Source organism: Achromobacter arsenitoxydans SY8 (assembly GCF_000236785.1).
Taxonomy (GTDB): domain Bacteria; phylum Pseudomonadota; class Gammaproteobacteria; order Burkholderiales; family Burkholderiaceae_B; genus Achromobacter; species Achromobacter arsenitoxydans.
The window spans coordinates 1-57,396 of record NZ_AGUF01000042.1 but is presented as its reverse complement, the minus strand read 5'-3'; the positions used below and the strand labels follow the sequence as shown (position 1 = coordinate 57,396).

The following is a 57,396-nucleotide window of genomic DNA, read 5'->3' as shown; positions in this document are numbered from 1 at the left end:
CGGTCGGCACGCGCACCAGCTCCTGCAGGAAGCGGACTGCTTCGTCGAAGTGGGCGTCAACCCAGGCGTCGAGTCGGGCGTAATCGGTCATGGCGTCAGAGGGTGGTTTCAGTGGCAAGGGCGTCGAGCAGGCTCAGCATGGCAAGCGTGGCCAGTTCGATGTCGTCGCTGGTGGTGGATTCGCGGGGGTTGTGGCTGATGCCGGCGTTCTGGCCGCGCACGAACAGCATGGCCTGGGGCATGATCTCGTGCAGCTTCATGGCGTCGTGGCCCGCGCCGCTGGGCATGCGGTACACCGGGACGCCTTGCGCGTCCACGGCGCGCTCCCAGCGCTGCTGCCAGCGCGGATCGCTGGGCGCGGCGGCGGCGCGCATGGTTTCCTCCAGCGCGTAGCGCAGGCCGCGCCGCTGGCAGATGGCGGCCAGCTCGGCCAGCACGTCGCCCACCAGCGCATCGCGCTGGGCGTCGCTGGGGGCGCGCAGGTCCAGGCTGAAGCGGCATTCGCCCGGCACCACGTTGATGGAGCCGCTGGGCACTTCGAGCATGCCGACGGTGCCAACGGAATCGCCATGGCGCGCGGCGCGCCGCTCGACGAACAGGGCGAGTTCGGCGGCGGCCAGGGCCGCGTCCCGGCGCCGGTCCATGGGCGTGGTGCCCGCGTGGCTGGCCATACCCAGGATCTGCACCTGGTGGCGCACGCAACCGTTGATCGACGTGACAACGCCAAGCGGCAGGCCCAGTTCGTAAAGGACCGGGCCCTGTTCGATGTGCACCTCGACGAAGCCCAGATAGCGGGCAGGATCCCGCCGCAGGCCGGCGATGTCCTCGACGCGCAGGCCTGCGTGCGCCATGGCGTCGCGCATGGCGATGCCGCCGGTGTCCTTCTGGTCCAGCCATTCGGGCTTGAAGTCGCCGATCAGCGCGCCCGAACCCAGGAACGTGGCCCGATAGCGCTGGCCTTCTTCTTCGGCGAATCCGATCACTTCCAGGTCATAAGGCAGGCGCCGGCCTTGCCGATGCAGTTCGCGCACGCAGGCCATGGGCACGAAGATGCCCAGGCGGCCGTCGTACCTGCCGGCGTTGCGTACGGTGTCGTAATGGCTGCCGGTCATGAGCGTGGGCGCGCCGGGGCGGTCTGCGCGATAGCGGCCGACCACGTTGCCCACCGCGTCGATGCCGACCTCGTCGAAGCCGCAGTCGCGCATCCCTTCCAGGATGCGCTGCGCGCAGGCGCGGTGCGCGTCGGTCAGGTAGGTGACGGTGAGCTGGCCCTTTTCCGCGTAGCCGGGATCGCTGTGTTGGCTGAGCTGTTCGTGCCAGTCCCAGATGTCGTTGCCAAGCGCGGGGGCGCCGAATTGTTCGTGCAGGCCGAGTTCGGCGGCGCGGTGCAGCTGGCGCAGCGCTTCTTCCAGCTCGGCGTCGGGCGGGTTGTCCAGCCGCCTGGCCAGGTCTTCCAGCAGCTGGCTGCCAACCGGTTCCGTGCCGCGCGCGCCGCGCGGCGCCACGATCGGCGCGTAGCCGAAGCGGGCCGTGTAGTCGGCCTGCAGTTGCGCCAGTCGGGCGGCGTCTTCGGCATTGGCTGCGCAAGCGAACGCCATTGCCGGCTGGGCCCGGACCAGCGCCAGCCGGTCGTCCGGGGCGGCGGCGTCCACGGCCTGGCGCAGGCGCTGGCGCAGGTCCGCGACTGAACGGAACGGGCGCGTCTGAAGGGCGTGCTCGGCTACCCAGGGCGCATGCGGGTACAGGTGCGCCAGCAGGGCCTGGGCCTCGGCGGGCGCGGCGTCATTGAGTTGGGCTAGGGTTAGGGCCATGGTCGTCCTGTTCAGCGGGCGGGGCTATAGGGGTGCGTGCTTTTCCAGTGGCGGGCAATGTCCAGCCGGCGGCACACCCAGACGCGGTCGTGCCGCGCGATGTGGTCCAGGAAGCGCTGCAGCGCGACGATGCGGCCCGGGCGGCCCAGCAGGCGGCAGTGCATGCCGATGCTGAGCATCTTGGGCGCTTCGTCGCCTTCGGCGTAGAGCGCGTCGAAGCTGTCCTTCATGTATTGGAAGAAGGGCTCCGCGTGCGAATAGCCCTGCGGCAGCGCGAAGCGCATGTCGTTGCAGTCCAGGGTATAGGGCACGATGAGCTGCGGGACCGTCGCGCCATCGGTCTTCTGCACTTCCATCCAGAACGGCAGGTCGTCGCCGTAGTAATCGCTGTCGTATTCAAAGCCGCCGTAGTCCGCCACCAGCCGCCGCGTGCGCGGGCTGTCGCGGCCGGTGTACCAGCCCAGGGGGCGCGAGCCGGTCAACGCCGTGATGGCGTCCATGGCCAGGCGCATGTGCTCGCGCTCCGTGGCCTCGTCGACGTTCTGATAGTGAATCCAGCGCCAGCCGTGGCAGGCGATTTCGTGACCCTGCTCAACGAGCGCGGCGGTCAGTTCGGGATGGCGCTCCAGAGCCATGCCCACACCGAATACGGTCAGCGGCAGGCGACGCTTTTCGAATTCGCGCAGGATGCGCCACACGCCCGCCCGCGAGCCGTATTCGTAGATGCCTTCCATGCTGAGGTGGCGTTCCGGATAGCTGGCGGGGCTGAACATTTCCGACAGGAACTGTTCGGAGCCCGCGTCGCCGTGCAGCACGCTGTTTTCGCCGCCTTCCTCGTAATTCAGCACGAACTGCACGGCGATACGGGCATTGCCGGGCCATCGGGCGTGAGGCGGATTGCGTCCGTAGCCGACGAGGTCGCGGGGGTAGGGCAGCGTGGAATCGTAGGAGCTCATCGGGGAGGGCGGCGAAGTGGCATGGCGAACTGAACCATAGCGGGAATACCAGTTTTTGTATACAAATTATGTACATTGATTCGGGCCGGGTGCGCCATCGGCGATTGCCCTAGGCCGAGGGCTGACGCCCAATGAAAAAGGCGCGCCCGGCGGGGCGCGCCTGCTCCGGCGGCTGGCGGCAGATCAGCGCAGGTCGCCGCAGGGCCACCCGGTGACCCCGAAGCCGCCGCTATCCGTTGCGGTACAGAAAGCTGTAGGCGTTGATCGCCGGCACCCCTCCCAGGTGCGCATACAGGACTCGCGAGCCGGCGGGGATTTCGCCCTTGCTGATGATGTCCATCATTCCCTGCATGGATTTGCCCTCGTACACCGGGTCGGTCATCATGCCCTCCAGCCGCGCGCAAGTGCGGATGGCTTCGTTGGTTTCCGCCGACGGCAGGCCGTAGGCCGGATAGGCGTAGCGCGTGTCCAGGACCACGTCCTTGTCCTCGATGGGGCGCTCCAGCCCCACCATGTCGGCGGTGCGCCGGGCGATCCGCAGGACCTGGGCGCGAGTCTGGTCCGGCGTGGCCGAGGCGTCGATGCCGATGACGCGGTCGGCGCGCCCGTCGGCCGCGAAGCCCACCACCATGCCCGCCTGTGTGCTGCCCGTGACCGCGCAGACGAAGATGTAGTCGAACCGGAAGCCCAGTTCGGCTTCCTGCCGCCGCACCTCTTCGGCGAAGCCCACGTAGCCCAGGCCGCCCAGTTCGTGGTCCGACGCGCCGGCCGGGATCGCATAGGGCTTGCCGCCGCGGCGCCGGACCTCTTCCAGCGCCTCTTCCCAACTGCGGCGAAAGCCGATGTCGAAACCCTGGTCCACCAGCCGCACGTCGGCGCCCATCAGGCGGCTCATCATGATGTTGCCGACCCGGTCATAGACCGCGTCCGAATAGTCCACCCAGTTTTCCTGGACCAGCACGCAGGCCAGGCCCAGCTTGGCGGCAACGGCCGCCACCATGCGGGTGTGGTTGGACTGGATGCCGCCGATGGTGACCAGCGTGTCGCAGCCCTGTTCGAGCGCCTGCGGGATCAGGTATTCAAGTTTGCGCAGCTTGTTGCCGCCGAAGGCCAGGCCGCTGTTGCAGTCTTCGCGCTTGGCGTAGATCTCGACCTTGCCGCCCAGGTGGCTGGAAAGCCGCTCGAGCTTTTCGATGGGGGTGTCGCCGAATGTCAGGCGATGGCGGGGAAATCGTTGCAGATCCATTGAAAGCTCCTGAGGTTTTGACCGGACCGGCCGGGCGGCGGGTGGAAAAAATCATAGGAATCATGGGCTTGTGCGGTCAATTGCGTATTTTTTTTGTCCGCGTAATTATTAATTTAAATTCCTGCAAAGACGGATTTATTATTTCGAATATAAAAATCAATGCGAAATTAAATTTTCAGGGACGCATCTGATGACTGCCGTTTTTTCGCTGGACCGCATCGACCGCCAGATCCTCCGTGTGTTGCAGGAGGATGCGCAGATCACCAACCTGGATCTCAGCGCGCGCGTCCATCTGAGCCCGGCCGCGTGTCTGCGCCGGGTTGAGAAGCTCAAGAGCGAAGGGATCATCAGGAAGACGGTGGCCTTGCTGGAACCGGCCGACGTCGACATGGCTACGCTGGTCATCGTGGGCGTCGTGCTGGACCGGTCCACGCCCGAGTCGTTCACCGACTTCGAGGCGGCCGCGCGGGGCATCAGCGGCTGCCTTGAATGCCATCTGGTGGCAGGGGAGTTCGACTACTTCCTGATGCTGCGCATACGCGATCTGGAACGCTTCAACAAGCTGCATGCGGGCGAGATCATCAAGCTGCCCGGCGTACGCCAGATCCGAACTTTTTTCGTGCTGAAAGAGATCCTGTCGACGACCGCGTTGCCGGTCTGACGAGGCAAATGCGCAACACTCGCATTTCGGTCATTCAAAAATGACGCGCTGCGGCATTTTCCATTAACCGATTTTCGTGGCGCGTAGACGGCGGAATGTAAGGGGTTCGCCGGACATTCCAATGCTGCATGACAGTATTCCGAAAGCGCTTTTGCGTCACAGAATTGCAGGAAGACGCCCATAAACTCAAAGGGTTATACTTCCTACCCATAGGCTATAAAGGCTTGTACGCGCCTTCTGCCCCTGCTATCCGCTTAACGGGAAGCCCGTGTCGCGGAAGGTTTTCCTGCATCGTCTCGAGTGAAGCACTCGTAAAGGTGAAGCGATATGTCTTCGGAAATAGAATCTCTATCCACGTCTTATCTCTTTGGGGGTAATGCCCCGTATGTTGAGGAGCTCTATGAAGCCTACCTCGACAATCCCGGTTCGGTTCCTGACAACTGGCGCGAATACTTCGACCAGCTGCAGCACGCTCCCGCAACCGACGGCCAGGAATCCACTCGCGACCAGGCCCACGCTCCCATCGTCGAATCGTTCGCCCAGCGCGCCAAGGCCAATGCCTTCGTGCAACGCGCCGCCGAACCCGACCTGAGCGTCGCCAGCAAGCAAGTGTCGGTGCAATCGCTGATTGCCGCCTACCGCTCGCTGGGTTCGCGCTGGGCTGACCTGGATCCGCTCAAGCGCCAGGAACGTCCGCCGATTCCGGAACTCGATCCCGCCTTCTACGGCCTGACCGAAGCCGATCTGGACCAGACCTACTCGGCCACCAACACCTACTTCACGACCGCCAGCACCATGACGCTGCGCGACATCCTGAAGGCGTTGCGCGACACCTACTGCCGCAGCGTCGGTGCAGAATTCACCCACATCTCCGACCCCGCCGCCAAGCGCTGGATCCAGGAACGCCTGGAAACCACCCTGGGCGCGCCCACCTATACGGTCGAAGAAAAGCGCCACATCCTGCAGCAGCTGACCGAGTCCGAAGGGCTCGAGCGCTTCCTGCACACCAAGTACGTCGGCCAGAAGCGCTTCTCGCTGGAAGGCGGCGAAAGCTTCATCGCCTCGATGGACGAAGTGGTCAACCACGCCGGTGAAAACGGCGTCCAGGAAATCGTGGTCGGCATGGCCCACCGCGGCCGCCTGAACCTGCTCGTGAACATCATGGGCAAGATGCCCGGCGATCTGTTCGCGGAATTCGAAGGCAAGCACGCCGAAGGCCTGACCGACGGCGACGTGAAGTACCACAACGGCTTCTCGAGCGACCTGTCCACGCGCGGCGGCCCCGTCCACCTGTCGCTGGCCTTCAACCCGTCGCACCTTGAAATCGTCAACCCCGTCGTCGAAGGCAGCGCGCGCGCTCGCCAGGAACGCCGCGGCGATGCCGAAGGCAAGCAAGTGCTGCCGGTGCTGGTGCACGGCGACGCGGCCTTCGCCGGCCAGGGCGTCGTGATGGAAACCCTGAACCTGGCCCAGACGCGCGGCTACGGCACGGGCGGCACGCTGCACATCGTCATCAACAACCAGATCGGCTTCACCACGTCCGACCCGCGCGACTCGCGTTCGACGCTGTATTGCACCGACGTGGCCAAGATGATCGAAGCCCCGGTGTTCCACGTCAACGGCGACGATCCCGAAGCCGTGGTGTTCATCACCAAGCTGGCGCTGGACTACCGCCTGCAGTTCCGTCACGACGTCGTCGTGGACATCGTCTGCTTCCGCAAGCTGGGCCACAACGAACAGGACACGCCGTCGCTGACGCAGCCCCTGATGTACAAGCGCATCGGCCACCACCCCGGCACGCGCAAGCTGTACGCCGACAAGCTGACCACGCAAGGCGTGCTGGCCGAAGGCGAAGCCGATCAGCTCGTCAAGGACTACCGCCAGCTGATGGAAGACGGCCAGCGCACCATCGAACCGGTGCTGACCGACTACAAGAGCAAGTACGCCATCGACTGGTCGCCCTTCCTGGGCGCCAAGTGGACCGACCAGGCCGACACCGCCGTGCCGCTGGCTGAACTGAAGCGCATCGGCGACCGCATCACGACGGTTCCGGAAGGCTTCACGGTGCACCCGCTGGTCGCCAAGCTGCTGAACGACCGCCGCACCATGGCCAAGGGCGAAATGAACCTGGACTGGGGCATGGGCGAACACCTCGCCTTCGCGACCCTGGTGTCCTCGGGCTACGCCATCCGCATCACCGGCCAGGACTCCGGCCGCGGCACGTTCACGCACCGCCACGCCGTGCTGCACGACCAGAACCGCGAACGCTGGAACGACGGCACCTACATTCCGCTGCAGAACGTGTCGGAAGGCCAGGCTCCGTTCACCGTGATCGACTCGGTGCTGTCCGAAGAGGCGGTGCTGGGCTTTGAATACGGCTACTCCAGCGCCGAGCCCAACACGCTGACCATCTGGGAAGGCCAGTTCGGCGACTTCGTCAACGGCGCCCAGGTCGTGATCGACCAGTTCATCAGCTCCGGCGAAGCCAAGTGGGGCCGCCAGTCGGGCCTGACCCTGATGCTGCCGCACGGCTACGAAGGCCAGGGTCCCGAACACTCGTCGGGCCGCATCGAGCGCTTCCTGCAGCTGTGCGCCGACAACAACATGCAAGTGGTTCAGCCGACCTCGGCATCGCAGATCTTCCACGTCCTGCGCCGCCAGATGATCCGCCCGTTCCGCAAGCCGCTGGTGCTGTTCACGCCGAAGTCGCTGCTGCGCAACAAGGACGCGGGTTCGCCCCTGACCGATCTGGCCGGCGGCAGCTTCCGTCCGGTGATCGGCGAGGTTGACGAGGCCATCGACGCCAGCAAGGTCAAGCGCGTGCTGGCTTGCTCGGGCAAGGTGTACTACGACCTGGTCAACGCCCGCCGCGAGCGTGGCGCCGACAACGTCGCCATCGTCCGCGTCGAGCAGCTTTACCCGTTTGCGCACAAGTCGTTCGAAGCCGAACTGCGCAAGTACCCGAAGGCGACCGAAGTGATCTGGGTTCAGGACGAACCCCAGAACCAAGGCGCCTGGTTCTACGTCCAACATCACGTGTACGAGAACATGGTCGAAGGCCAGAAGCTGGGTTACGCAGGCCGTGCCGCTTCGGCATCGCCGGCCGTGGGCTACCTGGCCAAGCACCAGGAGCAGCAGAAGGCCCTGATCGAAACGGCTTTCGCTCCCAAGTTCAAGGTCATGTTGACGAAGTAACCCTTACTTGATGCACGCGCCGCGGGCGGCAAGCGTTCAGGAACCCCGTTTCGAACCTTGCCGCGCCGCGTGACCAGAACACACACTTTACGGAATAAATAAAATGGCTATCACCGACGTCGTCGTTCCCCAACTTTCCGAATCCGTTTCCGAAGCGACCCTGCTGACCTGGAAGAAGCAGCCCGGCGCTGCCGTCGAAGCGGACGAAATCCTGATCGAAGTCGAAACCGACAAGGTCGTGCTGGAAGTGCCGGCCCCCGCCTCTGGCGTGCTGGCTGAAATCGTCAAGGGCGATGGCAGCACCGTGACTTCTGGCGAAGTCCTGGCCCGCATCGACACGGCCGCCAAGGCCGGCGCCGCCGCCACCGCACCCGCCGAAGCGCCCAAGGCCGCCGAGCAAGCCGCCGCCGCGCCGGCCCCGGCCGCTGCCGCGCCTGCTTCGACGGCTGCCGCCGGCGTCGCTTCGCCCGCCGCCTCCAAGATCCTGGCCGAGAAGGGCGTGGATGCCGCTTCCGTGGCCGGCACCGGCCGCGACGGCCGCGTGACCAAGGGCGACGCCCTGGCAGCCAGCGCACAGCCCAAGGCCGCTCCGGCCAAGGCCGCCGCCGCTCCCGCCCCGACCACGCTGTCGCTGGACGGCCGTCCGGAACAGCGCGTGCCGATGAGCCGCCTGCGCGCCCGCATCGCCGAGCGCCTGCTGCAGTCGCAGCAGGAAAACGCGATCCTGACCACGTTCAACGAAGTGAACATGCAGGCCGTCATCGACCTGCGCGCCAAGTACAAGGACAAGTTCGAAAAAGAACACGGCATCAAGCTGGGCTTCATGTCGTTCTTCGTCAAGGCCGCCGTCGCCGCGCTGAAGAAGTACCCGCTGATCAACGCCTCGATCGACGGCAAGGACATCATCTATCACGGCTACTTCGACATCGGTATCGCTGTCGGCAGCCCGCGTGGCCTGGTGGTGCCGATCCTGCGCAACGCTGACCAGCTGTCCATCGCCGACATCGAAAAGACGATCGCCGACTTCGGCCGCCGCGCCGCGGACGGCAAGCTGGGCATTGAAGAAATGACCGGCGGCACGTTCTCGATCTCCAACGGCGGCGTGTTCGGCTCGATGCTGTCGACCCCGATCATCAACCCGCCGCAATCGGCCATCCTGGGCGTTCACGCCACCAAGGATCGCGCCGTCGTCGAAAACGGCCAGATCGTCATCCGCCCGATGAACTACCTGGCCCTGTCCTACGACCACCGCATCATCGACGGCCGCGAAGCCGTGCTGGGCCTGGTCGCCATGAAGGACGCCCTGGAAGATCCGCAGCGCCTGTTGCTGGACCTGTAATCTCGACGCCCCTGGCCCGCGCCGCGCGCGACCTGCGGGTCCCGCGGCGCCCGGGCCGGCCACCCGCCGGCCCGCGGCATTGACCTGCCGGGCAGGGCGTGCTCCACCCCACTCCTCACACGCGAGAACACTATGTCCCAACAATTTGACGTCGTCGTGATCGGCGCCGGCCCTGGCGGCTACATCGCAGCCATCCGCGCCGCGCAACTCGGCATGTCGGTCGCTTGCATCGACGCCTGGCAAAACGGCCAAGGCGGCCCGGCTCCCGGCGGCACCTGCACCAACGTCGGCTGCATTCCGTCCAAGGCGCTGCTGCAATCGTCGGAACACTACGAACAGGCCAACCATCACTTCGCCGAGCACGGCATCGAAGTCAAGGGCGTGAGCCTGAAGCTCGATACGCTGATCGGCCGCAAGAACACGGTGGTCAAGCAGAACAACGACGGCATCCTGTACCTGTTCAAGAAGAACAAGGTCACGTTCTTCCACGGCAAGGGCGCGTTCAACGGCCAGGTGGAAGGCGGCTGGGCCATCAAGGTCACCGGCACCACCGAAGCCGACCTAGTCGCCAAGCACGTCGTGGTCGCCACCGGCTCGTCGGCGCGTGAACTGCCCGGCCTGCCGTTTGACGAAAAGGTCGTGCTGTCCAACGACGGCGCGCTGAACATCGGCGCCGTGCCCAAGACGCTGGGCGTCATCGGCGCCGGCGTGATCGGCCTGGAAATGGGCAGCGTGTGGCGCCGCCTGGGCGCTGAAGTCACCATCCTGGAAGCGATGCCGGAATTCCTGGCCGCCGCCGATGCGCAAGTGGCCAAGGAAGCCCTGAAGGCCTTCACCAAGCAAGGCCTGAACATCCAGATGGGCGTCAAGATCGGCGAGATCAAGGCGACCGCCAAGTCCGTGACCGTGCCTTACGTCGACGCCAAGGGCGCCGAGCAGAAGCTGGTTGTGGACAAGCTGATCGTCTCGATCGGCCGCGTGCCCTACACCGGCGGCCTGAACGCCGATTCCGTGGGCCTGAAGCTCGACGAGCGCGGCTTCGTGGCGGTGGACGGCGACTGCAAGACCAACCTGCCGAACGTCTGGGCGGTGGGCGACGTGGTGCGCGGCCCGATGCTGGCGCACAAGGCCGAAGAAGAAGGCGTGGCGGTTGCCGAGCGCATCGCCGGCCAGCACGGCCACGTCAACTTCGACACCGTGCCGTGGGTCATCTACACCTCGCCGGAAATCGCCTGGGTCGGCAAGACCGAGCAGCAGCTCAAGGCCGAAGGCCGCGAGTACAAGGCCGGCAGCTTCCCGTTCCTGGCCAACGGCCGCGCCCGCGCGCTGGGCGACACCACCGGCTTTGCCAAGGTGATCGCCGACGCCAAGACCGACGAGGTCCTGGGCGTGCACATCGTGGGCCCGATGGCCTCGGAACTGATCTCGGAAGCCGTGACCATCATGGAATTCCGCGGCGCAGCCGAAGACATCGCCCGCATCTGCCACGCGCACCCGACCCTGTCGGAAGCCGTGAAGGAAGCCGCTCTGGCCGTCGACAAGCGCGCGCTGAACTTCTAAGCCGCGCTTAGCTAGACCGGGGGCGGGTTCCAGGACCCGCCCTTTTTTTATCGCCTTTTTTGATTCAGCCTGATCTGGTTCCCACATGAACGTCAGCGAATACTACGAACACGCCCTGGCCGAACGCGGCTACAAGCCCGACGTCGCGCAGAAGCAGGCGATCGACCGCTTGCAGCGCTACTACGACGAATGGATCAAGTTCAAGTCCATGCGCTCGAACGCGCTGAAGAAGCTGCTGAACCGGCCGGATGTTCCGCGCGGCGTCTATCTGTGGGGCGGCGTGGGCCGCGGCAAGAGCTTCCTGATGGACGCCTTCTACGCCACCGTGCCCGTTGTGCGCAAGACGCGCCTGCATTTCCACGAGTTCATGCGCGGCGTGCATCGCGAGCTCGAAGAAGTAAAGGGCATGCAGGATCCGCTGGACGAAGTCGCCCGGCGCGTGGCCAAGCGTTACCGCCTGATCTGCTTCGATGAATTCCACGTGTCCGATGTGGCGGACGCGATGATCCTGCACCGCCTGTTGCTCAAGCTGTTCGAGTACGGCACGTCGTTCGTGATGACGTCCAACTACGAGCCCTCCACGCTGTACACCGACGGTCTGCACCGCGACCGCGTGCTGCCCGCCATTGCGCTGATTCAGGCGCGGATGGACGTCATGAACGTGGACGCGGGCGTGGACTACCGCCGCCGCTCGCTCGAGCAGGTGCAGTGCTTTCACACGCCGCTGGATGAGCATGCCCAGCAGGCCCTGCAGGCCGCCTTCGATACGTTGGCCGACACGCCGCCGCAGGAGCCTCTGCTGCACATCGAGCACCGCGAGATCCGCGCGCTGGCGCTTGCGGGGTCGGTGGTGTGGTTCGATTTCGCCACGCTTTGCGGCGGTCCGCGTTCGCAGAACGATTACCTGGAACTGGCCAACCGCTTCCATGCGGTGATTCTGTCGGGCGTGCCGAAGATGGGGCCGCGGCAAGCCTCGGAGGCGCGCCGCTTCACGTGGCTGATCGACGTGTTCTATGACCACCGGGTCAAGCTGATCATGTCGGCGGAGTGCCCGCCCGAAGAGATCTACACCGAGGGCGCGCTGGCCAACGAATTCCATCGGACGGTGTCGCGCATTCTTGAAATGCAATCGCGCGAATACCTGGAATCCGAGCGCCGCCTCGCAGCGACGTTGTAGTAATGCCGCATCCGGTCCGCTTTTTGGCGGGCCGGGTTGCTTTAAGATTGTTAATGCAAGTCATTATCAATTAAGATTTTGAGACTTTTGGTCAAGCGCCGCGGTCTCACTTGTGTCCTCCACTTTTCTCTCTTCATCAGCCCCGTGCGTGGACGCGCCGGCAGCGCCGGTCGATGGCCTGTACCGCGAGCATCGTCCCTGGCTGTTTGGTTGGCTGCGGCGCAAGCTGGGCTGCGAGCACCGCGCGGAAGACCTGGCGCAGGACGTTTTCGTCAGGGTGATTCAGGGCCGCAAGCAGGTGCGCGCGAATGAAGCGCGCGCGCTGCTGACCACGATCGCCAAAGGGCTGGTAGTGGATCACCAGCGTCACGCGGCGCTGGAGCACGCCTACCTGGCCTATCTGGCCGCCATTCCCGAATCCTACGCGCCGTCGCCCGAAGCGCAGGCCGAGCAGCTGCAGGCGCTGGTGCAACTGGACCGCCTGCTGGATGGGTTGCCGCCCAAGGCGCGTTCCGCGTTCCTGCTGTCGCAGCTTGACGGCCTGACCTATCCCGAAATCGCCGAGCGCCTGGGCGTATCCCTGAGTTCGGTGCAGCAATACATGGTGCGCGCGATGTCCGCGTGCTATGCGGCGTTCCATGTCTGACGCCGTCAATGGCATGCCGCCGAGCCATCGCTCGCCGCCGGACGCTGTCGTGCGCCAGGCAATCGTCTGGTGGTCCACGCTGCAATCCGGCTTGGCCAATGCGCGCGACCGGGAATCTTGCAGCGCCTGGCTGGCGCAAGATCCCGCGCATCGCGTGGCGTGGGATCGCCTTCAGGCGATCGGCGACGATGCGCGCCGGGTGCCTGCGGCGCTGGCGCATGCCGCGCTGAACGCGCCTGCGTCGCGGGGGCGCCGCACGGCGCTACGTAGCTTGCTGGCCGTGGCAGGCGTGGCCGCGACCGGCTGGTCGGGTTATCGCCACGCGCCGTGGCAGCGCCTGGTGGCGGATTTCAGCACCGGCGTGGGAGAACGCCGGTCGCTGACGCTGGCCGACGGCCTGCGCGTCACGCTGAACAGCGATACCGCCGTGCGCGTGAATGTGAGCGGCGACGCGCGGGACATCGCGCTGCTGCGCGGAGAAATGCTGGTGCAGGCCGACCGGCGCCCGGGCATCCAGGCGCTGCGGGTGGACACGGGCTATGGCGAACTGCGGGCCGAAAGGGCGCGCTTCGATCTGCGTCGCACAGCAAGCGGTTCGCGGCTGGGCGTCTATGAAGGCAGCGTCGCGCTGCTGCGCGGCGGCGTGCTGACGCAGGTCAACGCTGGGGAGCGGCTGGCGTACGCGGACGATGCGGACCTCAGCCGTAGCGCGTCGGACCCGGACCGCCTGGCCTGGGTCGACGGCATGGTGGTGGCTAAGGACTGGCGCCTGGACTATTTCGCCGAGTACCTGGCGCGTCAGCGCGTCGGCGTGATCCGCGTGGATCCCGCCGTGGCGCAACTGCGGCTGTCGGGCGTGTTTCCGCTGGACGATGCCGAGCGTGCGTTGAGGGCGCTGGAGCCCGCCCTGCCTATCAGGGTCACGCGCCACACGCAGTATTGGCTGCAGGTCGGCCCCCGCGAGGCCTGACAGTTACAAAATTCTTTGCTGACGCATTGCAGGTTTTACCTCCCCGTACGGAAAGCAGGAATAGAGACCACCGTACAGGGAGATGTTTGTGTCCGCTTCAATCCATTCGCGCCTGCGCGCACCGCTGACCGCCGGCCGCAAGGCCGTGCTGGCCGCCACTTGCGCGGGCGCGCTCGTCGCCGGCGCGCCGGTCGCGTGGGCCCAGTCCGCCCCGGCTGCCACCAATGCGCAGCGCAGCTACCAGATTCCGGCCGGCCCCTTGGCCGATGCGCTGACGCAGTTCGCGCGCAGCGCCGGGGTGGTGCTGTCGTTCGACCCCGCGCTGGTCCGAGGCCGCCGCTCGGAAGGTCTGGACGGAGCCTATTCGGTTGGCGCGGGCTTTGCGCGCATTTTGTCGGGCAGCGGCCTGCAGGCGCGGGCGCAGTCGGGCAACACGTGGACCCTGGTCCCCGCGCCGGCGCCCACGGGCGACACGCACACGCTCGCGCCCGTGACGGTGTCGGGCATGGTCGACAGCGCATTCGCGCCCACGGTGGGCTACGTGGCCACCGCCAGCGCCAGCGCCACCAAGACCGACATTCCCCTGATCGAAACGCCGCAATCGGTGTCCGTGATTACGCGTGAACAGATCGCCGAGCAGGGCGCGCAGACGCTGAACCAGGTGCTGCGCTATACGGCGGGCGTGGCCACCGAGTCGCGCGGCGCTACGGCGACGCGCCTGGACCAGTTCAACGTGCGCGGCTTTTCGGCGTCTACCTACCTGGACGGGCTGCGCGTGTTCGGCGGGCGCGATGCGCTGCCGCAGGTGGACGCGTTCCGCCTTGAGCGCGTGGACGTGCTCAAGGGCCCGGCCTCGGTCATGTACGGGCAGGGCGGCCCGGGCGGCGTGGTGAACCAGATCAGCAAGCGGCCGCTGGAAGAGACGCTGCGCGAAGTGGAACTGCAGGTCGGCAACTATGACTTCCGCCGCGCCAACTTCGACTTCGGCGGCCCCATGGACGCCGAAGGCAAGTACCTGTACCGGCTGGTGGGATCGGGCTACATGTCCGACGGCCAGGTGCAGGACACGAAGGAACGCCGCTACTTTGTATCGCCGGCCTTCGCATGGAAGCCCAACGCCGATACGTCGCTGACCGTGCTGACGAATTTCCAGCACGATCCCGACATGGGGTCGTACGGCTCGGTGCCGTCAATGCGCACCTTGCTTAGCGCGCCGGACGGCTTCCGCCTGCCGGCCGATTACTACGACGGCGACGCCAACTTCGAAAAGAGCGATCGCAAGAGCTATTCGCTGGGATACGTGCTGGACCATCGCTTCAACGACACGTTCAAGGCGTCGCAGAGCCTGCGCTGGACGCACTCGGACGCGAAGTACCGCAGCGTCTACGGCGCGATGACCAACTACTACGGATATACGAATCCGACCTACCTGTACCACCAGCGCGCCTCCATCGCGACGGACGTGGACGTGGGTGCGCTGACCATCGACAACAATCTGCAGGCGCGCTTCAACACGGGCGGGATCGGCCACAACGTGCTGGTGGGTTTCGACTATCAGCACGTCAAAACCGACACGCTGTCCGGCTTTGGTTCCGCGCCGCCGCTGTACGTGAAGAATCCGGACAACCGCCAGAACATTCCCGTTCCGGCGTTTTCCTCCGACGCCACCACCACGCAGTACCAGGCCGGCCTGTATTTCCAGGACCAGATCAAGATTGACCGCCTGTCGTTCCTGCTGGGCGGCCGCTATGACTGGTCGCGCAACGTGGGCGAGACCACCGCGATCGCGACTGGCCGCGTCACGCCGTCGTCGCTGAAAGCGGAGGCGTTCACGGGCCGCTTCGGCGCAATCTACAACTTCGACAATGGCGTGGCGCCGTACTTCAGCTATTCGGAGTCGTTCGAGCCGCAGTCGGGCACGGGCTGGAACAACACGCCGTTCAAGCCGATCGAGGGCAAGCAGTACGAAGTCGGGATCAAGTACCAGCCGCCCGGCAGCGCCACGATGCTGAGCTTCGCCGCTTTCGACATCCGGCGCGAGAACATGACGACCACCGATCCGGATCCGACCCACCTGTGCGGCACGGCCGGCGGCCGCTGCTCGATCCAGGCGGGCGAACTGCGCACGCAGGGCATCGAACTGGAAGCCAAGACCGAGCCGATCCGCGGCCTGTCGCTGATCGCCGCGTATTCGCTGATGAACAACGAATACACCAAGGCCTATCCCAACACGTCGGGCTTTGACCTGAAGGGCAAGACGCCGGTCGCGCTGCCGTCGCCGCAGGCGTCGGCCTGGGCCCGCTACCAATTGCAGGAAGGCCCGCTGGCGGGCCTGGGCGTGGGCGGCGGTGTGCGCTACATCGGTTCGTCCTATGCGAACGAAGCCAACACGATGAAGGTGCCCAAGGTCACGCTGGTCGACCTGATGCTGGACTACGACCTGGGCCGCGCGTCGCCGTCGCTCAAGGGCATGCAGGTGGCGCTGAACATCCAGAACCTGTTCGACAAGGAATACATCGCGTCTTGCTCGGGCGATTCCTGGTGCTGGTTCGGCTACCAGCGCTCGATCAAGGCCAGCCTGCGGTATCGCTGGTAAGCGGGTGAGGAGGGCGGTCCATTCGGGCCGCCTTTTCTTTTGGTGCAACGTGGCCGCTCTCACGTTAACGAGAATGGTTATAATTCAGACCCTCTGAGGAAGACGACGATGATGTTCGCAAGAACTTTGACCGCCCTGGCTTTGCTGGGCGCGGCGGGCGCCGCGCAGGCGCATTTCGTGTGGCTGGAACGCGGCGCCGAGGGCCCCGCCAAGGCGTACTTTGGCGAGTGGGCCGACGATGTGCGCGAAAAGCGCGACGGCCTGCTGGGCAAGATCATGGTGGCGCCGGTGGTGACGGGCGCCGACGGCAAGGCGCTGAAGGCGGCGGGCGAAGGCGCCGACTATCTGGAATTCGCCGCGGCCGGCAAGGGCGATGTGCGCCTGGCCCAGGCCTATCAGTTCAAGGACACGCTGGTGCGCTACGGCGCCAAGGCGGGCCGCGAGGACACCCAGGCCAAACTGGACCTGGAGCTGGTTCCCGCTGCGGCGGGCTCCAACGCCTTCGTACTGATGTTCAAGGGCAAGCCCCTGCCCAAGACCGAAGTCACGGTGTTCGGTCCCCCCAAATGGGAAAAGCGCTTCCGCAGCGACGACAACGGCCGCATCGACATCACCACGCCGTGGCCGGGCCAGTATGTGCTGGAAGCCGCCCACGTCGAGGAGCAGGCGGGCGAAGCCGACGGCAAGGCCTACGCCAGGATCCGCTACGTAACCACCACGACATTCAATCTGACCAAGTGAAAGCTCCCGCAGCCGGCGCAGGCATGATGCGCTACCGATTGGCCGTCTTTTCCCGGACGGCCGCCGCCATTCTGGGCGGTTATGCCCTGGCGTCGGCGGCCGCGGCCTGTCTGGCCGTCTGGCTGCCCATGGGGCGGGCTGACGCCGTGACCACGGCGCAGATGCTGTCGTTCGTGGTCTACGCCTGTGGCGTGATCTGGGTGTTCGCGACGCGCAACGCCTGGCGCGCCTGGGCCGGGATCCTGGGGCCCGCCGCGCTGCTGGGCGGCCTGTTCCTGGCCGGCCGCATGATGGGGGCGGCATGAAAGCGGCCAAACCCAAGGCGCAGGGCGAAGAAGGCCTGCGCCAGTCCATGTCGTGGCTGCACACCTGGGCCGGCCTGATCTTCGGCTGGGTGCTGTTCGCGATGTTCCTGACCGGTTCGCTGGCGTTCTTCCGGCCCGAAATCACGAGCTGGATGCAGCCGGAGATCCAGGTGCAGGCGGGACCGCCCGTGCAGGCAGTGGAAACGGCCCAGCGCTACCTGGCGGAAAACGCGCCGGATGCCCGGCGCTGGTTCATCACCCCGCCCTCGGACCGCGAGCCGCTGATCCAGCTGCTGTACCAGGTGCCCAAGCCCAAGCCGGGCGAACGCGGCTTCGTGCGCGTCAAGCTGGATCCGGCCACCGGCCAGGTCGTCACGGGGCGCCAGACGCGCGGCGGCGACTTCTTCTACCGCTTCCATTTCGAACTTGAAACCGCGTTCCCGTGGGGACGCTGGCTGGCCAGCATCGCGGGCATGTTCATGCTGGTGGCGATCATCAGCGGCATCATCACGCACAAAAAGATATTTACCGACTTCTTCACCTTCCGGCCGAAGAAGGGCGGCCAGCGGGCCTGGATGGACGGGCACAACGTCCTGTCGGTGCTGGGCCTGCCGTTCCACCTGATGATCACCTTCAGCGGCCTGATCCTGTTCATGATCATGCTGATGCCGGCGGGCATCCAGGCCGTCTACGAGAGCCCGCGGCAGTACACGGACGAAGTCTTCAAGGCGTTCAAGGTCACGCCGCCGCTGAACCAGCCGGCGCCTTTGGTCGCCATCGCGCCGCTGGTCGAGCAGGCCCAGCAGCATTGGCAGGGCAGGGTCGGCCGCGTGACCGTCAACAATCCGGGCGATGCCGGCGCCACCATCACGCTGGTCCGGGATGCCGCCGACGGCGTGTCGTACGGCCGCTTGGCGCCCTACATGCGCTTTAACGGCGTGACCGGCGCGCTGCAGGAAGGCGAGGACGAACTCAGCGCCACCGTGATGACGGCCGGCGCCATTACCGGCCTGCACCTGGGGCTGTTCGCCGAGCCGCTGCTGCGCTGGCTCTATTTCCTGGTCAGCCTGGCCGGCACAGCCATGGTGGCGACCGGGCTGGTGTTGTGGATCGCCAAGCGCCGCCAGAAGGCCCGTCCGGGCGATGCGCGCGAAGCCTTTTCGCTGCGGCTGGTGGACGGCCTGAACGCGGGCACCATCGCAGGCGTGGTTTTCGGCGTGGCGGCCGTGTTCCTGGCCAACCGCCTGCTGCCCGCGGACATGCCCGGCCGCCAGGTCTGGGAGGTGAGGGCGTTCTTCTCCGCCTGGGGCCTGTCGCTGGTGTACGCGTTCCTGTTTCAGCGGCGCAAGTGGCAGGATCTGCTGGCGGTCGCCGCCGTGGCGCTGGCCCTGGTGCCGGTGGTCAACGCCTTCACCACGCAGCGCCACCTGGGCGTGTCGCTGCCCCAGGGCGATTGGGTCATGGCCGGATTCGACCTGACCTGCCTGGCCAGCGCCGTGCTGTTCGGCTGGATGGCGCGCAAGGCCGCCAAGGCGCGCAGCGCGCCCGCCAGGATGCCGGTCAAGGCGCGGGCCGGACGGTCCGCCTCGGTCAAGGCCGCCGTGGCCGCCGCAACCCCGATTGCCGAGGCGCCCGCCGTCCAGGCCGCGCCGAACCCGACCGCGTTCGAACCACGAGGGGATACGCCATGACGCTAGCCGCCTTCTGCCTGGCCTACGCGGGGTTTTCCGCCCTTTGCCTGGCCATGGACCGCCACTACGAAGACCTGTTCGACCGCGCCCTGCCGCGCCGGCATCGCGTGCCGCTGCGGGTGTTCGGCTGGACGGCGCTGGCGCTTTCGCTGTGGGCGTCGGCGGCGGTCTGGGGATGGAGCTACGGCACGGTGGAGTGGATCGGCATCCTCAGCATTGCCGGCATGCTGCTGATCTGGTTTCTGACCTTCCGCCCGCGCGCCGCGCTGACCGCCGGCGGGCTGTGCGCGCTGGCGGCGCCGGTGCTGGCGGTGCTGTGACGCCGCGGGGCGCGCCTGCGGCGGGCCCGCGCCCGGGCACGTTACACTGACGGCTTCCCCAAGCAAACGCCTTTTCGCCTCATGAACACCCGCGTCCTCACCGGCATTACCACCACTGGAACCCCCCACCTCGGCAACTACGCGGGCGCTATCCGCCCTGCGGTCCAGGCCAGCACGCAGCCCGGCGTGGACGCATTCTTCTTCCTGGCCGACTACCACGCGCTGATCAAGTGCGACGACCCGGCTCGGGTTGCGCGTTCGCGCCTGGAGATCGCCGCCACGTGGCTGGCCGTGGGCCTGGACCCCGAGCGCGTCACGTTCTACCGCCAGTCGGACATCCCCGAAATCCCTGAACTCACCTGGCTGCTGACCTGCGTGACGGCCAAGGGGCTGATGAACCGCGCGCATGCGTACAAGGCGTCGGTGGACCAGAACGTGGCCAAGGGCGTCGAGCCCGACGACGGCGTCACCATGGGGCTGTTTTCGTATCCGGTGCTGATGGCCGCCGATATCGTCATGTTCAATGCGAACAAGGTGCCGGTGGGCCGCGACCAGATCCAGCATCTGGAAATGGCGCGCGACATCGCCCAGCGTTTCAACCACCTGTACGGGCGCGAATACTTCACGCTGCCGGAAGTGGTCATCGAGGAAGATGTGGCGACCCTGCCGGGCCTGGACGGCCGCAAGATGTCCAAGAGCTACAACAACACCATCCCGCTGTTCGAAGGCGGCGCCAGCGCCTTGCGCGCCTCCGTCATGCGCATCGTGACCGATTCGCGCGCCCCCGGCGAACCCAAGGACGCCGAATCCTCGCACCTGTACACGCTCTACCGCGCCTTTGCGACGCCCGAGCAGTCGGCCGGGTTCCGCCGCCAGCTCGAAGAAGGCATGGGCTGGGGCGACGCCAAGCAGGCGCTGTATGAGCACCTTGAGGCCCTGCTGGCCCCCATGCGCGAAAAGTACGTCGGCCTGATGGCCAACCCCGGCCGCATCGAAGACATCCTGCAAGCCGGCGCAACCAAGGCCCGCAAGATGGCCGCGCCGTTCATGCAAGAGCTGCGCGAGGCCGTGGGGCTGCGCAACCTGAGCCTGTCCGCCACGGCGGGCAAGGGCGCGCAGGGCAAGAAGGAAAAGGCCAAGGGCGCGCGCTTCGTCAGCTTCCGCGACGAGGACGGCGGCTTCCGCTTCCGCCTGTTGGCGGCCGATGGCGAGGAGCTGCTGCTCTCGCAACGTTTCGCGGACCCCAAGGAAGCCGGCGCGCTGATGCGCCGCCTGCAATCCGAACCGGCCGACACCGTGCTGCAGGCCACCGAACAAGGCTATGCGGCGCTGATCGACGGCGTGGCCGTGGCGACGGCGCCCGCGGGCGCGCAGGGCGAACCCGCCGCGCAACTGGCGCGCACGCGCGAAGCGCTGCAGTCGCTGTCGCAGGAATAGGGCGGAAGGACACGGGCGGCGCCACGCGCCGCCCGGCTCACATGCGACGCGGCCTTTGATTCAGGCCAGCCGCGCGCTGGCCACGATGCGTCCGTCGCGCACCTGGAAGCGCTGGACATGGCCCTGGCCCGCGATTTCCAGCGTGTCGCCGTTGGAATAGCCCGTGACATTCGGGCAGTCCAGCCATTCCGGATTGATGAACGGAAAATACTTGAGCGTGCCGCTGCCCTGGCTGGCGAAATCGAACGTGGTGTTGGCCACGACCTCCGGATCCCATTGGCTGGCGTCGTAGGTCAGCACACAGCCTGTGCCGATGCGGTAGATGATGCTGGCGCCCATGCTGGCAAAGCCCAGCGCGCCCACATGCAGTTGCGCGCCGTTGCGCAATTCGATGATCCGGCTGCCCAGGCGTTCCAGGGTGACGTGTTTGAAGGTCGCTTCGGCGCCATCCACGATCAGGTGCGAATACTGACCCAATGTGACGTCGCCAAAAACGCGGCTGGCGCCGGCCTCTTTTTCAGCGATGGTTGCGGTTTCGTTGGCGGCAAGCGTGATCGTGCTAAGCATTGCGGACGGGTCTCCGGTCTGTCAGGGGGGCGCTATTGCTCTTTGCTGCTACCCGATAGACGTTATGCGCCGCAGCTCGCCTGATCGTGGGTCTTTGCGTCACCGGGCTGCTGCCCCTTCATGTGATTTTTATTATTTGGACACAATTAGATATTTTCACTTATTTCTGAGGGGCAGGCTTGAGGGATCGCAATGAAAAGCGGGGTATCTAGGGTAAGTCCTAGGCCGCCAGGCCCGCCTTGAGGCAAAAAAAAACCGGCGCCGCGGCGCCGGTTTTTTGCTGCGCGGAGATCAGCGCTTGAGCTTTGCGAAGGCGTCGGCCATCGCGCTGTTCATGCCGCTGCCGCCGCCGGCCGAGCCGCGGCCGCCATCGCCCTGGGGACGGCGCGGGCGGTCGCCGCCCTTGGGGGCGTCGCCGCTGCGGCGCGCGGGGGCGGCGGTGTCGTTCAGGCGCATGGTCAGGGCCACGCGCTTGCGCGCGACGTCCACTTCCAGCACCTTCACGCTGACCGTCTGGCCCACGCGCACGACGTCGCGGGGATCCTTCACGAATTTTTCGGCCAGGGCCGAAATGTGGACCAGGCCGTCCTGGTGGACGCCGATGTCGACGAACGCGCCGAAGTTGGCCACGTTGGTCACCACGCCTTCCAGCACCATGCCCGGATACAGGTCGTTGAGGGTTTCAACGCCTTCCTTGAACTGCGCCGTCTTGAATTCGGGGCGCGGGTCGCGGCCAGGCTTTTCCAGTTCGGCGAAGATGTCCTTCACCGTGGGCAGGCCGAAGCGTTCGTCGGTGAAGTCGGATGGCGACACGCCCTTGAGCGCTTCGCGCTGCCCGATGATCTGCTTTACTTCCGCCTTGATCTTGGCCACGATGCGCTCGACCACCGGGTAGGCTTCCGGGTGAACGGACGAGGCGTCCAGCGGGTTGTCGCCATGGGGAATGCGCAGGAAGCCCGCGGCCTGCTCGAACGCCTTGTCGCCGAAGCGCGGCACCTTGCGCAGGATTTCGCGCGTGGGGAAGGCGCCGTTTTCGTCGCGCCAGGCCACGATGTTCTTGGCCAGCAGCGAGTTCAGGCCCGACACGCGGGCCAGCAGGGCGGCCGAGGCCGTGTTCACGTCCACGCCCACCGCGTTCACGCAGTCTTCGACCACGGCGTCCAGCGAACGCGCCAGTTCGCGCTGGTTGACGTCGTGCTGGTACTGGCCCACGCCGATGGCCTTGGGGTCGATCTTGACCAGTTCGGCCAGCGGATCCTGCAGGCGGCGCGCGATGGACACGGCCCCGCGCAGCGTGACGTCCAGATCGGGGAATTCCTGGGCGGCGGTCTCGGAAGCCGAGTACACCGAGGCGCCGGCCTCGGACACCACCACACGGGTGACCTTCAGGTCGGGGAAGCGCTCCATCATGTCGCCCACCAGCTTCTCGCTTTCGCGAGAGGCGGTGCCGTTGCCGATGGCGATCAGGTCGACCTTGTGGCGGGCGACCAGCGCGGCCAGCGTATTGATCGTGCCGTCGCGGTCGCGGCGCGGTTCGAACGGGTACACGGTGGTGGTGTCGACGACCTTGCCGGTCTGGTCGATCACGGCGACCTTGCAGCCCGTGCGGATGCCGGGGTCCAGGCCCAGGACCGCCTTGGGGCCGGCGGGGGCCGCCAGCAGCAGGTCTTTCAGGTTGGCGGCGAACACGCGGATGGCCTCGGTTTCGCCGCTTTCGCGCAGGCGGCCGATGAGTTCGCTTTCGAATGCCGTAAGAAGTTTTACGCGCCAGGTCCAGCGGCAGACTTCGCCGAGCCAGCGGGCGCGCGGCGTCGCGTCCAGCGCGAACAGGCCATTGCCCAGCTTCAGGAAGCCGGCGATGCGGGCGACGCAGGGATGCGGCGTCTGGGCTTCGAGTTCGGCCTCCAGGCCCAGGCGCAGTTCCAGCACGCCTTGCTGGCGGCCGCGCAGCAGGGCCAGGATGCGATGCGACGGCAGGGTGCGCAGCGGTTCGTTGAAGTCGAACCAGTCGCGGAAGTTGGCGCCCTCGGTTTCCTTGCCGTCGATCATCTTGGAGTAGATCAGGCCGGTGGACCACAGGTGCTCGCGCATGTCGGCCAGCAGGTCCGCGTTTTCCGCGTAGCGCTCGGCCAGAATGTCGCGCGCGCCGTCCAGCGCGGCCTTGGCGTCGTTGATCGACGCCTCGGGGTTCAGGTACTGCGCGGCCAGCGCGGCGGGGTCGCAGGCGGGGTCGGCCAGGATTGCGTCGGCGAGCGGCTCCAGGCCGGCTTCGCGAGCGATCTGCGCACGCGTGCGGCGCTTGGGCTTGTACGGCGCGTACAGATCTTCCAGGCGCTGCTTGGTGTCGGCGGAGGCGATTTCCTGCTGCAGCGCGGACGTCAGCTTGCCTTGCTGCGATATGGACTCAAGAATGGCGCCGCGGCGCTCTTCGAGTTCGCGCAGATAGCCCAGCCGCACTTCGAGGTTGCGCAGCACGGTATCGTCCAGGCCGCCGGTGGCTTCCTTGCGATAGCGGGCGATGAAGGGCACGGTGGCGCCGTCATCCAGCAGTTCTACGGCCGAGGCGATCTGGGAGGCGCGCGTGCCCAGCTCGGTGGCGAGTTGCGCGACGATGCGGGCGTTGTCGACGCCGGCGGCGACGTACGTGATAGCGGAAGTTTCAGACATCTCTATACGACGACAAAAAGGAAAAACAAGGGGCGGATTGTGCCATAAGCCGTTGTTACAGAACGTGCCCGGGAGGACCGATCCGTCCCTCTGGCGGCGGCATGGCGGTGGGCCGCAAGCGGGAAACGGGCGCGGCAGCGGGTATCATTTGGGTCCTTTCCCAAATCAGTGTCTGGCGCCCGAACCGCTTGTCCCGGCACCGGTTCACCCATGATCCCGACCGACACTAGGCTGCTGTAATGCTGGACCTGGATATTTCCGAATTCTTCGACGAGGACGGGCCTTTGGCCACGGCCTTGCCCGGCTACAAACCGCGTCCTTCGCAGGTGGAATTGTCGCAGGCCATCGGCCAGGCCATCCAGGACCGCGCCACGCTCGTCGCCGAGGCTGGCACCGGCATCGGCAAAACCTGGGCTTACCTTGTACCCGCCTTCATCCAGGGCGGCAAGGTGCTGATCTCCACCGGCACGCGCACCCTGCAGGACCAGCTCTTCACGCGCGACCTGCCGCGCGTGCGCGCCGCGCTGGCGGCCCCCGTGACCGCGGCGCTGCTCAAGGGCCGCGGCAACTATGTCTGCCATTACCACCTGGAACGCCTGCAGGGCGACGAGCGCGCCCTGAAGTCCCGCTCCGAAATCCAGCAACTGCGCCAGATCCAGGTGTTCGCCGGCATCTCCAAGACCGGCGACCGCGGCGACCTGGCCCAGGTGCCGGAAGACGCCGAGATCTGGCAGCGCGTCACCTCCACCCGCGAGAACTGCCTGGGCCAGGAATGCCCGCGCATCCGCGACTGCTTCGTCGTCAAGGCCCGCCGTCAGGCCCAGGAAGCCGACGTGGTCGTCGTCAACCACGCACTGTTCATGGCCGACCTGATGCTGCGCGAAGAAGGCGTCACGGATCTGCTGCCCGAAGCCGACACCGTCATCTTCGACGAGGCGCATCAGCTGCCCGACACCGCTACGCGCTTTCTGGGCAGCAGCGTGTCCACGCACCAGCTGATGGACTTTGGGCGTGCGCTGGAAGTAGCCGGGCTGGCCTACGCGCGCGAGGCCGCCAAATGGAGCGACGTCAGCCGTCACCTGGAAACCGCCGCGCGCGAATTGCGCCTGACCTGTGCGCCGCTGGACAAGATGCCTGGCCGCAAGGCCACGTTCGAGGCCATACCCAATCCCGAAGAGTTCGACGAAGCGCTGCTGGCGCTGCGCGAGGCCGTGGATAGCGCCACGAAGGCGCTGGGCGCCGTGGCCGAAAAGCATCCGGACCTGATGGCGGCCGCGCGTTCGGGCGCCGAGATTTCGGTCAAGCTCAAGCGCTGGGCGACACCCGGCCGCGCCGGCGGCGCCCTGGATGACGAAGGCTGGGGCCGGGACGACCAGGCTCCGGCGCAGGACCCGCTGGGCGATGGCCCGTCCACGCCCGCCGCCATCCTGGAAGGCGCGGCGCTGGCGGAGCAATGGACGGGCCCGGCGGTGCGCTGGGTCGAGCATGGCCTGCACCACGTGCGCCTGCACTCGGCGCCGCTGTCGGTGGCCCAGGCCTTCTCCAAGTTCCGCAAACCGGGCCAGGCCTGGATCATGACCTCGGCCACGCTGTCCATCAACGGCGAGTTCACGCATTTCACCAGCCAGCTCGGCCTGGACCGCGCACGCACGGGCAAATGGGAATCCCCGTTCGACTACCCCGAACAGGCGCTGCTGTTCGTGCCGCGCGGCATGCCAGAACCCCAGTCGCCGCAGTTCCTCGACCGCTTCGTGCAGACGCTGCTGCCGTTACTGGAAGCCAGCCCGGGGGGCACCTTGGTGCTCTGTACGACCCTGCGTGCGGTGGACAAGGTCGCCAACCTGCTGGCCGACGCCTTTGACGACGCCGGCCATGACTGGCCGCTGCTCAAGCAGGGTGAAGGCACACGGCGCGATCTGCTGGACCGCTTTTGCAAGCTGGAGCATCCGGTGCTGGTGGGCAGCGCGAGTTTCTGGGAAGGCATCGACCTGCCTGGCGACGTCCTGACCCTGGTGGCGATCGACAAGCTGCCGTTCGCGCCGCCCGACGATCCCGTCATCGAGGCGCGCCTGCGGGCCTGCCGGGCGCAGGGGGGCAATCCGTTCTCGGAATACCAGCTGCCCGAGGCCGCGATCTCGCTCAAGCAGGGCGCCGGCCGCCTGATCCGCACGGAATCGGACTGGGGCGTCCTGATGGTCGGCGACGCGCGGCTGGTCGAAAAGCCCTATGGCAAGCGCCTCTGGCGCGGCCTGCCGCCGTTTGCGCGCACGCGCGAGCTGGAAGAGGTGCTGGCGTTCTACCGCCGCAAGCGCGCGTCCCAGGACCAGTAGCCCGCCGGGGCGCGCAGGCAAAAAAATAGCCCTTCAATGAAGGGCTATTTTTCTTCCCATGCGGGCGGAATCAGTTGAAGGGATTCCACCAGCTCTTGTCAGCCTTCAGGCCCTTGGTGCGGAATTCGCTGTCGGGAAAGTTCTTGTCGTAGACGCGCTGGGCGTCGTTCTTGAGTTCGGTCATGCCCAGCTTGTCGTAGGACTCGACCATCAGGTAGAGCGCCTCTTCGGTGGCGGGAGCGCCCTCGAAGTCGGTGATGACGGTCTGCGCGCGGTTGGCCGCCGCGACGTACGCGCCGCGCTCGTAGTAGTAGCGGGCGACGTGGACCTCGTTCATGGCGATGGTGTTGACCAGCCACGCCACGCGCTTTTCGGCGTCTACGGTGTACTTGCTCTCCGGATAGCGCTTGATCAGTTCATTGAAGGCGTCGTAGGACGCGCGCAGGCCCTTGGGGTCGCGCTCGGCCGGATCCTGGCCGGTGATGTTGCTCATGAACGCGCTGGCCGGCGTGAAGTTGATCAGGCCCTTCAGGTACAGGGCGTAGTCGGTGCCGGGGTGGTTGGGATAGAGCTGCTGGAAGCGGTCGATGGCGGCCAGGGCCTGTTCGTTTTCGCCGTCTTTCCAGTTGACGTAGGCCAGCTCAAGTAGGGCTTGCTGCGCGTACACGCCAAAGGGGTAGCGGCTTTCGATGGCGGTCAGGCGTTCGCGCGCTTCCTTCCAGCCGCCCGAGGCCATTTCCGCCTTGGCGTCCGCGTACAGTTGTTCGGCGCTCCAGTTGGTGGTCTTGTCGTACTTGGCGTCGGTGCCGCTGCAACCGGCGATGAGCGCGGCGGCAAATAGCGCGATAACCACGCGCAAAACCGACCCGCTGCGGGATGCGGGGTTCGAGGGAGCTGCGGAGTGGTGAATCACGAGAATCGTATCCTTGGTGTTAGCATGGCAGGCTGATTATATGATTTGTCTCCATGTCTGATACAGCCGCCCGCGCAGATCTTGTTTCCGACGGCAAACTCCGGGGTTCCGTCGACGAAAACACGGGCAAGATCGCAGGCAATCCTGCCGAAAAAAGCGCCGATACCGGCCTTGAATCCGCCGACGACGAAAACCTCGAAGAAGCGGGCCGCGGCGAGCCGCAACTTGTAACCGTGCCGTCCGCCACCCGCGCCGACCGGCTCGACAAGGTGCTGGCGGGCCTGCTGCCGGAACATTCCCGCGGCCGCCTGCAGGGCTGGATCGAATCCGGCAACGTGCTGGTCAACGGCAAGCCCGGCAAGGTCAGGCAGACGGTCGGCCCGGGCGACGAACTAACCGTCTGGGCCCAGCCCGCTCCCGAAGCGCGCGCCTTCGCGCCGGAACCCGTTGAATTCGGCGTCGTGGCGGAAAGCCCGGACTGGATCGTGGTGAACAAGCCTGCCGGGCTCGTCACCCATCCCGGCGCCGGCAACTGGAGCGGCACGCTGCTCAACGGCCTGCTGCACCGCTATCCGGAACTCGCGCAGGTCGCGCGCGCCGGCATCGTGCACCGGCTGGACAAGGACACCTCGGGCCTGATGGTGGTGGCGCGCAACGAAACCGCCCAGACGCACCTGGTGCGCCAGTTGCAGGCCCGCAGCATGGGCCGCGAATACGTGGCGCTGGCGCATGGCTGGATGGCCGCCGCCGGCCGGGTGGACCGCGCCATCGGCCGCGATCCCCGGGTGCCGGTGCGCATGAGCGTCGAACGGCCCGTGGCGCCCAAGCCGGCCATCACCAATTACGCCCCGTCCCGCCGCGGCATGGCGGATCCCGGCGGCCGCGTCACCGAAGTGGTGTGCCGTCTGGAAACCGGCCGCACCCACCAGATCCGCGTGCACATGGCCAGTCTCGGGCACCCGCTGCTGGCCGACACCATCTACGGCGGCAAGCCGATAGCCGGGGCGCAGCGCCAGATGCTGCATGCCCGCGCGCTGCATTTCGACGATCCCGGCGGCGCCGGTGAAGTCCAGTTCACGGCGGCGGTGCCCGCCGACATGGCCCAAGTCCAGGAGAGCATTGCATGGAGCGCGTGATGGCGGGTCTGCCCGTGGTGACGGGACCTGAATGGCCAGGCGTGAACTACTTCTGCACCACCCGCGCCGGCGGCGTCGGGGTGGCCCCGCACGACACCCTGAACCTCGGGCTGCGGGCCGGCGACAATCCGGACGCCGTAGCCGAGAACCGCCGCCGCGTGCGCGCGGCAGTGCCGGCCGATCCCCTGTGGCTGCGCCAGGTTCACGGCAGCGAAGTCGGCGATGCCGACCAGCCCGGCCTGCCGCCGGAGCCTGCGGTGGACGCCAGCGTCACGGCGCAGCCCGGGCGCGTGCTGGCCATCATGGTGGCGGATTGCCTGCCGGTGGTCATCGCCGACGCCGACGGCGCGGTGCTGGGCGCGGCGCATGCCGGCTGGCGCGGCCTGTCGGGCGGGGTGCTGGAACATACGCTGGCCGCCATGCGCGCCAAGGCGCCGCAGGCCAAGGCCTGGCGCGCCTGGGTTGGTCCGGGCATCGGTCCCCGGGAATTCGAAGTCGGGCAGGACGTCCTGGACGCGTTCACGGCCGACGACCCGGCCACCGCGCGATATTTCGTGCCGCGTCCGGGCATCCCCGGCAAGTGGCTGGCAGACCTCGCCGGATTGGCCGATTTCCGCCTGCGCCGTGCCGGGGTACAAGAGGTGGCGCTGAGCGGGCTGTGCACCGTTACCCAGGTGGAAAGCTATTTTTCGTACCGGCGCGACGGGCAGACCGGACGCATGGCATTACTGGCTTGGCTGAACCCGGTTTGATATAGCGCAAGGCTTTGGGTTCGGCCTTGCGTCTTACACTGATAGCCCTCCTTGTATACCCGCATTGACAGTCCTGGACCCGGAATGCAACATCAATCGCGAAGTCTCGATAACAAGGTGTCGAAGTGAATGCCAATCTCTCCGCAGGTCCCAATCCGGTGAGCGTGGCACCGGAAGTCCTGGCTGACATCCAGGCAGAATTTTCCCGTGAATGGCAACGCCTTTGCGACGACGCCCGGCGCGGCGCGCTGGCGCCGCCGTCCGACCGCCGTTTTTCGGGCAACGCCTGGGCCGCCAACGATAGTCACCTGCTGCTGGCGCACACCTATCTGCTGTCGGCGCGCGCCATGTCGCGCATGGTCGATGCCGCCCAGGTCAGCGAACCCATGCGCGACCGGCTTCGGTTTTCGATCATGCAATGGGTCGATGCGCTGTCCCCGTCGAACTTCCTGGCGCTGAATCCTGACGCCCAGCAATCCATCGTGGAAAGCGCGGGCCGCGCGCTGAACGAGGGCCTGGCGAACCTGCTGGGGGACGTCAAGAAGGGCCGCATCACGCAGACCGACGAATCGCAGTTCGAGATCGGCCGCAACGTGGCCACCACGCCCGGCGACGTCGTCTTCGAGAACAAGCTGTTCCAGCTCATCCAGTACGCGCCTGCGACCGCCACCGTATTCGAGCGCCCGCTGGTCATCGTGCCGCCCAACATCAACAAGTTCTACATCCTGGACCTGCAGCCCGAGAATTCCTTCGTGCGGCATGCGGTCGAGCAAGGTCAGACGGTATTCCTGATTTCCTGGCGCAACCCCGTGGCGTCCGACACCGACGGCATCGAACGCGCCACTTGGTCCGACTATCTGGACGACGCGGTGCTGCAGGCGCTGCGCGTGGCCAGCGACATCACCGGGCAGCCGCAGGTCAACGCGCTGGGCTTCTGCGTGGGCGGCACCATGCTGGCTGCCGCGCTGGCCCTGGCCGAAGCGCGCGGCGAGCATCCCGTGGCGTCCCTGACGCTGCTGACCTCGTTCCTGGATTTCCACGACACCGGCGTCCTGAATGTCTTCGTCGACGAGGCCCATGCGCTGCTGCGCGACCATCAACTGGGCAACGGCGGCCTGATGCCCGGGCGCGACCTGGCCACCACGTTTTCGTTCCTGCGGCCCAACGAGCTCGTCTGGAACTATGTGGTCGGCAACTACCTGAAAGGCCAGAAGCCGCCCGCCTTCGACCTGCTGTTCTGGAACGGCGACAGCACGAATCTCCCCGGCCCCTTCTTTTCCTGGTACTTCCGCAACACCTACCTGGAGAACAACCTGAAGGTGCCGGGGCGCGCGCACGCGGCGGGCCTGCCGCTGGACCTGACGCGGCTGCGCATGCCGGCGTACATTTTCGGCTCCCGCGAAGACCACATCGTGCCCTGGGTAGCGGCCTACGCGTCGACGCAGGTGCTGCGCGGACCGCAGCGCTTCGTCCTGGGCGCATCCGGCCATATCGCGGGCGTGGTCAATCCGCCCGCCAAGAAGCGCCGCAGCTACTGGGTGGCCGACGCGCTGGAAAAGGCCAGCCAGCCCTTGCCGGGCGACCCCAACTCGTGGTTCGAGCAGGCGGTGGAACAGCCGGGAAGCTGGTGGCCCGACTGGGCAGCCTGGCTGGCCGGTCATTCCGGCAAACGGGTGAAGGCGCGCACAAAGACAGGCAATGCCAAGTACCGGCCGATCGAGCCGGCCCCTGGCAGGTATGTGAAAGTCCGGGCCGCCTGACGCCGCGCATTGCGGTCAATCCCCGGGCAACCATAGAAAGTTAATCAACGAGGCGTCCGTCGCACACAGGAGGAAGTCCAATGAGCGGAAAACTGGCTTACGTAACAGGCGGGATGGGCGGGATTGGCACCTCTATTTGCCAGCGCTTGGCCAAGGATGGCTTTCGCGTGGTGGCAGGCTGCGGCCCCAGCCGCAATTACCAGCAATGGCTGGACGAACAGGCGGCGCAGGGCTTCACGTTCCATGCGTCCGTGGGCAACGTGTCCGACTGGGATTCCACGGTGGCCGCCTTCGAAAAGGTCACCAATGAGCTGGGTCCGGTCGACGTGCTGGTCAACAACGCGGGTATTACCCGCGACGGCCTGTTCCGGAAGATGAGCGCGGACGATTGGCGCGCGGTCATCGACACCAACCTGAACAGCCTGTTCAATGTGACCAAGCAGGTCATCGAGGGCATGATCGAGCGCCAGTGGGGCCGGATCATCAACATCAGCTCCGTGAACGGCCAGAAAGGGCAGTTCGGCCAGACCAACTACTCCACGGCAAAGGCGGGCATCCATGGCTTCACCATGGCGCTGGCCCAGGAAGTGGCCAGCAAGGGAGTGACGGTCAACACGATTTCCCCCGGCTACATCGGCACCGACATGGTCCGGGCAATTCGTCCCGACGTGCTCGAAAAGATCGTCGCCACGATTCCGGTGCGCCGCCTGGGCACGCCCGAGGAAATCGCGTCCATGACTTCATGGCTGGCATCCGACGAATCCGGCTTTTCGACTGGCGCGGACTTCTCGCTGAACGGCGGCCTGCACATGGGCTGACGCACTGCGGGCCGCCCGTTGGCGGCCCGTCGGCGCCGGATGGCCTCGGGGAGAGGGTCGTCCGGCATTACACTTCACCTTATTCAAAGCCTAAGAGATCGCCCGATCCGGGGACAACCATGACGCAAGCACAAACCGGCGCCAGCCTGCGCCTGATTAAAAAGTACCCCAACCGTCGCTTATACGACACCCGGACCAGCACCTACATCACCCTGGCAGATGTCAAGCAACTGGTCCTGGCCAACGAGGAATTCCAGGTCGTTGACGCCAAGAGCGCCGAAGACCTGACGCGCAGCATCCTCCTGCAGATCATTCTTGAAGAGGAAAGCGGCGGTATGCCCATGTTCTCCTCGAACATGCTGTCGCAGATCATCCGTTTCTACGGCCATGCCATGCAGGGCATCATGGGTTCCTACCTGGAAAAGAACATCCAGGCGTTCATGGAGATCCAGCAGCGCATGGCCGAGCAGTCCAAGGGCCTTTATGGAAGCCAGTTCGGCCCCGAAGCCTGGACGCAGTTCATGAACGTGCAGACGCCCATGCTGCAGAACATGATGAACAACTACATCGACCAGAGCAAAAACCTGTTCGTGCAGATGCAGGACCAGATGCAGGACCAGACCCGCGCGATGTTCTCCACCTTCCCGTTCACGCCTGGCGGCACGCCGGGCTCCGGGCGCAAGTAGACCCCGATAAGGGCCCCCGGCGGGCCCGGTTCCGGCAGGAAAAAACGGCGCGGCTCAGGCTGCGCCGTTTTTTTTCGCGTTTGACCCAACGCAATGATCCGGCACTTTATTGGCGTCAAGGTTCAGGGATGTGTCAGCAAAATCCACTAAATTAATGAAAACGGTTCTTGTTTGTGTTTTGAACCGCCATTTTCGTTTGTGTCTCAAGGATTATGCACATGATCAAGAAAGCCTTGGCGCTGGCCATTGTCGCTTTGAGCGTGTCCGCCGCCCACGCGGCCGAATACCCCATCGGCAAGCCGGTAGAGAAGGGTGGCATGGAAATCGGCGCGGTGTATCTGCAGCCGATCGAAATGGACCCGCCCGGCATGATGCGCCCCGCCAAGGATTCGGACGTCCACCTTGAGGCCGACATCCACGCCACCGCCGGCAACAAGACGGGCTTCCCCGAAGGCGAGTGGGTGCCCTACCTGGTCGTGAACTACGAAATCCAGAAGGTCGGCAGCCAGAATGTGCAGAAGGGCACGTTTATGCCCATGGTGGCCAACGACGGCCCGCACTATGGCGAGAACGTCAAGCTCGAAGGTCCGGGCAAGTACAAGCTGAAGTACTCGATCCTGCCGCCGACCGCGAACAAGATGAGCCACTTTGGCCGCCACGTCGACAAGGAAACCGGTGTGGGCGAATGGTTCGAACCGTTCGACCTGGAATATGAATTCGTCTACGCCGGCACCGGCAAGAAGGGCGGTTACTGATGATCGTGGGCCGCCTGTCGCGCGTTATCGCCGCATTGCTGATCGGCCTGGCCGGCGTGGCCGGCATGGCGCCCGCGCAGGCGGACGAATTGCCCACGTTCACCTTGAGATTCAAGCCGGACGGTACGTTCGAGCCCGCCACGCTGGAAGTGCCGGCGGGCCGTTTCAAGATTGAACTCATCAACGAGAGCAACGAGCCGGTGGAATTCGAAAGCATTCCGCTGCGCAAGGAAAAAGTCCTTGGGCCGGGAGTGAAATCCTTCGTGGTGATCACCATCTCCCGCCCGGGCGAGTATCCCTTTTTCGACGACTTTCACCAGAGCGTGAAGGGCACCCTGGTCGTCAAGCCCAAGGAATAAAGCGGCAGCAAGTCATGGAACAGGTTCTATTTATCGTCTGGCGCGAAAGCGTCGAAGCCCTGCTGGTGGTGGGCATCCTGTACACGTGGCTGCGCGCGACGCCGGAAGGCAAGCGCGGCCTGCCCTATCTTTGGGGCGGCGTGGCGGCCGGGCTGGGCCTGGCCGTGGCGCTGGCGCTGGTGCTGCTGGGCGTGTCGTCCTGGCTCAGCGACGAAGGCCAGGAATGGTTCCAGGCCATCATGTCGCTGGCGGCGTGCGCGCTGGTGGTGCAGATGGTCGTCTGGATGAAGAAGCACGGCCGCACCCTGAAGGGCGAGCTTGAAAGCGGCGCCCGCGCTTCCGTCGCGAATGACAACTGGTGGGGCCTTTTGGTGTTGGTGGCCATCGCCGTGGCCCGCGAAGGCAGCGAAACCGTGGTGTTCCTGTACGGCACCGTGTCGGCGGGCGAAGGCGGCAGCGACATGCTGATGCTGGCCCTGGCGGGCTTGGCGGGTTTCGCAGTCGCGCTGCTGACTTTCTGGCTGCTGCAGCTGGGCGGCAAGCTCATCACCTGGCGCCGCTTTTTCCGCGTGACCGAAATCCTGTTGCTGCTCCTGGCGGGCTCGCTGTTGGTGGGCGGACTGGATCACCTGATTTCCCTGGATGTCCTGCCGACCCTCGTGGATCCGGTCTGGGACAGCTCCTGGCTGCTGGACGACAGCAGCGGCTTCGGCAAGGTGCTGGCGGACTTTGCGGGATACCGCGCTTTCCCGGCGCTGATCTCGGTGTTGTTGTGGGTGGCTTACTGGATCGTTGTCTGGGCGCTGCTGCGCTGGGTGGGCGGCAAGCCCGCGCCGGTGGCCGCGGCTCGGGGGGCATCCTGATTCCGGTCTTTTTGCCGGACTGAATATTTGAAGGTTTGACCATGGCAGCTGCACTCGGGAGGGCAACCTCCCGTATCGCCGACTTTCTCCGTGACCATGCCCCGCTGTTGCGCAAGCTGCAGTGGGGCATTGTCGCGATGTACGCTTTCCTTTTGATCGTGCCGGCGCTAATGCCGCTGCCGGACAATGCAGCGTCGGTGTTCAACAATCTGACCATCGTGGCGCAGTTCGCCTTCTGGGGCGTGTGGTGGCCGTTCGTGCTGATTTCCATGCCGATCCTGGGCCGCGCCTGGTGCGGCTGGCTCTGTCCCGAGGGCATGCTGACGGAATGGGCCAGCGAGCGCGGGCAGGGCCATGCCATCCCGAAGTGGATGCGCTGGGGCGGCTGGCCCTTCGTCGCGTTCGCGCTCACGACCATCTACGGCCAGCTGGTCAGCGTCTACCAGTATCCGCTGGCGGTCCTGGCCGTGCTGGGCGGTTCCACCGTGGCGGCCATGATCGTGGGCTGGCGCTATGGTCGCAGCAAGCGCGTGTGGTGCAAGTACCTGTGCCCGGTCAATGGCGTGTTCAACCTGCTGGCCAAGCTGGCGCCCTGGCACTTCAAGGTCGACGAGGAAAAGTGGCGCCATCCCGTCATCCGCATCGAACCCATCAACTGTGCGCCGCTGGTGCCGCTGCGGCACATGAAGGGGGCGGGCGACTGCCACGTCTGTGGACGGTGCAGCGGCTACCGCGGCGCGATCGCGCTGACGCCGCGCTCGCCCGAAGAAGAGATCGTGCACGTGACCGAAGGCGATCCCTGGCAGACGGCGCTGCTGTGCTTCGGCCTGATGGGCATCGCCATCGGCGCGTTCCTCTGGAGCGCCAGCCCCTGGTACGTAACGGCCAAGCAATGGGCCGCGACCTGGCTGGTCGAGCGCGACATCATGTGGCCGCTCATGGACAACGCGCCTTGGTTCATCCTGACGCATTATCCCGATGTGAACGACAGCTTCTCCTGGCTGGATGGCGCGGGCATCCTGATGTTCGTCGTCGGCGCGACCGTGTGCGTGGGCGGCGCAAGCTTCCTGTCGCTGTGGATCGCCGACCGGCTGGCGCCCGCGGCCCCGGCGCCCGGCGCGCACGCCAGCCGTTGGGGGCGCCCTGGCCTGCACAAGCTGGCCCAGGCCTTGATTCCCGCGGCCGGCATCGGCGTGTTCCTGGGGCTGTCCGCCACCACGGTCAACCTGCTCAAGCATGAAGGCGTGCAGGCGGCGTGGGCAACGCCGGTGCGCTTCACGCTGCTGACGCTTGCGGTGCTTTGGACGCTGCGCCTTTTCGCCCGCCTGCTCAGGCAGCGCGAGGCCAGCGTGTTCAGGAAGAGTCTTGCCGGACTGGTGCTGGCCGCGGGCCTGGCGCCGTTCTGCCTGGCGTGGGTGCTGTTCTTCGCCATCTGGTAGCCCGCGCGGCGGGCGCTGCGATAAAGTTGGGGCTTTGCCGGCCTGGCCGGCGGCTCCTCAACTTTTTTCCCTGCCATGGCCACCTACGCGTTCCGCCTGCTCAACGTCTTCGCATCCTCCACTTTCAGCGGCAATCAGCTTTGCGTATTTGAAGATGCGCGCGGCATGGACGATGCCACCATGCTGGAACTGGCCGCGCAGTTCAACCTGTCCGAAACCACGTTCATCCTGCCCTCGGACCGTGCGGATGCGCGCGTGCGCATCTTCACGCCGGGCCATGAAATGAACTTCGCCGGCCATCCCACGATCGGCACCTCGCAGGTCGTGCGCGACCTGCTGGGGGCGGGCGATGCGCTGACGCTTGAGTTCAAGGCCGGCGTCGTGCCCGTCACCGCGCAGGGCGACGCCTGGACCTTCACCGCGCCGTGCCCGGACGGTGTGCGCACCGCCAAGCCCGAACTAGACCGGGCCGGAATCGCCGCGCTGGTCGGACTGAACGCGGGCGACCTGCGCGACGACCCGATCTGGGTGGACACCGGCGCCGACCACCTGCTGGCGCCGCTGGCCAGCGTGGACGCCGTGCGCCGCGCCGCGCCCGATGCCGCCACCCTTGACCGCTGGCAGGCCAGCAGCCTGGGACGCAAGACGCTGTATTTGTTCGCGTTTGACGAAGGCAACGCGCAGGACGGCCGCCAGGTCGTGGTGGCCAGGTACTTCTACGCCAAGCCCGGCGGCGGCATCAACGAAGACGCCGGCACCGGATCGGCGTGCGCCAACCTGGGCGGCTGGCTGCTGCATCGCGGGCATTCCCTGCCGGCCTGCTTCCTGGTGCAGCAAGGCGACCAGATGGGCCGCCCCTGCCGCCTGCTGTTGGACGTGGGCGCGGACAACCGGATCCGGGTAGGCGGACGGGCTTTGGAAATCGGCCGCGGTACGGTCACGGTGTAGGCGTCCCGACCTGCGGCGAACGTCGACGCAAAAGCGGCGCCCGTGTTGTCACGGGCGCCGCTCTACGTTTCAGGGCTCGAATCGGTCGATGCCGTGCTTACTTCCGGTTCTTGGCCGGATCGACCTTGATGTTGTTCATGACCTGCTTGACGCCTTCCACACCGCGCGTCACGGTGGCGGCTTGATCGGCCTCGGCGGCGGTGCCCACGGTGCCGGTTAGCGTCGTGACGCCGTTGTTGGTTTCGACGGCGATGTCGAGGGCGCTCAGTTGCTTGTCGGCCACGAAGGCGGCCTTGACCTTGGTGGTCACGGTGGCGTCGGACGCGTACTCACCCACGGACTGTTTAGGCTTGCCGTCGTCGGCGGCAAAAGCCATGGAAGTGAAGACAGCGCCCGTACCCAGTGCGGCGGCGGCGATCAGCTTGCGAATTTCCATAGTAATGCTCCTTGTTAGTGGTGTTCAGCGCGTTCGGGACGCAAAAACAATCGTTGAATGCTCAGGTGCTGGTTCTATTTCTTGCGGAATGCGCCGCCCAGGATGGACAGCAGTGCCAGGACCAAAAAGACGAAGAACAGGATCTTGGCGATCCCCGCGGCGCCGGCGGCGATGCCGCCGAAACCCAGGACAGCCGCGATGATGGCGATGACGAAGAAAACTACGGCGTAGTGCAACATGTCAGCTTCTCCTGGTGGTTGACGGGATCAGGGATTGCGGTCGAAGAAATCCCGGACTTCCTTTTGCGCTTCTTCCTTGGTCTTGCCGTAGCGTTCCTGGATGAGGCCAGCGAGCCGTTCGGCATTGCCTTCCGTGCGGGTCAGCTCGTCGTCGGTGAGTTCACCCCAGGCCGCCTTGGCCTTGCCCGTCAGTTGCTTCCACTTTCCGGCGATGATGTCGTTATTCATGGTGACCTCTCTGGTTGCATGCGGCGACAGGCTTATGGCCTATAAGTCCGTCAAACGCGGTTGAGTTGGACACTGATCAGCTAGTTCTCACCGTACGAGTCCCCCCGAGGGCCTGTCAAACCAGGCTGTGGAGAAATGTAACGGCGGCGGCAGGGGAAAAGCCCCGGCTCTGCGACGAGAAAGGCTCGAATCCGCAGCAAGCGTCGCAGTTACATTTGAGCAACCAATTGACCCCTTTTGAGCGCGGCTGGTAACGGATCCGCTCGAAAGCCAGCGCTGGCGCCGGTGGCCGCAGTGCGCGGCTGCCGGTATAGTCCACAGGAAACCGGCTGGCGGTTCGACACGAAAAAAGGAAAGCTCGCATGACGAAACGACTTTGCAGCGCTCTCTTGGTGGCGCTTGGCGCCATGGCCGCCGTGGGGTGCACGCACGTGACGGACAAGTACCAGGCCACGGCGCCGGCCGCAGCGCCGCACGGCTAGTCCCGGGCGGGCAGCTCCGGGCGGGAAGCTCCGGGCGGGCAGCTCGGGTGGCCGCGCCGCGCAGGCGCAAAAAAAACGGGGCGCCCTGGAGCGCCCCGTTCGCATTGCGCCGCCCGGATCAGGCCTGCGCGATGCGCTTGGCGATGTGGTCCAGCGCCTCTTCCACCTGGTCCACCAGGATCAGGCACAGGTCGCCCGGCTGCAGGCGCTCCAGCGCCGTGTCGATCGCCAGGAATTCGCCATGGATTTCCTCGCTGTGGGTGGTGCGACTGGCGCCCACCAGGCCCTGCCGCAGCAACGCCAGCACCTCGCCGTCGGCGCGGCCGCGCTGGCATTGGTCCTGGTACAGCAGCACGTCGTCGAACGCCGCGCCCAGGATCTCGGTCTGCATGCGGATGTCTTCGTCGCGGCGGTCGCCCGCCCCGCTGATGACCACGGAACGGCGCTTGGACGGCATGGCGTCCACGGCGCGCACCAGGGCCTGGATGGCGTCCGGGTTATGGCCGTAGTCGGCGATTACCGTCGCGCCGCGATGGTCGAACACGTTGAAGCGGCCGGGCGCCGTCTGGGCATCGTTGACGAAGGTGGCCAGGCCGCTGCGGACGACGTCCCAGTCCAGGCCCAGCGCCCATGCCGCCGCGATGGACGCCATGGCGTTTTCGACCTGGAACGTGATCGTGCCGTTGCGCGTGAGCGGAATCGCGGCCAGCGGGAAGCGGACCTCGTCGGGGCCCTGCGCCGCCACGATCGCATCGCCGTCGCGGTACACCGAGCGCAAGCCCTGCGCGCGATGCGTCGCAAGCACCGGATGGTTGCGGTCTTCGGCGAAGTAGGTGATCGACCCCGGGCAGCTCGAAGCCATGTCGGCCACGATGGGATCGGCGGCGTTCAGCACCGCCATGCCCGACGGATGCACGTGCTGGACGATGACGCGCTTGACCACCGCCAGGTCTTCGACCGTGCTGATGTAGCCCAGGCCGAGGTGGTCGCCCATGCCGATGTTGGTGACGATGGCGACATTGCAGCGGTCGAAGGCCAGGCCTTCGCGCAGGATGCCGCCGCGTGCGGTCTCGAACACCGCGGCGTCGACGTCCGGATGCATCAGCACGCTGCGGGCGCTGCGCGGGCCGCTGCAGTCGCCGGTGTCGATGCGCAGGTTGTCGATGTAGACGCCGTCCGAATTCGTCATGCCCACGCGGTTGCCCGCCGCGCCCAGCAAATGGGCGGTCAGGCGCACGGTGGTGGTCTTGCCGTTGGTGCCGGCGACGGCCACCACCGGGATGCGGCCGTCGTCGCCGTCCGCGTACATGTTCGCGATGATGGCTTCGCCCACCGCGCGGCCCTTGCCGAACGAGGGGTTCAGGTGCATGCGCAGGCCGGGAGCGGCGTTGACCTCGACCACGCCGCCATGCTGGTCTTCCAGCGGGTACTGGACGGTTTCGGCCACCACGTCCACGCCGCAGATGTCCAGGCCGATCATGCGGGCCGCGGACACCGCGCGCGCCGCCATTTCGGGATGGACTTCGTCGGTCACGTCGGTGGCGGACCCGCCAGTGCTCAGGTTGGCGTTGTTGCGCAGGAAGATCAGGGTGCCGGAAGGCGGCACGGAATCGGCGTCGAATCCCTGTTTCTTCAGCGTCGCCAGGGCGATGTCGTCGAACCGGATCTTGGTGAGCGAGGTGGCGTGGCCGTCGCCGCGCAGCGGATCGGCGTTGACCTGGTCAACCAGCTGGCGGATGGTCTGCTGCCCGTCGCCCGTAACCTGCGGCGGATCGCGGCGCGAGGCCGCGACCAGCGCGCCGCCGACCACCAGCAGGCGGAAGTCGTGGCCCGGGATGTAGCGTTCGACGATCACTTCGGAGCTGATCTCTTCGGCCACTTCAAAGGCCTGGATCACGCGTTCGCGGGTCTCGATGTTGACCGCAACGCCGCGGCCCTGGCTGCCGTCGCGCGGCTTGACGACCACCGGGCCGCCCAGTTCCTGCGCCGCTTCCCATGCCTCTTCGGCGCTGGTTACGGAACGGCCCATCGGCACCGGCACGCCGGCGGCGTCCAGCAGCATCTTGGTCAGGTCCTTGTCCTGTGCAATGGACTCGGAGATGGCGCTGGTGAGGTCGGTTTCCGCGGCCTGGATACGGCGCTGCTTGCTGCCCCAGCCGAACTGCACCATGCTGCCCTGGGTGAGGCGGCGGTAGGGAATGTGGCGGGCGGTGGCGGCGTTCACGATAGAACCGGTGCTGGGGCCCAGGCGCACGTCCTCGTCCAGTTCGCGCAGGCGCTTGAGCGCGTCCGCGATATCGAAGGGCGTGTCATCCAGCGCGGCGCGCACCAGATCCTGCGCCAGCTCCATGGCCAGCTTGCCGACTTCTTCTTCGCTGTATTCCACCACCACCTGAAAAACGCCGGGCTCGATGGTGGAGGCGGTGCGGCCGAAGGTGACGGGGCAGCCGGCATGCGCCTGCATCGTCAGCGCGACGATCTGCAGCACATGGGCGATCGACACCGCGCCCTGGTGGCCTTCGGGGCGCAGCAGGCCCGTCTGCGGCAGCCGCGCGCGCAGGCGGGCTTCGAACTCGGGCAGGTTGTCGATGGAGCATTCGGTGTCGGCGCACGACACGATGGCCTCGATCGCGGTGTTCTTGCTCCACAGATTGGGGCCGCGCAATGCTCGGATACGGGAGACTTCCATGGCAGGTATTCCTGTCGTCTAACGTGCGCGCCCGCGGACTGCCGCGGCGCGCGCGGATATTGTCAGTGTTGCTGAATCCAGCGGCGGACCAGGTCGATGGTGGGGCCGGAGAAGGCCTCGTCGGACTGCAGCAGGACGAAGTCGCCCGGCGCGATGCTGTCCAGCACGCTGGCGATGGCCTTGCCGTGGTCGGGCTCTTCCTGGATGTCCTTGACGCGGCTGCCCTGGGCCAGCCCCTGGCGCAGCAGCGCGCGCGCCTGGCCTTCCGGCCGCTTGCTGCGCACGGTGGCGTCGTCGTAAAGCACCACGCGGTCGAAGGCGTCGCCTAGCAGCCTGCCTTGTTCGATCAGGTCCGCGTCGCGGCGGTCGGCGCCGGCCGAGTAGACGGCGGCGCGCGTGGCCGACGGGAACTGGTCGATGGCGGCGATGAGCGGACGCAACGCCGAAGCGTTGTGCGCATCGTCCACGACGACCGTGCTGCCGTTGCGTTCGAACAGGGTGAATTGCCAGGGAGCGTCCGCCTGGTCGATATCGAAGGTTTCGATGCCGGCGCGGATCAGCTCGACGGGGATGTCCAGCGCCCAGGCCGTGCCCACGGCCGCCAGCACGTTCTCGACCTGGAAGGCCACGCGCCCGCCGTGGGTCAGCGGGATGGCGGCCACGTCGGCCAGCCGTTCTTCCTGCGCGCCTTGCGCCAGCACGATGCTGCCGTCGCGCACGAAGACGGCGCGGCCGTCCTGCGCCAGATGCCCGGCGATGGCGGGCAGGGCGGGGTCGATGCCGAAGAAGATCACGCTGCCGTCGCAGAGTTCGGCCATTTCGACCACCCGCGGATCGCGCGCGTTCAGCACGGCGACGCCGTCGGGCAGAACCACGTCGACCTGCGTGCGGAACACGTTGAACATGCGTTCCGTTTCGTTGATGTCGAAATCGCCCAGGTGGTCGGCGTCGTCGATGTTGGTGACCACGCCCACCTGGCAGCGGTCGTAGGCCAGGCCCTGGCCCAGGATCACGCCGCTGTCGTTTTCGATGACGGCGGCGTCCACGTTGCGGTTCATCAGCAGCCGCGTGCCCGACGCGAAGTCGGCGCGGTCGCCCTTTTGCACCAGGCGGCGGTCCAGGTAGAGGCCTTCGCTGCACGCCAGGCCGGTGCGCTTGCCCGACAGGTGCAGCAGGCGCGCCACCAGACGGGCCACGACGGTCTTGCCGTTGGTGCCGGTCACGCCCACGATGGGGATCCGGCCCGCTTCGCCTTCCGGGAACAGGTGATCGACGATCGCGCGGCCCACCGGGCGCGGCGTGCCGTCGGCAGGTTTCAGGTGCATCAGCAGGCCGGGGCCGGCATTGACTTCGACGATGGCGCCGCGCTGTTCGTCCAGCGGGCGGGTGATGTCCTCGGCCACCAGGTCTACGCCGGCGATGTCCAGGCCGACGATGCGGGCGGCCAGCGTGACGGTGGCCGCGACGCTGGGGTGGACGCGGTCGGTCACGTCGAAGGCAACGTTGCCGCTGCGCTGCACCAGCACGCGCTGGCCTTCGGGCGGCACGCTGTCTTCCGACAGGCCCTGGCGGGCGATTTCCAGCCGGGCGGCGGAATCCAGGCGCACGGGATTGAGCGGATGATTCTCGGTGCGGCCACGGCGCGGATCGGTGTTGATCTGGCTGTCGATCAGTTCGGTGATGGTGGACTTGCCGTCGCCTGTCACCCAGGCCGGCTCGCCGGCCGCGGCGGCGACCATCCGGTCGCCGACGACCAGCAGGCGGTGTTCGTTGCCCAGCACGAAGCGCTCGACGATCACGCCGCTACCTTCGTCCACGGCGACGCGGTAGGCGGAGACCACCTCTTCACGCGTCGTCAGGTTGGTGAACACGCCGCGGCCGTGGTTGCCGTCATAAGGCTTGACGACAACGGGCAGGCCGATGTCCTCGGCGGCATCCCAGGCGTCTTCCTCGCTGTCGACCAGGCGGCCTTCGGGCACCGGCACGCCGCAGGTCGACAGCAGTTCCTTGGTCAGGTCCTTGTCGCGCGAGATGCCTTCTGCGATGGCGCTGGTGCGGTCGGTTTCGGCGGTCCAGATGCGGCGCTGGGCCGAGCCGTAGCCGAACTGGACCAGGTTGCCCTCGAACAGGCGGATATAGGGAATGTCGCGGTCGTCGGCGGCGTCCACGATGCAGGCGGTGCTGGGACCCAGGCAGTGGCGGTCGATCAGGCTGCGCAGCTTCGCGACGGCGGCGGGCACGTCGAACGGACGGTCCTCGATGGCGGCCATGACCAGGTCGCGGGCTTCGTTCAGGGCGCTGCGGGTAACCTGTTCTTGCCAGGCGCGGACGACGACCTTGTAGACGCCGCGGGTGGAGGTTTCGCGGGCCTTGCCGAAACCGCCGCGCAGGCCGGCCAGATTCTGCAATTCAAGGGTGACATGCTCAAGGATGTGGCCGGGCCACGTGCCTTCTTTCAGGCGGGCCAGGAAGCCGCCCCGGACGCCGGGGCTGCAGCGGTGCTCGATCAGGGTCGGCAGCCATTCGGTCAGGCGCTCGTAGAATCCGGGAATCGTATTGGAGGGGTAGTCCTCCAGTTCTCCGATATCCACCCATGCTTCAAGGACCGGGCGATACGTCCAAATGTTCGGGCCGCGCAAAGCCACGACATCGAGAAATTCAATGTCTTTCTTTTTCATGTTTTAATTTACTTGAGAAGCAGGTTGGCACGCGCGGACGCCCCTATGCAAGACCGCGAATTTATTGGGGTTGCGCCTTTAGAATAATGCCAACGAGTGGGGGATCCCAGATATTCCTAATTAGAAAAATCGGCTGATACTATACGACGCCTTCATGGCGTGAACTCGTTGTGTTGTAAGGAAGGGACACGTTTGGCGCCCAGGGCGCCGAACCGGTTGCCGCCTAGTAGGGCAGAGTCCTGGCCCGGTATGCGTTCTAATGAAAAAACCAAACCAGCTTTCCGGCCTTGCCGATGCTTTTCCTGCCCGCTGGCGGGATGAAATCCGCACTGAACTTGCGGATGACGAAACCCTCCTGGCCTGGGTTGAAATAGACCTCGATCAGCGTTTGAAGTTTCATCCGGGCCTGGTCGCGGTCACGGACAAAAGGCTGCTGGCGCGGCATCCCGACGACACGCGCTGGGACTCCTGGCAATATGGCCCCCAATTAAAACTCGGCCTCAGCGACCACGCTGGGGCCGCTGTGCTGGAACTGCACGACGACGCCGCCCGCCTGGCCGTGTGGCGCTTCACGCTGGCCCGCAATCCGGCCGCGCTGCGCCTGCTGGCCCAGTTCGAGACCCAGCAGTCCATCCGTTTGTCCGGCCATCAGGCGCAGGCAGCGGCGGAACGCAGCTGCACCATCTGTAATAGCGTCATCCCGGCAGACGAGGAAGAATGCCCCTCGTGCAATCCGGAACACGCGGCGCCGCCGTCCACCTGGGCGCTGCTGCGGCTGTGGCGTTTCGCCAGACCCTACCGGGGCCCGCTGTTTATCGGTTTCCTGTTGACGCTGCTGGGCACGGCCGCCACCCTGGTGCCGCCGTACCTCACCATGCCCTTGATGGACGACGTGCTGATTCCGTTCCAGAACGGGGCTCCCATTGATTACGGCCTGGTCCGGCTTTACCTGGGCGGGCTCCTGGGATCGGCGATCCTGGCGTGGGGACTGGGCTGGGCGCGGACCTACATCCTGGCCTGGGTCAGCGAACGCATCGGCGCGGACCTGCGCACGACCACCTACGCGCACCTGCAGCAATTGTCGCTGGAGTACTTCGGCGGCAAGCGCACGGGCGACCTGATCTCGCGCATCGGCAGCGAAACCGACCGCATCTGCGTGTTCCTGTCGCTGCATCTGCTGGACTTCGCCACCGACATCCTGATGATCGTCATGACGGCGACCATTCTGGTGACCATCAACCCGTGGCTGGCCCTGGTTACGCTGGTGCCGCTGCCGTTCATCATCTGGATGATCCACGCCGTGCGCGACCGACTGCGCCACGGCTTCGAAAAGGTCGACCGCATCTGGTCCGAGATCACCAACGTGCTGGCCGACACGATTCCCGGCATCCGCGTGGTCAAGGCGTTCGCCCAGGAAAAGCGCGAGGTCGCGCGTTTCCGCGAAGCCAACAACCGCAACCTGGAAGTCAATGACCGCGTCAACACCACGTGGTCGCTGTTTTCGCCCACCGTCACCCTGTTGACCGAAGTGGGCCTGCTGGTGGTGTGGATCTTCGGCATCTGGCAGGTTTCCCAGAAGCAGATCACCGTGGGCGTGCTGGCCGCGTTCCTGGCGTATATCGGGCGCTTCTACATGCGCCTGGATTCCATGAGCCGCATCGTGTCGGTCACGCAGAAGGCGGCGGCCGGCGCCAAGCGCATCTTCGACATCCTGGACCACGTTTCCAGCGTGCCGGAACCGCAGAATCCGGCCAAGCTGCCGCACATCAACGGCCGCATCGAACTGCGCGACGTGGGGTTCCGCTACGGCAACAGGCAGGTCATCCGCGGCCTGAACCTGACCATCGCGCCGGGGGAGATGATCGGTCTGGTGGGACACAGCGGCTCGGGCAAGAGCACGCTGATCAACCTGATCTGTCGCTTCTATGACGTGTCCGAGGGCGCGGTGCTGGTCGACGGCGCCGACATCCGTTCGGTGCGCGTGGCCGACTACCGGAGCCATATCGGGCTGGTGCTGCAGGAGCCGTTCCTGTTCTTCGGCACCATCGCCGAGAACATCGCCTACGGCAAGCCCGACGCCACGCGCGACGAGATCGTGGCCGCGGCGCGCGCGGCCCACGCCCACGAATTCATCCTGCGCCTGCCGCACGGCTACGACTCGCTGGTAGGCGAACGCGGCCAGGCGTTGTCCGGCGGCGAACGCCAGCGCATCTCGATCGCCCGCGCGCTGCTGATCGACCCGCGCATCCTGATCCTGGACGAAGCGACGTCGTCGGTGGACACCACGACCGAAAAGGAAATCCAGAAGGCCCTGGACAACCTCGTGCGCGGCCGCACCACGATCGCCATCGCCCACCGCCTGAGCACGCTGCGCAAGGCCGACCGGCTGGTGGTGCTGGACCGCGGCCAGATCGTGGAGCAGGGGCCGCACGAAGACCTGATGGCCCGCGAGGGCGCCTACTATCGTCTGTACCAGGCGCAAGCGCGGCAGGCTGAAGCCGACGCCCAGGCGTCGGGCAGCGAAGACATGGCCGCCGTGGCCTGACGCCGAAACGGAATCATCGCCATGACCTTGCCGACCTTTCAGTTGCGCCGCAATGCCTTCGGGCGCCTCGAGTTCCAGTCCGCCGATGGCGAAACGCACGAAGGGGTCATCCCGGTGCGCGCCTTTCCGATCAGCGAAGCGGGCCGCGGCCTGTCGCTGGTGACCGGCGACGGGCACGAACTGGTCTGGATCGAGCACCTGTCGGATGTGCCGGCGCCGCAGCGCGAACTCATCGAAGAAGAACTGGCCGGGCGCGAATTCATGCCCGAGATCCGCAAGCTGGCCAGCGTGTCGTCCTACGCCACGCCCAGCACCTGGAAGGTCGAGACCGACCGCGGCCCGACCTCGTTCACGCTGCGCGGCGAAGAAGACATCCGCCGCCTCAGCCCGCAGACGCTGCTGATTGCCGATAACCACGGCATTTTCTATCTGGTGCGCGACATCCAGGCGCTGGACAAGCACAGCCGTAAATTGCTGGACCGGTTTCTTTAAGACACCTTGTATCCGGGCCGCTGTGGGCGTCAGTCTGCCTTGAACGGCGTGTGCGATTCCAGCTCGCCCAGGTAATCCGAGACGGCGGCTGTTTCCTCGTCCAGGAAGTTCTGGATCGCTTCGGCAAAGCCCGGATGCGCGACCCAATGCGCCGACCATGTCGGCGTGGGCAGCAGGCCGCGCGCCATCTTGTGTTCGCCCTGCGCGCCCCCCTCGAAGCGCGCGATGCCATGCGCGATGCAATAGGCGATGGCCTGCATGTAGCAGGTCTCGAAGTGCAGCCCCGGCACGTATTCGGTCGCGCCCCAATAGCGTCCGTACAGCGCGTCGCCCCCTGCGAGGTTGAGCGCCGCGGCCACCGGCAGGCCGTCGCGCTCGGCCAGGATCAGCACGAAAGCGTCGGGTTGGTCGCGGTGCGCGCGCTGGAAAAAATCGCGGCTTAGATAGGGCGGATTGCCGTGGCTGAAATAGGTGCGGCAATAGCATTCATAGAAGAACGCCAGTTCGTCCGCGCCAATGCCGTCGCCGCGCAGCCAGCGGAACGACAGGCCGGCCGCGGCGACCTTCTTGCGGTCCTGCCGGATCTTCTTGCGCTTGTCGTGGCTCATGGCGGCCAGGAACGCATCGAAGTCGGCGTAGCCCGCATTGGTCCAGTGGAACTGCACGCTTTCCCGGATCATGAAGCCCGCTTCGCGCAGCACGCGCACGTCGGCGTCGGCGGGAAACAGCAGGTGCAGCGACGACACCTTGATCTCCTGCGCGAAGGCCACCAGCCCGCGCACCAGCGTTTCGCGGTCTTCGTCGTTCGCCGCCAGCAGCCTCGGCCCCGTTACGGGCGTGAACGGAATGGCCGACAGCAGCTTGGGGTAGTAGCGCATGCCGTGCCGCTGGAAGGCGTCGGCCCAGGCGTAGTCGAACACGTACTCGCCGCGGGAATGCGATTTCAGGTAGAGCGGCGCGGCGGCGGCCAGCGCATCGCCGCGCCACAGCGCCAGGAAATGCGGGGCCCAGCCGGTTTCGCGCGCCGCGCAGCCCGTTTCGTGCAATGCGCAGAGGAACGCGTGGCGCAGAAACGGCTGGTCTCCGGCCAGCGCGTCCCATTGCCGGGCGTCGATGCGGGACAGGTCGGTTTCGATGGTCAGGCGCAGGGAATCCATCGGTGAATGATAAAGTCGTTCGTGAATGCATGGCGGACAGGCCAGCGTAATTCAAGGTTATGCGGGGCCCGCGGGCCGCCAGGAAATCGGAACATCATGGACAGCAGCAATACGGCCCCGGCAGGGCAGGAACATCATCCGGACTGCATGCGCGCGCAGGCGCTCGCGGCCCTGGCCGCCACGGCGTGGCCCGACAAGCTGGCGCGGGTGCGCGCCATCGCGGATGACGCCATGCTGGACTGCCAGCGGGTTTTCGCGCCCATGGACGGCGTGCCCGGCCGCCCGCCGCTGCCTGAACTGGTCGCGCCCGCGCAGGTCAGGCAGCGTTCCATGGCCACGCAGGAAGGGCGCGCGGCGCTGCTGCACGCGCTGGCCCATATCGAATTCAACGCGGTCAACCTTGCGCTGGACATCATGTGGCGTTTTGCAGGCATGCCCGAGGCGTTCTACCGCGACTGGCTGCGCGTTGCGCGCGAAGAGGCCCTGCATTTCGACCTGCTGCGCCGGCGCCTGGACGCGCTGGGCTACGCTTACGGCGATTTTCCCGCGCATAACGGCCTGTGGGATATGGCCGAACGGACGTGCGGCGACCTGCTCGCCCGACTGGCGCTGGTGCCGCGTACGCTGGAAGCCCGGGGGCTGGACGCGTCGCCCATGATCCGCAACAAGCTGGCCGGCGCGGGCGACACGGAAAGCGCGGCCATCGTGGACATCATCCTGCGCGACGAAATCGGCCACGTCGCCATCGGCAACCACTGGTACAAGCAGCAATGCGTGGCGGCGGGCAAGGAGCCCGTGGCCTGCTATGCCGAGCTGGCCAAACGCTATGACGCGCCCCGCCTGCGCGGCCCCTTCAACCTGGAGGCGCGCCGCGCCGCCGGTTTCGACGACGCCGAGCTTGCCGCGCTGCAGGCCGGCTGACCGGAAGACATCACGATGGACATCACGATCGACGCGCTCCTGACCGGCACGGTGCGTCCGCTGGGCGACTCCGGACGCGACAGCGGCATCGACAAGCATCCCGTGCAGGAACGCCTGTGGCTGGGCCCTGAAGGCCTGGGCGGCGACGAACAGGCCGACCGGCGCTTTCATGGCGGCCCCGAGAAGGCGCTGCATCACTACGCCCGCGACCACTATCCCGCGTGGCTCGACGCGCTGGGCGAGCGCGCCGTGCTGCGCGCTCCCGGCGCCTTCGGCGAAAATCTCTCCACGACGGGCATGACGGAAAGCGACGTCTGCGTGGGCGACATCTACCGCGCGGGCACGACGCTGATCCAGGTGTCGCAGGCGCGCCAGCCGTGCTGGAAGCTGGATCACCGCTTCGGCTGCAAGGGCATGGCGGCTCGGGTACAGGCCAGCGGCATGACCGGTTGGTACTACCGCGTGCTGCAGACCGGCTGGCTGGCGGCGGGGGACACGCTGTCCCTGCAGGAGCGGCCGCACCCGCAATGGCCGCTGGCGCGGGTGCAGGAAATCCTGAACCGCCGCGTACTGGACGCGGACCTGCTGCACGCATTGGCGGACCTGCCCGAACTGTCGCCCAACTGGCGCGCGCTTTTCGAAAAGCGCGCCCGCGCTGGCGAAGTCGAAGATTGGACACGGCGCCTCGAAGGCGATGGCGCCATCGCACCTCCCAAGGAATCACAGGCATGAAATCCCTTCTGGCCCGCGCGCTGACCGGCGCCGCGTTGATCCTGCCGGCGTCCGCCGCGCTGGCCGCCGACCCATTCGCCGCCTGCCTGTCGCAGTTGCGCGCGCCCGCCCTGAAGGCCGGCGTGTCGGCAGCGACCTTCGACGCGAATACCGCCAACCTTGCGCCGGACATGGCGGTGATCGGCTTGCTGGACGCCCAGCCCGAATTCAAGACGCCCATCTGGGACTACATGGCGGGCCTGGTGGATGACGAGCGCGTGGCGGACGGGCAGGCCGGCATGGCGCGCTGGCAGGCGGAGCTGGACCGCGCGGCCCAGCGCTATGGCGTGGATCCGGCCACCATCGCGGCGGTGTGGGGCGTGGAAAGCAATTTCGGGCGCACCCTGGGCGGCCGGCCGCTGCTGACGTCGCTGTCCACCCTGTCGTGCTTCGGCCGCCGGCAGGCCTATTTCCGGGGCGAATTCTTCGCCACCCTGAAGATCATCCAGGACGAACACATTGCGCCCGACCGCCTGGTCGGATCCTGGGCGGGCGCGTTCGGCCAGACCCAGTTCATGCCGTCAACCTACCTGCGCCTGGCGGTGGATTTCGATGGCGACGGGCGCCGCGACCTGGTCGACAGCGTGCCGGACGCGCTGGCGTCCACCGCCAACTTCCTCAAGCGTGCCGGCTGGAATCCCGCGCTGGCCTGGGGCTACGAAGTTAGGCTGCCCGCCGGCATGGACACGGCCGGGGCGGGGCGCAAGAACAAGCGGCCGATGTCGTCCTGGGCCCGGCAGGGCGTGACCCGAGCCGACGGGCAGGCTTTGCCTGCCGGCGACTCGCCCGCCGGGCTGCTGCTGCCTGCCGGCCGCAATGGCCCCGCGTTCCTGGTGACGCGCAATTTCGACGCCCTGTACTCCTATAACGCGGCGGAAAGCTACGCGCTGGCGATCGCGCACCTGTCGGACCGGTTGCGGGGCGGCGGGCCGCTGGTCCAGGCCTGGCCGACGGACGACCCGGGCCTGTCCCGGGCGGAACGGCGTGAACTGCAGCGCCTGCTGATCGCCCGCGGCTATGACCTGGGCGAACCCGACGGCATGGTCGGCGCCCGCACCCGTCAGGCCCTGCAGGAGGCGCAGCGGGAGCTGGGGCTGCCGCCCGACGGACGGGCGGGCCAGAAGGCGCTGAAGGCGTTGCGGGCATCGGCGGCATCGCGGCCGGGGGGCTGAGGGCGGAAGGCTGGGCTCCATCAGTCCCGGATTTACAAGTTTTGCAAAGTCGAAGCCTCCAGCAACCCGTATGGCGCGCGCGGCGCTGATCATCGGCCTATACTGGTTTCCCGACTTTTTCAGGAGCGCGGCAATGAGTCTATTGGACACCTTGGCCTCGATGGCCGGCGGCGGTCAGCAAGGCGGATCGGCCTCGCTGCTGCCCGCGCTGATCGAGCAACTGAACAAATACCCGGGCGGCTTGACCGGCCTGATCGCCAGCTTCCAGAAGGGCGGCCTGAGCGAGATCGTGGCCTCCTGGGTGGGCACGGGCCAGAACCTGCCCGTCAGCCCCAGCCAGCTGGGTTCCGTGCTGGACCCCGGCGTGGTGAACGAACTGGCCGCCAAGACGGGGCAGGACAGCAATTCCGTCCTGGATTCCCTGTCGGCGCTGCTGCCGCAGCTGGTCGACAAGGCCACGCCGGAAGGCGCGGTGCAGCCGGACCAGCAATTCAATCCGACCGACCTGCTGGCGTCCCTGTCCGGCATGTTCGGCAACCGCGGATAAATGCAGGGTTCTTTCCTGTCACATCCGCAGTTCCAGTCCCTCAGCCGCCGGCGCCTGCTCCAGGCGCTGGCGCTCGGCGCCCTGGCGCCGTTGGCCGCATGCTCGCCGCCGCTGTCCCTGAACGCCACCTTCCTGCAGCTCTGGCGCAGCCACCTGGACCTGAAGCCCGAAGACTGGCGTCTTCGCCTGCGCGCGTTCCGGCGGCTGGGCTGCCGCGAAATCTTCCTGCAGTGGGTCGGCCTGGAGGGCGGCCGTCCGGACGACTGGATGGCGCCCGATTCGCTGCTGCATACCCTGTTCGACGAGGCCGGGCGTCAGGGCATGGGCATTCATGTGGGGCTGCCCTATGACCAGCGCTGGTGGGACGTGCTGGCCCACGCTGACACGCAGGCGCTGTCCGGCTATCTGGACCAGACGCGCGAGCGCGGCGTTGCCTATATGCGGACAACGGCCTGGAACAAGCGCCGGGCGTTCCGCGGCTGGTATCTGCCGTACGAACTCGAGCAGTACAACTGGGCCTCCCCCGAGCGCCAGGCGCTGCTGATCCCATGGCTGGACGCGTTCTCGCGGGCCGCCCAGGCCACCAGCCGCGGCGTGCCCTGCATCTCCACCTATCACAGCCGCTTGCCGGGCGACGGTTCGCTGATGAAGCTGTGGAGCGGCATCCTGGACCGCGTGCGCATCCATCCCATGATCCAGGACGGGGTGGGCGTGGCCGGCCTGGCCAATCTGCGGGCGCTGGAACCCTTGCACGACATGCTGCTGGCGCGGCGCGCGTCGTTCGACCTGATCCTGGAACTGTTCGAAGAGCTGCCGTCGGGCGCCACCGACGGCTCCACCTTCAAGGCCCGCTCCGCCGAGTTCGACCGCGTGAAGCAGCAATGGGAAGTCGCCCGCGGCTACGGCGCCAAGCGCATCGTGGCGTTCGCGCTGGATCCCTGGGTCATCGACGACACGCCGGAAGCGCGCGCGCTGATGCGCGACTGGATGGATGCGCGCCTCTAAGGCCGCCAGCGGCGTTCAGTTGAAGCTGCGGCCGATGATCTCGAGCATGACTTCGCTGGTGCCGCCGAAGATGCGCAGCGCGCGCGCGTCCACCCAGGCGCGGCCGATGCCGTATTCCGCCATGTAGCCGTAACCGCCATACATCTGGAGCAGGTCGTCCAGGATGCGGCCCTGCATCTCGGTGGCGTTGAGCTTGGCGATGGCGGCCGTGGTGGCGTCCAGTTCGCCTTCCATCTGGCGGGCCAGGCAGTCGTCCAGGAAGACGCGCAGCATGGTGCTCTGGGCCCGCGCGTTGGCCAGTTTGAAGCGCGTGTTCTGGTAGTCGATCACGCGGCGGCCGAAGACCTTGCGGTCGCGGGCGTACTGCGCCGCTTCTTCGAGCATGCCTTCCTGCGACGCGGCAGCGCGCAGGGCGATCGCCAGGCGTTCGCGCGCCAGTTCGCGCGTCATGATCTCGAAGGCCGCGTTCAGCGGCCCCAGCAGGCAATCCGCCGGCACGCGCACATCGTCAAAGTACAGCTCGCAGGTGTCCTGGCTGTGCTGGCCGATCTTGTTCAGCGGGCCGCCCTTGGTGTAGCCGGGCAGGTTCTCTTCCACGCAAAACAAAGACAGGCCACGCGCGCCCAGGTCCGGGTCGGTGCTGGCCAGCACGATGGCCAGTCCGGCGTTCACGCCATTCGTGATGAAGGTCTTCTGGCCATTGAGCACGTAGTGTTCGCCATCCAGCCGCGCGCGCGTGCGCACGGCCTTCAGGTCGCTGCCCGCGCCCGGCTCGGTCAGCGCGATGGCGCCGATGGTCTCGCCGCGCGTCATGGGAGGAAGCCAGCGGTCCTTCTGCGCATCGGTGCCGAAGTTCAGCAGATAGGGCGCCACCATGTCGGAATGGATGGAAAAGCCGATGCCCAGGAAGTTGGCGCGTGCCAGCTCTTCGATCACCACGGCCGAATGCCCGAAGTCGCCGCCCAGTCCGTAGGGGTCAGGCAGCGCGCAGTTGAGCAGGCCTTCTTCGCCGGCGCGCAGCCAGAGCGAGCGCGGGGTCACGCCGGCCTGCTCCCACTCGGCGTAGCGCGGCGCGATCTCGTTGGCGATGAAACGCTTGACCTGGTCGCGGAACAGTTCGTGGTCATCCCGGAATACGCTGCGCATGATGGCTCCTTATTTTTTGTAGGGATCCGTGCCGCTGACCTGGCCGTGCAGCACGGGTGCTTGCGGAGTGCCGGTAAGGAACAGGCTGTAGTGGTCGCCCGGCTGCAGGGCCGGCAGGGGCAGGGTCGGCGATGCCGCCGCGCCGCAGCCCGCGGCCAGCGTCGCGCTGACGGGATTGATGGCGCGCGCGGCCGAGGCGCCGGGTTCGACGTCCTTGAACAGGACGGGGCCCGACGGGCTGACCGACAACTGGCCGGCGGGGCAGTCCGCCGCCAGGTTGTAGAAGCGCAGCTCGGCTTTCAGGGCGTCCTGCGCGCCGCTGCTGTCGTCGATGACGCTGAAGGACAGCCTGCCGCCGTCGCGCCGCGGCACCAGCGTGTTGAAGGTGTCGGGCGCGACCTGCAGGGTGCCGGCGAGCTTGCCGTCGATGCGCACGTCGAAGGACTGGTTGCCCTTGACGATGGCGTAGGTGGTGGCTTGCCTGTCGGGGCCGATCTCCTGGGCCGGCCCTTGGGCGATCTGCGCCTGCAGCGGCTTGACGTGGGGATTGACCACCCGCACGAACGAGGATCCAGCCGGCGGACGCGCGGCGTACAGTTGGGCCAGCACGCCTTCGGCGGCAGCATTGGCGGCGCAGGCCGCCAGGGTCAAGGCGAGGGCGTAGCGATAGCGAGTGCGTGTCATGCTTGCGGTTCCGGGTTCTTGCTGAGGCGCGCTTCCAGGTACAGGCGTTCGAGCTGCTTGCGGTCGGCCTTGTCTGTGCTGGTGGTGGGAAAGCGGTGGCAGGCCACCAGTTCGGAAGGAATCATGTAGGGCGGCAGATGCCGGCCCAGTGTGTGTTTCCAGTCGACCAGGCCGTCCGGCAGCGGCTGCAGGCCGGCGGGCCCGGCCACGGCCGGCTCCACGAAGCCGATCAGCCTGACGATGGCTCCGTCGGGACGGCGCAGCGCCACCGTGGCGCCGGCGCGTGCGCCGGGCAGCGCGGCGATTGCGGCGTCGATCTCGGCCAGCTCGATCCGGTAGCCGTGCAGTTTGATCTGGTCGTCGATGCGGCCGCGGAAGGTGACCAGCCCCTGGGCATCAATCTCGCCAAGGTCGCCGCTGCGGTAACCGCGCTTGCCGTTGCGCGTGAACATGCGCGTGGCGTTCAGGTCGGGGCGGTTCAGGTAGCCCCGCATGACGTGGTCGCCGACGATGTTGATCTCGCCGTTTTCGATGAACACCTCGGCGTAGGGCTTGGCGCGCCCGATCGGGAAGGGGTTCGGCGCGGCGGCGCGCAGGGCCGGGTCGATCTCGACCCAGGTGGTGGAGCAGGTGGCTTCGGTCGGACCATACGAATTGACGATGCGCACCTGCGGGAAGCGCTGCCAGAGTTCTTCCGCCATGGCCGGCGTCAGCGACTCCGCGCCGAAGACAAAGACGCGCAGGTCAGGCAGGTGGGCGTGGTCGAAGTCGGGGTTGAACAGTTGCTGCCGCACGAACGAAGGCGTGGAGGCCCACACGCTGATGCGCGTGGCGGCCAGGTACGAAACGAAGGCGTCGCGCTGTGCGATGGTTTCGCGCGGGCACAGCACGCAGGTCCCGCCCAGCTCCAGCGCGCCCACCCAGTTGAACAGCGAGAAATCGAAGCTGAACAGCATCTGGTCCATGAAGACCGGCGCCGCGCCCAGGTTCAGGCAGTCGCGTATCCAGCCGGCAAAGAGCGCCACGCTCTCGCGGCCGATCTGCACGCCCTTGGGGTCGCCCGTGCTGCCGGACGTGAACATGATGTAGGCCAGTGCCTGTTCGTCGAGCAGGGCGGGATCGCCGCTGGCGGGGACGAAGGCCTGTCCCTGCGCGTCATAGCGCAGGCCCGCCCGCACCAGGTCGCCGATGCGCGCGATGCGTTCGGGCGGGTTGATGACGTCCACCGGCACGAAGGGGATGCCCAGCCGCAGGCAGCCCAGCATGGCCACGAGAAAGGCGGCTTCCTTGTGGCCGGAGATCACCAGGGGTTCGCCTGCGCGTGCGCCCATGGCCACGGCGGCCTGTTCCCATGCCTCGGTGGCGGCGCGCAGCGCGCCCCACGACAGCGCGCCCTGGGCGTCCACCACGGCGATGGCGTCGGCTCCCGCCTGGGCATCGGCGAAGTCGCAGCGATTGAAATCGAAACGCATGGTCCGGCCCTCCAAGGCTCGTGGGTGCGCCTCAGGCGCGGCCGCGCTCCGCGATGAACGCGGCAAGCGTGTGCACCGATTCCAGGTGCACGTCGATCTCGGTCGGGGGGATCTTGCAGCCGAACTCGCGTTCCACCGCCAGCGCCACGTCCACGGCGGCAAGCGAATCGACCAGGCCCGATTCGATCAGCAGGGTGTCGGGGTCGACCTGCGTCAGGATGATGCCTTCGACGATTTGCGCCACTTTGGCTTCGATTGCGTTGATGTCCATGGGATGCTCCGCGACCTGTGCGGTCAGAATTGGAAATAGAGGAACCGGGTTTCCTTGTGCAGGTTGACCAGGCAGAAAATCAGCAGCGCCAGCATGACGGCCATCCAGGCCAGGTTGGGGCGCCAGCGCATGAAGGCCTGCGGGGCCTCCTGCGGCTTGAACAGCGCGGGCGAATAGCGGCCCAGGATCTGGTGCGCGTTGGGCGTGAACCAGGCGATGGACAGCAGCACGACGGCGTAGATCAGCTGCAGGTGATGGCCTACGATAACGCGCCAGGCGTCGCCCCAGGCCAGGCCCGCGACGTGCGCGGACAGGTCCAGCGATTCCATGCCGCGCGCGCCGACCATGCCCTGCACCAGCAGCAGGGCGTCGCCCACGCCGTGCGCGCGGAAGAACGCCTGCGCCACCAGCACGGCGACGAAGGTCACCAGCACGCAGAGCGCGCGCGTGGCGGGGTGCGACTTGCGCGCGGCGGCGGGCTTGCGCCCCACCACGAAGATCCGCCAGGCGTGGTTCACCGACAGGTACATGGCGTGCAGCAGGCCGAACACCACGAACTGGAAGCCCGCGCCGTGCCACACGCCCGCCAGCGTCATCGTGAAGAGCGTCGGCAGTGCGATGCTGCCCGCGAAGCCGCCCAGCGTCTTGAGGCCGGCGGACCCGACCGGCAGGTTGCGCTTTGTGCGCCAGTTGTTCACGGCCACCGCCACCGGGTAGTACAGATAGGCGGTGATGTAGCGCGTCAGTGTCATGTGCCAGCGCGCCCAGAACTCGATGATATTGCCGGCCTTGTAGGGCGAGTTGAAATTCAGCGGGAAGCGGATGCCGAACATCTTGGCCAGGCCCAGGGCCATATCCGAATAGCCCGAGAAGTCGAAATATAGCTGTAGCGCATAGCAGAGGCTGGCGCCCCACGAGCCGAAGAACTGCAGTTCGCCCGGGGCCGCGAAGCCCGCGTCCGCATAGGGCGCGATGCCGTCGGCCAGCAGCACCTTCTTGGCCAGCCCGATCACGAACAGCATCGCGCCCACCGACAGGTTCTCCGCCTTGAACCGGTAATTCTCCGGCTGCGCGAACTGCGGCATCATTTCCTTGTGGTGCAGGATGGGCCCCGCGATCAGGTGCGGGAAGAATGTTACGAACAGGACGTAGCTGAGCAGGCTGCGTTCTTTCACCACGCCCGCCTTGCAGTCCAGCAGATAGCCGATCTGCGTGAACGTGAAGAACGAGATGCCCAGCGGCAGAATGATGTCGTCCGCCGTGGCGCCCGTCATGCCCAGATCGTTCAGGAAATTGAGCAGCGTCGCGAAATACTTGTAGTGGAACAGCAGCGCCAGGTCGGCGCCCACGCCCAGGCCCACGATCAGGCCCTGCAGCCTGGGCCGCGCGGCATAGTGCAGCACCAGCTGGCTGACGACATAGTTGAAGGCGATGGAGCCGGCCAGCAGCACCACGAATTGCGGATTCCACCAGCCGTAGAAGATCACCGACGTCAGGCACAGCCACAGCGCGGCCAGGCGCACATTCAAGGGCCCCAGCGCGTAGTACACGGCCACCGTGACGGGCAGGAAGATCAGCAGGAACAGGTATGAGTTGAATAGCATCTTGGTTCGCTACGGGATGCGGGCCAACAGGGCTTGCTCGTCCGCGGTCAGCGGCAGCGACAGGGCGTTTTCCGAGAACTCCCAGATCACCAGCTTCAAGCTCTTGGGCCATTGCTCGCGCTGTTTCAGCGCCACCAGCAGGGCGCCCGAAAACTGCCCGCCGTCCAGGCTCATGTTCCAGACCTCGCGGCCCAGCCCGATGCCCAGGCGTTC

General features: G+C 66.5%; 50 protein-coding genes (1 of these 50 only partly in view). 31 read left to right on the top strand and 19 right to left on the bottom strand.

Annotation, left to right across the window (positions count from 1 at the left end):
- From KYC_RS10605 to KYC_RS10590, 4 genes are all read right to left on the bottom strand, one after another.
- Positions 1–91, bottom strand: partial view of a M20 family metallopeptidase gene (locus tag KYC_RS10605; protein ID WP_008161819.1) — the 5' portion only. Its footprint begins 1,142 nt before the window's first position; only the first 91 of its 1,233 coding nucleotides appear in the window; its start codon is at positions 89–91; its stop codon lies off the left edge, out of view.
- Positions 92–95: 4 nt separating this feature from the next.
- On the bottom strand, positions 96–1,811 hold the full coding sequence (locus KYC_RS10600; RefSeq protein ID WP_008161817.1) for a hydantoinase/carbamoylase family amidase: 1,716 nt from the start codon (positions 1,809–1,811) through the stop codon (positions 96–98).
- 11 nt (positions 1,812–1,822) lie between these two features.
- A complete protein-coding gene (gene puuE / locus KYC_RS10595; protein ID WP_008161814.1) occupies positions 1,823–2,767 on the bottom strand; it encodes an allantoinase PuuE in 945 nt (314 codons plus the stop codon).
- A gap of 229 nt (positions 2,768–2,996) precedes the next feature.
- On the bottom strand, positions 2,997–4,013 hold the full coding sequence (locus tag KYC_RS10590) for a 1-aminocyclopropane-1-carboxylate deaminase (protein ID WP_008161812.1): 1,017 nt from the start codon (positions 4,011–4,013) through the stop codon (positions 2,997–2,999).
- A gap of 190 nt (positions 4,014–4,203) precedes the next feature.
- Between KYC_RS10590 and KYC_RS10585 the strand changes: the two genes are divergently transcribed.
- The 13 genes from KYC_RS10585 (at position 4,204) to KYC_RS10525 (ending at position 20,651) form a co-directional block, all read left to right on the top strand.
- Positions 4,204–4,674, top strand: a complete 471-nt coding sequence (locus KYC_RS10585) for an Lrp/AsnC family transcriptional regulator (protein ID WP_008161810.1) — start codon at positions 4,204–4,206, stop codon at positions 4,672–4,674.
- A gap of 327 nt (positions 4,675–5,001) precedes the next feature.
- On the top strand, positions 5,002–7,869 hold the full coding sequence (locus KYC_RS10580) for a 2-oxoglutarate dehydrogenase E1 component (RefSeq protein WP_008161809.1): 2,868 nt from the start codon (positions 5,002–5,004) through the stop codon (positions 7,867–7,869).
- Between the two features lie 103 nt (positions 7,870–7,972).
- Complete coding sequence (gene odhB, locus KYC_RS10575; protein WP_008161808.1) at positions 7,973–9,208, top strand: 2-oxoglutarate dehydrogenase complex dihydrolipoyllysine-residue succinyltransferase; 1,236 nt, start codon at positions 7,973–7,975, stop codon at positions 9,206–9,208.
- Positions 9,209–9,340: 132 nt separating this feature from the next.
- Positions 9,341–10,768 carry a dihydrolipoyl dehydrogenase gene (gene lpdA / locus KYC_RS10570; protein WP_008161807.1) on the top strand — a complete coding sequence of 476 codons (1,428 nt, stop codon included), beginning with the start codon at positions 9,341–9,343 and terminating at the stop codon, positions 10,766–10,768.
- Positions 10,769–10,853: 85 nt separating this feature from the next.
- The gene (gene zapE, locus KYC_RS10565; RefSeq protein ID WP_008161806.1) at positions 10,854–11,945 is read left to right on the top strand and encodes a cell division protein ZapE; all 1,092 of its coding nucleotides are present in this window, start codon (positions 10,854–10,856) and stop codon (positions 11,943–11,945) included.
- 112 nt (positions 11,946–12,057) lie between these two features.
- Positions 12,058–12,591 (top strand): sigma-70 family RNA polymerase sigma factor, encoded by a 534-nt coding sequence (locus tag KYC_RS10560; RefSeq protein WP_043518100.1) that lies wholly within the window; start codon positions 12,058–12,060, stop codon positions 12,589–12,591.
- Positions 12,584–13,561, top strand: a complete 978-nt coding sequence (locus KYC_RS10555) for a FecR domain-containing protein (RefSeq protein WP_008161803.1) — start codon at positions 12,584–12,586, stop codon at positions 13,559–13,561. Before KYC_RS10560 ends, KYC_RS10555 begins: the two co-directional genes overlap by 8 nt.
- Before the next feature lie 82 nt (positions 13,562–13,643).
- The gene (locus tag KYC_RS10550; RefSeq protein WP_008161801.1) at positions 13,644–16,157 is read left to right on the top strand and encodes a TonB-dependent siderophore receptor; all 2,514 of its coding nucleotides are present in this window, start codon (positions 13,644–13,646) and stop codon (positions 16,155–16,157) included.
- Positions 16,158–16,265: 108 nt separating this feature from the next.
- Positions 16,266–16,898: a DUF4198 domain-containing protein gene (locus KYC_RS10545; RefSeq protein WP_008161799.1), complete on the top strand. Its 633-nt coding sequence runs from the start codon at positions 16,266–16,268 to the stop codon at positions 16,896–16,898.
- Between the two features lie 23 nt (positions 16,899–16,921).
- Positions 16,922–17,203 carry a DUF3649 domain-containing protein gene (locus tag KYC_RS10540; protein ID WP_008161797.1) on the top strand — a complete coding sequence of 94 codons (282 nt, stop codon included), beginning with the start codon at positions 16,922–16,924 and terminating at the stop codon, positions 17,201–17,203.
- Positions 17,200–18,894 carry a PepSY-associated TM helix domain-containing protein gene (locus tag KYC_RS10535; RefSeq protein WP_008161794.1) on the top strand — a complete coding sequence of 565 codons (1,695 nt, stop codon included), beginning with the start codon at positions 17,200–17,202 and terminating at the stop codon, positions 18,892–18,894. Before KYC_RS10540 ends, KYC_RS10535 begins: the two co-directional genes overlap by 4 nt.
- Entirely contained in the window at positions 18,891–19,214 is a 324-nt protein-coding gene (locus KYC_RS10530) for a DUF3325 domain-containing protein (RefSeq protein ID WP_008161793.1), read from the top strand. Before KYC_RS10535 ends, KYC_RS10530 begins: the two co-directional genes overlap by 4 nt.
- Positions 19,215–19,295: 81 nt before the next feature.
- Positions 19,296–20,651 carry a tryptophan--tRNA ligase gene (locus KYC_RS10525; RefSeq protein ID WP_008161791.1) on the top strand — a complete coding sequence of 452 codons (1,356 nt, stop codon included), beginning with the start codon at positions 19,296–19,298 and terminating at the stop codon, positions 20,649–20,651.
- Positions 20,652–20,711: 60 nt separating this feature from the next.
- Here the strand turns inward: KYC_RS10525 and KYC_RS10520 are convergent, their stop codons facing one another.
- Positions 20,712–21,218, bottom strand: coding sequence for a hypothetical protein (locus tag KYC_RS10520; protein ID WP_008161789.1), 507 nt, complete (start codon positions 21,216–21,218; stop codon positions 20,712–20,714).
- A gap of 291 nt (positions 21,219–21,509) precedes the next feature.
- The gene (gene tex / locus KYC_RS10515; protein ID WP_008161788.1) at positions 21,510–23,885 is read right to left on the bottom strand and encodes an RNA-binding transcriptional accessory protein Tex; all 2,376 of its coding nucleotides are present in this window, start codon (positions 23,883–23,885) and stop codon (positions 21,510–21,512) included.
- A 239-nt stretch (positions 23,886–24,124) separates the two neighbouring features.
- Between tex and KYC_RS10510 the strand changes: the two genes are divergently transcribed.
- A complete protein-coding gene (locus tag KYC_RS10510) occupies positions 24,125–26,215 on the top strand; it encodes a DNA repair helicase YoaA (protein ID WP_008161786.1) in 2,091 nt (696 codons plus the stop codon).
- A gap of 70 nt (positions 26,216–26,285) precedes the next feature.
- Here the strand turns inward: KYC_RS10510 and KYC_RS10505 are convergent, their stop codons facing one another.
- On the bottom strand, positions 26,286–27,074 hold the full coding sequence (locus KYC_RS10505; RefSeq protein WP_008161784.1) for an outer membrane protein assembly factor BamD: 789 nt from the start codon (positions 27,072–27,074) through the stop codon (positions 26,286–26,288).
- Between the two features lie 107 nt (positions 27,075–27,181).
- On the opposite strand from KYC_RS10505, the gene KYC_RS10500 reads away from it, so the two are divergent.
- The 10 genes from KYC_RS10500 (at position 27,182) to KYC_RS10455 (ending at position 36,644) form a co-directional block, all read left to right on the top strand.
- On the top strand, positions 27,182–28,264 hold the full coding sequence (locus tag KYC_RS10500; protein WP_008161781.1) for an RluA family pseudouridine synthase: 1,083 nt from the start codon (positions 27,182–27,184) through the stop codon (positions 28,262–28,264).
- Positions 28,252–29,016: a peptidoglycan editing factor PgeF gene (gene pgeF / locus KYC_RS10495; RefSeq protein WP_008161779.1), complete on the top strand. Its 765-nt coding sequence runs from the start codon at positions 28,252–28,254 to the stop codon at positions 29,014–29,016. The genes KYC_RS10500 and pgeF overlap by 13 nt, the downstream gene beginning before the upstream one ends.
- A gap of 125 nt (positions 29,017–29,141) precedes the next feature.
- Positions 29,142–30,776 (top strand): PHA/PHB synthase family protein, encoded by a 1,635-nt coding sequence (locus tag KYC_RS10490; protein ID WP_008161777.1) that lies wholly within the window; start codon positions 29,142–29,144, stop codon positions 30,774–30,776.
- Positions 30,777–30,856: 80 nt separating this feature from the next.
- Positions 30,857–31,594: an acetoacetyl-CoA reductase gene (gene phbB / locus KYC_RS10485; RefSeq protein ID WP_008161775.1), complete on the top strand. Its 738-nt coding sequence runs from the start codon at positions 30,857–30,859 to the stop codon at positions 31,592–31,594.
- Between the two features lie 119 nt (positions 31,595–31,713).
- On the top strand, positions 31,714–32,280 hold the full coding sequence (gene phaR, locus KYC_RS10480; RefSeq protein ID WP_008161773.1) for a polyhydroxyalkanoate synthesis repressor PhaR: 567 nt from the start codon (positions 31,714–31,716) through the stop codon (positions 32,278–32,280).
- Between the two features lie 218 nt (positions 32,281–32,498).
- Entirely contained in the window at positions 32,499–33,035 is a 537-nt protein-coding gene (locus tag KYC_RS10475; protein ID WP_008161772.1) for an iron transporter, read from the top strand.
- A complete protein-coding gene (locus KYC_RS10470; protein WP_008161770.1) occupies positions 33,035–33,394 on the top strand; it encodes a cupredoxin domain-containing protein in 360 nt (119 codons plus the stop codon). Before KYC_RS10475 ends, KYC_RS10470 begins: the two co-directional genes overlap by 1 nt.
- A 14-nt stretch (positions 33,395–33,408) precedes the next feature.
- Positions 33,409–34,257, top strand: coding sequence for an FTR1 family iron permease (locus KYC_RS10465; protein WP_008161768.1), 849 nt, complete (start codon positions 33,409–33,411; stop codon positions 34,255–34,257).
- A 41-nt stretch (positions 34,258–34,298) separates the two neighbouring features.
- A complete protein-coding gene (locus KYC_RS10460; RefSeq protein ID WP_008161767.1) occupies positions 34,299–35,696 on the top strand; it encodes a 4Fe-4S binding protein in 1,398 nt (465 codons plus the stop codon).
- Positions 35,697–35,771: 75 nt separating this feature from the next.
- A complete protein-coding gene (locus tag KYC_RS10455) occupies positions 35,772–36,644 on the top strand; it encodes a PhzF family phenazine biosynthesis protein (protein WP_008161765.1) in 873 nt (290 codons plus the stop codon).
- A gap of 97 nt (positions 36,645–36,741) precedes the next feature.
- On the opposite strand, the gene KYC_RS10450 is transcribed toward KYC_RS10455, so the two are convergent.
- The 5 genes from KYC_RS10450 to cphA (KYC_RS10430) form a co-directional block, all read right to left on the bottom strand.
- Positions 36,742–37,080, bottom strand: coding sequence for a BON domain-containing protein (locus tag KYC_RS10450; protein ID WP_008161764.1), 339 nt, complete (start codon positions 37,078–37,080; stop codon positions 36,742–36,744).
- Between the two features lie 74 nt (positions 37,081–37,154).
- Positions 37,155–37,319: a DUF1328 domain-containing protein gene (locus KYC_RS28645; protein WP_006389411.1), complete on the bottom strand. Its 165-nt coding sequence runs from the start codon at positions 37,317–37,319 to the stop codon at positions 37,155–37,157.
- A gap of 27 nt (positions 37,320–37,346) precedes the next feature.
- Positions 37,347–37,547: a CsbD family protein gene (locus KYC_RS10440; RefSeq protein ID WP_008161759.1), complete on the bottom strand. Its 201-nt coding sequence runs from the start codon at positions 37,545–37,547 to the stop codon at positions 37,347–37,349.
- A 600-nt stretch (positions 37,548–38,147) separates the two neighbouring features.
- Positions 38,148–40,718 carry a cyanophycin synthetase gene (gene cphA, locus KYC_RS10435; RefSeq protein ID WP_008161757.1) on the bottom strand — a complete coding sequence of 857 codons (2,571 nt, stop codon included), beginning with the start codon at positions 40,716–40,718 and terminating at the stop codon, positions 38,148–38,150.
- A gap of 62 nt (positions 40,719–40,780) precedes the next feature.
- Positions 40,781–43,396, bottom strand: a complete 2,616-nt coding sequence (cphA, locus tag KYC_RS10430; RefSeq protein WP_008161756.1) for a cyanophycin synthetase — start codon at positions 43,394–43,396, stop codon at positions 40,781–40,783.
- 259 nt (positions 43,397–43,655) lie between these two features.
- Here cphA (KYC_RS10430) and KYC_RS10425 point away from each other — a divergent pair, with 259 nt between their 5' ends.
- Positions 43,656–45,941 carry a cyanophycin metabolism-associated ABC transporter gene (locus tag KYC_RS10425; RefSeq protein ID WP_008161754.1) on the top strand — a complete coding sequence of 762 codons (2,286 nt, stop codon included), beginning with the start codon at positions 43,656–43,658 and terminating at the stop codon, positions 45,939–45,941.
- Positions 45,942–45,962: 21 nt separating this feature from the next.
- Positions 45,963–46,433, top strand: coding sequence for a cyanophycin metabolism-associated DUF1854 family protein (locus tag KYC_RS10420; protein WP_008161752.1), 471 nt, complete (start codon positions 45,963–45,965; stop codon positions 46,431–46,433).
- A gap of 29 nt (positions 46,434–46,462) precedes the next feature.
- Here KYC_RS10420 and KYC_RS10415 read toward each other — a convergent pair whose 3' ends face one another.
- On the bottom strand, positions 46,463–47,590 hold the full coding sequence (locus tag KYC_RS10415) for a GNAT family N-acetyltransferase (RefSeq protein ID WP_008161750.1): 1,128 nt from the start codon (positions 47,588–47,590) through the stop codon (positions 46,463–46,465).
- Between the two features lie 96 nt (positions 47,591–47,686).
- Here KYC_RS10415 and KYC_RS10410 point away from each other — a divergent pair, with 96 nt between their 5' ends.
- From KYC_RS10410 to KYC_RS10390, 5 genes are all read left to right on the top strand, one after another.
- Positions 47,687–48,511 carry a ferritin-like domain-containing protein gene (locus KYC_RS10410; protein ID WP_008161747.1) on the top strand — a complete coding sequence of 275 codons (825 nt, stop codon included), beginning with the start codon at positions 47,687–47,689 and terminating at the stop codon, positions 48,509–48,511.
- 15 nt (positions 48,512–48,526) lie between these two features.
- Positions 48,527–49,243 carry an MOSC domain-containing protein gene (locus tag KYC_RS10405; protein ID WP_008161745.1) on the top strand — a complete coding sequence of 239 codons (717 nt, stop codon included), beginning with the start codon at positions 48,527–48,529 and terminating at the stop codon, positions 49,241–49,243.
- Positions 49,240–50,454, top strand: a complete 1,215-nt coding sequence (locus KYC_RS10400; protein ID WP_008161743.1) for a lytic murein transglycosylase — start codon at positions 49,240–49,242, stop codon at positions 50,452–50,454. Before KYC_RS10405 ends, KYC_RS10400 begins: the two co-directional genes overlap by 4 nt.
- A gap of 133 nt (positions 50,455–50,587) precedes the next feature.
- Positions 50,588–51,001 carry a YidB family protein gene (locus KYC_RS10395; protein ID WP_043518133.1) on the top strand — a complete coding sequence of 138 codons (414 nt, stop codon included), beginning with the start codon at positions 50,588–50,590 and terminating at the stop codon, positions 50,999–51,001.
- Positions 51,002–52,006 (top strand): DUF4434 domain-containing protein, encoded by a 1,005-nt coding sequence (locus KYC_RS10390; protein ID WP_008161738.1) that lies wholly within the window; start codon positions 51,002–51,004, stop codon positions 52,004–52,006.
- A 15-nt stretch (positions 52,007–52,021) separates the two neighbouring features.
- Here the strand turns inward: KYC_RS10390 and KYC_RS10385 are convergent, their stop codons facing one another.
- The 6 genes from KYC_RS10385 to KYC_RS10360 all read right to left on the bottom strand — a co-directional run.
- Complete coding sequence (locus KYC_RS10385; protein WP_008161737.1) at positions 52,022–53,152, bottom strand: acyl-CoA dehydrogenase family protein; 1,131 nt, start codon at positions 53,150–53,152, stop codon at positions 52,022–52,024.
- Between the two features lie 9 nt (positions 53,153–53,161).
- Positions 53,162–53,836, bottom strand: a complete 675-nt coding sequence (locus tag KYC_RS10380; RefSeq protein ID WP_008161735.1) for an alginate O-acetyltransferase AlgF — start codon at positions 53,834–53,836, stop codon at positions 53,162–53,164.
- A complete protein-coding gene (locus KYC_RS10375) occupies positions 53,833–55,308 on the bottom strand; it encodes an AMP-binding protein (RefSeq protein WP_008161733.1) in 1,476 nt (491 codons plus the stop codon). The genes KYC_RS10380 and KYC_RS10375 overlap by 4 nt, the downstream gene beginning before the upstream one ends.
- A gap of 31 nt (positions 55,309–55,339) precedes the next feature.
- Positions 55,340–55,579, bottom strand: coding sequence for an acyl carrier protein (locus tag KYC_RS10370; protein WP_008161732.1), 240 nt, complete (start codon positions 55,577–55,579; stop codon positions 55,340–55,342).
- 23 nt (positions 55,580–55,602) lie between these two features.
- The gene (locus KYC_RS10365) at positions 55,603–57,183 is read right to left on the bottom strand and encodes an MBOAT family O-acyltransferase (RefSeq protein ID WP_008161731.1); all 1,581 of its coding nucleotides are present in this window, start codon (positions 57,181–57,183) and stop codon (positions 55,603–55,605) included.
- Positions 57,184–57,192: 9 nt separating this feature from the next.
- On the bottom strand, positions 57,193–57,396 hold a 204-nt coding region (locus KYC_RS10360; RefSeq protein ID WP_008161729.1), incomplete at its 5' end, for an alginate O-acetyltransferase AlgX-related protein.

Bases quoted from the DNA above. Each gene is read 5' to 3' on its own strand.
- KYC_RS10440 (WP_008161759.1), bottom strand. From the start codon at position 37,547: ATGAATAACGACATCATCGCCGGAAAGTGGAAGCAACTGACGGGCAAG.
- KYC_RS10400 (WP_008161743.1), top strand. From the start codon at position 49,240: ATGAAATCCCTTCTGGCCCGCGCGCTGACCGGCGCCGCGTTGATCCTG.
- zapE (WP_008161806.1), top strand. From the start codon at position 10,854: ATGAACGTCAGCGAATACTACGAACACGCCCTGGCCGAACGCGGCTAC.
- KYC_RS10585 (WP_008161810.1), top strand. From the start codon at position 4,204: ATGACTGCCGTTTTTTCGCTGGACCGCATCGACCGCCAGATCCTCCGT.
- KYC_RS10510 (WP_008161786.1), top strand. From the start codon at position 24,125: ATGCTGGACCTGGATATTTCCGAATTCTTCGACGAGGACGGGCCTTTG.
- lpdA (WP_008161807.1), top strand. From the start codon at position 9,341: ATGTCCCAACAATTTGACGTCGTCGTGATCGGCGCCGGCCCTGGCGGC.
- KYC_RS10555 (WP_008161803.1), top strand. From the start codon at position 12,584: ATGTCTGACGCCGTCAATGGCATGCCGCCGAGCCATCGCTCGCCGCCG.
- phaR (WP_008161773.1), top strand. From the start codon at position 31,714: ATGACGCAAGCACAAACCGGCGCCAGCCTGCGCCTGATTAAAAAGTAC.
- odhB (WP_008161808.1), top strand. From the start codon at position 7,973: ATGGCTATCACCGACGTCGTCGTTCCCCAACTTTCCGAATCCGTTTCC.
- KYC_RS10475 (WP_008161772.1), top strand. From the start codon at position 32,499: ATGATCAAGAAAGCCTTGGCGCTGGCCATTGTCGCTTTGAGCGTGTCC.
- cphA (WP_008161756.1), bottom strand. From the start codon at position 43,396: ATGAAAAAGAAAGACATTGAATTTCTCGATGTCGTGGCTTTGCGCGGC.
- KYC_RS28645 (WP_006389411.1), bottom strand. From the start codon at position 37,319: ATGTTGCACTACGCCGTAGTTTTCTTCGTCATCGCCATCATCGCGGCT.
- KYC_RS10470 (WP_008161770.1), top strand. From the start codon at position 33,035: ATGATCGTGGGCCGCCTGTCGCGCGTTATCGCCGCATTGCTGATCGGC.
- KYC_RS10410 (WP_008161747.1), top strand. From the start codon at position 47,687: ATGGACAGCAGCAATACGGCCCCGGCAGGGCAGGAACATCATCCGGAC.
- KYC_RS10520 (WP_008161789.1), bottom strand. From the start codon at position 21,218: ATGCTTAGCACGATCACGCTTGCCGCCAACGAAACCGCAACCATCGCT.
- tex (WP_008161788.1), bottom strand. From the start codon at position 23,885: ATGTCTGAAACTTCCGCTATCACGTACGTCGCCGCCGGCGTCGACAAC.
- KYC_RS10375 (WP_008161733.1), bottom strand. From the start codon at position 55,308: ATGCGTTTCGATTTCAATCGCTGCGACTTCGCCGATGCCCAGGCGGGA.
- KYC_RS10395 (WP_043518133.1), top strand. From the start codon at position 50,588: ATGAGTCTATTGGACACCTTGGCCTCGATGGCCGGCGGCGGTCAGCAA.
- KYC_RS10500 (WP_008161781.1), top strand. From the start codon at position 27,182: ATGTCTGATACAGCCGCCCGCGCAGATCTTGTTTCCGACGGCAAACTC.
- KYC_RS10365 (WP_008161731.1), bottom strand. From the start codon at position 57,183: ATGCTATTCAACTCATACCTGTTCCTGCTGATCTTCCTGCCCGTCACG.
- KYC_RS10525 (WP_008161791.1), top strand. From the start codon at position 19,296: ATGAACACCCGCGTCCTCACCGGCATTACCACCACTGGAACCCCCCAC.
- cphA (WP_008161757.1), bottom strand. From the start codon at position 40,718: ATGGAAGTCTCCCGTATCCGAGCATTGCGCGGCCCCAATCTGTGGAGC.
- KYC_RS10590 (WP_008161812.1), bottom strand. From the start codon at position 4,013: ATGGATCTGCAACGATTTCCCCGCCATCGCCTGACATTCGGCGACACC.
- KYC_RS10545 (WP_008161799.1), top strand. From the start codon at position 16,266: ATGATGTTCGCAAGAACTTTGACCGCCCTGGCTTTGCTGGGCGCGGCG.
- KYC_RS10455 (WP_008161765.1), top strand. From the start codon at position 35,772: ATGGCCACCTACGCGTTCCGCCTGCTCAACGTCTTCGCATCCTCCACT.
- phbB (WP_008161775.1), top strand. From the start codon at position 30,857: ATGAGCGGAAAACTGGCTTACGTAACAGGCGGGATGGGCGGGATTGGC.
- KYC_RS10450 (WP_008161764.1), bottom strand. From the start codon at position 37,080: ATGGAAATTCGCAAGCTGATCGCCGCCGCCGCACTGGGTACGGGCGCT.
- KYC_RS10550 (WP_008161801.1), top strand. From the start codon at position 13,644: ATGTTTGTGTCCGCTTCAATCCATTCGCGCCTGCGCGCACCGCTGACC.
- KYC_RS10370 (WP_008161732.1), bottom strand. From the start codon at position 55,579: ATGGACATCAACGCAATCGAAGCCAAAGTGGCGCAAATCGTCGAAGGC.
- KYC_RS10420 (WP_008161752.1), top strand. From the start codon at position 45,963: ATGACCTTGCCGACCTTTCAGTTGCGCCGCAATGCCTTCGGGCGCCTC.
- KYC_RS10460 (WP_008161767.1), top strand. From the start codon at position 34,299: ATGGCAGCTGCACTCGGGAGGGCAACCTCCCGTATCGCCGACTTTCTC.
- KYC_RS10425 (WP_008161754.1), top strand. From the start codon at position 43,656: ATGAAAAAACCAAACCAGCTTTCCGGCCTTGCCGATGCTTTTCCTGCC.
- KYC_RS10535 (WP_008161794.1), top strand. From the start codon at position 17,200: ATGAAAGCGGCCAAACCCAAGGCGCAGGGCGAAGAAGGCCTGCGCCAG.
- KYC_RS10580 (WP_008161809.1), top strand. From the start codon at position 5,002: ATGTCTTCGGAAATAGAATCTCTATCCACGTCTTATCTCTTTGGGGGT.
- KYC_RS10380 (WP_008161735.1), bottom strand. From the start codon at position 53,836: ATGACACGCACTCGCTATCGCTACGCCCTCGCCTTGACCCTGGCGGCC.
- KYC_RS10415 (WP_008161750.1), bottom strand. From the start codon at position 47,590: ATGGATTCCCTGCGCCTGACCATCGAAACCGACCTGTCCCGCATCGAC.
- KYC_RS10390 (WP_008161738.1), top strand. From the start codon at position 51,002: ATGCAGGGTTCTTTCCTGTCACATCCGCAGTTCCAGTCCCTCAGCCGC.
- KYC_RS10540 (WP_008161797.1), top strand. From the start codon at position 16,922: ATGATGCGCTACCGATTGGCCGTCTTTTCCCGGACGGCCGCCGCCATT.
- KYC_RS10405 (WP_008161745.1), top strand. From the start codon at position 48,527: ATGGACATCACGATCGACGCGCTCCTGACCGGCACGGTGCGTCCGCTG.
- KYC_RS10465 (WP_008161768.1), top strand. From the start codon at position 33,409: ATGGAACAGGTTCTATTTATCGTCTGGCGCGAAAGCGTCGAAGCCCTG.
- KYC_RS10600 (WP_008161817.1), bottom strand. From the start codon at position 1,811: ATGGCCCTAACCCTAGCCCAACTCAATGACGCCGCGCCCGCCGAGGCC.
- KYC_RS10385 (WP_008161737.1), bottom strand. From the start codon at position 53,152: ATGCGCAGCGTATTCCGGGATGACCACGAACTGTTCCGCGACCAGGTC.
- puuE (WP_008161814.1), bottom strand. From the start codon at position 2,767: ATGAGCTCCTACGATTCCACGCTGCCCTACCCCCGCGACCTCGTCGGC.
- KYC_RS10530 (WP_008161793.1), top strand. From the start codon at position 18,891: ATGACGCTAGCCGCCTTCTGCCTGGCCTACGCGGGGTTTTCCGCCCTT.
- pgeF (WP_008161779.1), top strand. From the start codon at position 28,252: ATGGAGCGCGTGATGGCGGGTCTGCCCGTGGTGACGGGACCTGAATGG.